Annotated in this window: 67 protein-coding genes, 2 tRNA genes and 1 riboswitch (1 of these 70 only partly in view); of the genes, 36 read left to right on the forward strand and 33 right to left on the reverse strand. The window is 70.1% G+C overall.

From position 1 onward, the window contains the following. A partial coding sequence (locus tag Van01_RS20870) for a glycoside hydrolase (RefSeq protein ID WP_204010221.1) occupies nt 1-1,243 on the forward strand: 1,243 nt, incomplete at its 5' end. Nucleotides 1,244-1,306: 63 nt separating this feature from the next. On the opposite strand, the gene Van01_RS20875 is transcribed toward Van01_RS20870, so the two are convergent. The 3 genes from Van01_RS20875 to Van01_RS20885 are packed head-to-tail and all read right to left on the reverse strand — an operon-like array spanning nt 1,307 to nt 4,958. After that, nucleotides 1,307-1,801 (reverse strand): YcxB family protein, encoded by a 495-nt coding sequence (locus Van01_RS20875; RefSeq protein ID WP_204010225.1) that lies wholly within the window; start codon nt 1,799-1,801, stop codon nt 1,307-1,309. A gap of 38 nt (nt 1,802-1,839) precedes the next feature. Then, complete coding sequence (locus tag Van01_RS20880; RefSeq protein ID WP_204010227.1) at nt 1,840-4,221, reverse strand: FtsX-like permease family protein; 2,382 nt, start codon at nt 4,219-4,221, stop codon at nt 1,840-1,842. Continuing rightward, complete coding sequence (locus tag Van01_RS20885) at nt 4,221-4,958, reverse strand: ABC transporter ATP-binding protein (protein ID WP_239099203.1); 738 nt, start codon at nt 4,956-4,958, stop codon at nt 4,221-4,223. Before Van01_RS20885 ends, Van01_RS20880 begins: the two co-directional genes overlap by 1 nt. 138 nt (nt 4,959-5,096) lie before the next feature. On the opposite strand from Van01_RS20885, the gene Van01_RS20890 reads away from it, so the two are divergent. Next, nucleotides 5,097-6,077, forward strand: a complete 981-nt coding sequence (locus tag Van01_RS20890; protein WP_239093789.1) for a threonine ammonia-lyase — start codon at nt 5,097-5,099, stop codon at nt 6,075-6,077. A gap of 19 nt (nt 6,078-6,096) precedes the next feature. On the opposite strand, the gene Van01_RS20895 is transcribed toward Van01_RS20890, so the two are convergent. Beyond that, nucleotides 6,097-6,258 (reverse strand): hypothetical protein, encoded by a 162-nt coding sequence (locus tag Van01_RS20895; protein ID WP_204010231.1) that lies wholly within the window; start codon nt 6,256-6,258, stop codon nt 6,097-6,099. Nucleotides 6,259-6,445: 187 nt separating this feature from the next. Here Van01_RS20895 and Van01_RS20900 point away from each other — a divergent pair, with 187 nt between their 5' ends. Beyond that, nucleotides 6,446-6,955, forward strand: a complete 510-nt coding sequence (locus Van01_RS20900) for a hypothetical protein (protein ID WP_204010233.1) — start codon at nt 6,446-6,448, stop codon at nt 6,953-6,955. A 98-nt stretch (nt 6,956-7,053) separates the two neighbouring features. On the opposite strand, the gene Van01_RS20905 is transcribed toward Van01_RS20900, so the two are convergent. From Van01_RS20905 to Van01_RS20935, 7 genes are all read right to left on the reverse strand, one after another. Further along, entirely contained in the window at nt 7,054-7,803 is a 750-nt protein-coding gene (locus tag Van01_RS20905; RefSeq protein ID WP_204010235.1) for a DUF6069 family protein, read from the reverse strand. Nucleotides 7,804-7,808: 5 nt separating this feature from the next. Then, the gene (locus Van01_RS20910; protein WP_204010237.1) at nt 7,809-8,807 is read right to left on the reverse strand and encodes an RNA polymerase subunit sigma-70; all 999 of its coding nucleotides are present in this window, start codon (nt 8,805-8,807) and stop codon (nt 7,809-7,811) included. Between the two features lie 140 nt (nt 8,808-8,947). Beyond that, nucleotides 8,948-10,144, reverse strand: coding sequence for an MFS transporter (locus Van01_RS20915; protein WP_204010240.1), 1,197 nt, complete (start codon nt 10,142-10,144; stop codon nt 8,948-8,950). 245 nt (nt 10,145-10,389) lie between these two features. Continuing rightward, nucleotides 10,390-11,469 carry a zinc-binding dehydrogenase gene (locus Van01_RS20920; protein WP_204010243.1) on the reverse strand — a complete coding sequence of 360 codons (1,080 nt, stop codon included), beginning with the start codon at nt 11,467-11,469 and terminating at the stop codon, nt 10,390-10,392. 149 nt (nt 11,470-11,618) lie between these two features. Next, nucleotides 11,619-11,909, reverse strand: a complete 291-nt coding sequence (locus Van01_RS20925) for a DUF427 domain-containing protein (RefSeq protein ID WP_204010246.1) — start codon at nt 11,907-11,909, stop codon at nt 11,619-11,621. 10 nt (nt 11,910-11,919) lie between these two features. Then, nucleotides 11,920-12,438, reverse strand: coding sequence for a metallophosphoesterase family protein (locus Van01_RS20930; RefSeq protein WP_204010249.1), 519 nt, complete (start codon nt 12,436-12,438; stop codon nt 11,920-11,922). 58 nt (nt 12,439-12,496) lie between these two features. After that, a complete protein-coding gene (locus tag Van01_RS20935) occupies nt 12,497-13,078 on the reverse strand; it encodes a TetR/AcrR family transcriptional regulator (protein WP_204010251.1) in 582 nt (193 codons plus the stop codon). A gap of 66 nt (nt 13,079-13,144) precedes the next feature. Here Van01_RS20935 and Van01_RS20940 point away from each other — a divergent pair, with 66 nt between their 5' ends. Together Van01_RS20940 and Van01_RS20945 are read left to right on the forward strand one after the other, a co-directional pair. Beyond that, nucleotides 13,145-14,158: a glycoside hydrolase family 113 protein gene (locus Van01_RS20940; RefSeq protein ID WP_204010253.1), complete on the forward strand. Its 1,014-nt coding sequence runs from the start codon at nt 13,145-13,147 to the stop codon at nt 14,156-14,158. Between the two features lie 100 nt (nt 14,159-14,258). After that, the gene (locus tag Van01_RS20945) at nt 14,259-15,014 is read left to right on the forward strand and encodes a DinB family protein (protein ID WP_204010255.1); all 756 of its coding nucleotides are present in this window, start codon (nt 14,259-14,261) and stop codon (nt 15,012-15,014) included. A 126-nt stretch (nt 15,015-15,140) separates the two neighbouring features. On the opposite strand, the gene Van01_RS20950 is transcribed toward Van01_RS20945, so the two are convergent. Beyond that, nucleotides 15,141-15,593, reverse strand: coding sequence for a hypothetical protein (locus tag Van01_RS20950; protein ID WP_239093790.1), 453 nt, complete (start codon nt 15,591-15,593; stop codon nt 15,141-15,143). A 127-nt stretch (nt 15,594-15,720) separates the two neighbouring features. Here Van01_RS20950 and Van01_RS20955 point away from each other — a divergent pair, with 127 nt between their 5' ends. Continuing rightward, complete coding sequence (locus tag Van01_RS20955) at nt 15,721-16,836, forward strand: MerR family transcriptional regulator (RefSeq protein ID WP_204010257.1); 1,116 nt, start codon at nt 15,721-15,723, stop codon at nt 16,834-16,836. A gap of 92 nt (nt 16,837-16,928) precedes the next feature. Then, complete coding sequence (locus Van01_RS20960) at nt 16,929-18,023, forward strand: winged helix DNA-binding domain-containing protein (protein WP_204010259.1); 1,095 nt, start codon at nt 16,929-16,931, stop codon at nt 18,021-18,023. 58 nt (nt 18,024-18,081) lie between these two features. Here the strand turns inward: Van01_RS20960 and Van01_RS20965 are convergent, their stop codons facing one another. Both Van01_RS20965 and Van01_RS20970 read right to left on the reverse strand, forming a co-directional pair. Beyond that, a complete protein-coding gene (locus Van01_RS20965) occupies nt 18,082-18,879 on the reverse strand; it encodes an SGNH/GDSL hydrolase family protein (protein ID WP_204010261.1) in 798 nt (265 codons plus the stop codon). Between the two features lie 3 nt (nt 18,880-18,882). After that, nucleotides 18,883-19,515 carry an NAD(P)-dependent oxidoreductase gene (locus Van01_RS20970; RefSeq protein WP_204010264.1) on the reverse strand — a complete coding sequence of 211 codons (633 nt, stop codon included), beginning with the start codon at nt 19,513-19,515 and terminating at the stop codon, nt 18,883-18,885. 83 nt (nt 19,516-19,598) lie between these two features. On the opposite strand from Van01_RS20970, the gene Van01_RS20975 reads away from it, so the two are divergent. Next, the gene (locus tag Van01_RS20975) at nt 19,599-20,198 is read left to right on the forward strand and encodes a TetR/AcrR family transcriptional regulator (protein ID WP_204010267.1); all 600 of its coding nucleotides are present in this window, start codon (nt 19,599-19,601) and stop codon (nt 20,196-20,198) included. An 83-nt stretch (nt 20,199-20,281) separates the two neighbouring features. Here Van01_RS20975 and Van01_RS20980 read toward each other — a convergent pair whose 3' ends face one another. Beyond that, entirely contained in the window at nt 20,282-21,076 is a 795-nt protein-coding gene (locus Van01_RS20980) for an SDR family NAD(P)-dependent oxidoreductase (protein ID WP_204010270.1), read from the reverse strand. Nucleotides 21,077-21,150: 74 nt separating this feature from the next. Between Van01_RS20980 and Van01_RS20985 the strand changes: the two genes are divergently transcribed. The 4 genes from Van01_RS20985 to Van01_RS21000 all read left to right on the forward strand — a co-directional run bounded on the left by Van01_RS20985 (nt 21,151) and on the right by Van01_RS21000 (nt 23,597). Then, the gene (locus Van01_RS20985) at nt 21,151-21,555 is read left to right on the forward strand and encodes a winged helix-turn-helix transcriptional regulator (protein WP_204010273.1); all 405 of its coding nucleotides are present in this window, start codon (nt 21,151-21,153) and stop codon (nt 21,553-21,555) included. A gap of 135 nt (nt 21,556-21,690) precedes the next feature. Continuing rightward, nucleotides 21,691-22,065: a cupin domain-containing protein gene (locus Van01_RS20990; protein ID WP_204010277.1), complete on the forward strand. Its 375-nt coding sequence runs from the start codon at nt 21,691-21,693 to the stop codon at nt 22,063-22,065. 150 nt (nt 22,066-22,215) lie between these two features. Beyond that, nucleotides 22,216-22,410, forward strand: a complete 195-nt coding sequence (locus tag Van01_RS20995) for an NUDIX domain-containing protein (RefSeq protein WP_239093791.1) — start codon at nt 22,216-22,218, stop codon at nt 22,408-22,410. A gap of 254 nt (nt 22,411-22,664) precedes the next feature. Continuing rightward, on the forward strand, nt 22,665-23,597 hold the full coding sequence (locus tag Van01_RS21000; protein WP_204010282.1) for a phosphotransferase: 933 nt from the start codon (nt 22,665-22,667) through the stop codon (nt 23,595-23,597). A 30-nt stretch (nt 23,598-23,627) separates the two neighbouring features. On the opposite strand, the gene Van01_RS21005 is transcribed toward Van01_RS21000, so the two are convergent. Together Van01_RS21005 and Van01_RS21010 are read right to left on the reverse strand one after the other, a co-directional pair. Further along, nucleotides 23,628-24,158 carry a GNAT family N-acetyltransferase gene (locus tag Van01_RS21005; protein WP_204010285.1) on the reverse strand — a complete coding sequence of 177 codons (531 nt, stop codon included), beginning with the start codon at nt 24,156-24,158 and terminating at the stop codon, nt 23,628-23,630. A 45-nt stretch (nt 24,159-24,203) separates the two neighbouring features. Beyond that, on the reverse strand, nt 24,204-25,154 hold the full coding sequence (locus Van01_RS21010) for an aminoglycoside phosphotransferase family protein (protein ID WP_204010288.1): 951 nt from the start codon (nt 25,152-25,154) through the stop codon (nt 24,204-24,206). Between the two features lie 85 nt (nt 25,155-25,239). Here Van01_RS21010 and Van01_RS21015 point away from each other — a divergent pair, with 85 nt between their 5' ends. Then, nucleotides 25,240-25,578 (forward strand): hypothetical protein, encoded by a 339-nt coding sequence (locus tag Van01_RS21015; protein WP_204010291.1) that lies wholly within the window; start codon nt 25,240-25,242, stop codon nt 25,576-25,578. A 93-nt stretch (nt 25,579-25,671) separates the two neighbouring features. Beyond that, on the forward strand, nt 25,672-26,031 hold the full coding sequence (locus Van01_RS21020; protein WP_239093792.1) for a VOC family protein: 360 nt from the start codon (nt 25,672-25,674) through the stop codon (nt 26,029-26,031). A gap of 100 nt (nt 26,032-26,131) precedes the next feature. Here the strand turns inward: Van01_RS21020 and Van01_RS21025 are convergent, their stop codons facing one another. Together Van01_RS21025 and Van01_RS33525 are read right to left on the reverse strand one after the other, a co-directional pair. Further along, the gene (locus Van01_RS21025; RefSeq protein WP_204010297.1) at nt 26,132-26,359 is read right to left on the reverse strand and encodes a hypothetical protein; all 228 of its coding nucleotides are present in this window, start codon (nt 26,357-26,359) and stop codon (nt 26,132-26,134) included. Between the two features lie 109 nt (nt 26,360-26,468). Continuing rightward, entirely contained in the window at nt 26,469-26,804 is a 336-nt protein-coding gene (locus Van01_RS33525) for a GNAT family N-acetyltransferase (RefSeq protein WP_272491675.1), read from the reverse strand. Here Van01_RS33525 and Van01_RS21035 point away from each other — a divergent pair. The 8 genes from Van01_RS21035 to Van01_RS21070 all read left to right on the forward strand — a co-directional run bounded on the left by Van01_RS21035 (nt 26,789) and on the right by Van01_RS21070 (nt 33,973). Further along, nucleotides 26,789-27,286, forward strand: coding sequence for a DinB family protein (locus Van01_RS21035; protein ID WP_204010299.1), 498 nt, complete (start codon nt 26,789-26,791; stop codon nt 27,284-27,286). The two genes, Van01_RS33525 and Van01_RS21035, sit on opposite strands and share 16 nt — an antisense overlap. A gap of 86 nt (nt 27,287-27,372) precedes the next feature. After that, nucleotides 27,373-28,950 carry a phenylacetate--CoA ligase family protein gene (locus tag Van01_RS21040; RefSeq protein WP_204010301.1) on the forward strand — a complete coding sequence of 526 codons (1,578 nt, stop codon included), beginning with the start codon at nt 27,373-27,375 and terminating at the stop codon, nt 28,948-28,950. 2 nt (nt 28,951-28,952) lie between these two features. Then, nucleotides 28,953-29,393, forward strand: coding sequence for a DUF4188 domain-containing protein (locus Van01_RS21045; RefSeq protein WP_204010303.1), 441 nt, complete (start codon nt 28,953-28,955; stop codon nt 29,391-29,393). Further along, complete coding sequence (locus Van01_RS21050; protein ID WP_204010304.1) at nt 29,390-30,475, forward strand: GNAT family N-acetyltransferase; 1,086 nt, start codon at nt 29,390-29,392, stop codon at nt 30,473-30,475. The genes Van01_RS21045 and Van01_RS21050 overlap by 4 nt, the downstream gene beginning before the upstream one ends. Next, nucleotides 30,476-31,444: a nitroreductase family protein gene (locus Van01_RS21055; RefSeq protein ID WP_204010306.1), complete on the forward strand. Its 969-nt coding sequence runs from the start codon at nt 30,476-30,478 to the stop codon at nt 31,442-31,444. Nucleotides 31,445-31,464: 20 nt separating this feature from the next. Continuing rightward, on the forward strand, nt 31,465-32,094 hold the full coding sequence (locus Van01_RS21060; RefSeq protein ID WP_204010309.1) for a histidine phosphatase family protein: 630 nt from the start codon (nt 31,465-31,467) through the stop codon (nt 32,092-32,094). Between the two features lie 155 nt (nt 32,095-32,249). Next, nucleotides 32,250-32,960 (forward strand): response regulator transcription factor, encoded by a 711-nt coding sequence (locus tag Van01_RS21065; RefSeq protein ID WP_204010312.1) that lies wholly within the window; start codon nt 32,250-32,252, stop codon nt 32,958-32,960. Beyond that, nucleotides 32,957-33,973 (forward strand): sensor histidine kinase, encoded by a 1,017-nt coding sequence (locus Van01_RS21070; RefSeq protein ID WP_204010315.1) that lies wholly within the window; start codon nt 32,957-32,959, stop codon nt 33,971-33,973. Before Van01_RS21065 ends, Van01_RS21070 begins: the two co-directional genes overlap by 4 nt. A gap of 73 nt (nt 33,974-34,046) precedes the next feature. On the opposite strand, the gene Van01_RS21075 is transcribed toward Van01_RS21070, so the two are convergent. Beyond that, the gene (locus Van01_RS21075) at nt 34,047-34,259 is read right to left on the reverse strand and encodes a helix-hairpin-helix domain-containing protein (RefSeq protein WP_239093794.1); all 213 of its coding nucleotides are present in this window, start codon (nt 34,257-34,259) and stop codon (nt 34,047-34,049) included. A 130-nt stretch (nt 34,260-34,389) separates the two neighbouring features. On the opposite strand from Van01_RS21075, the gene Van01_RS21080 reads away from it, so the two are divergent. From Van01_RS21080 to Van01_RS21100, 5 genes are all read left to right on the forward strand, one after another. After that, nucleotides 34,390-35,115 carry a class I SAM-dependent methyltransferase gene (locus Van01_RS21080; protein WP_204010318.1) on the forward strand — a complete coding sequence of 242 codons (726 nt, stop codon included), beginning with the start codon at nt 34,390-34,392 and terminating at the stop codon, nt 35,113-35,115. 168 nt (nt 35,116-35,283) lie between these two features. Then, nucleotides 35,284-35,356 (forward strand) — tRNA-Asp (locus tag Van01_RS21085). Between the two features lie 11 nt (nt 35,357-35,367). Further along, nucleotides 35,368-35,442, forward strand: a tRNA-Ser gene (locus tag Van01_RS21090). A gap of 20 nt (nt 35,443-35,462) precedes the next feature. Further along, nucleotides 35,463-36,821 (forward strand): SDR family NAD(P)-dependent oxidoreductase, encoded by a 1,359-nt coding sequence (locus Van01_RS21095; protein ID WP_204010320.1) that lies wholly within the window; start codon nt 35,463-35,465, stop codon nt 36,819-36,821. Nucleotides 36,822-36,996: 175 nt separating this feature from the next. Next, nucleotides 36,997-37,800, forward strand: coding sequence for a hypothetical protein (locus Van01_RS21100; protein ID WP_204010324.1), 804 nt, complete (start codon nt 36,997-36,999; stop codon nt 37,798-37,800). Here Van01_RS21100 and Van01_RS21105 read toward each other — a convergent pair. The 3 genes from Van01_RS21105 to Van01_RS21115 form a co-directional block, all read right to left on the reverse strand. Then, nucleotides 37,797-38,024 (reverse strand): hypothetical protein, encoded by a 228-nt coding sequence (locus Van01_RS21105; protein WP_204010327.1) that lies wholly within the window; start codon nt 38,022-38,024, stop codon nt 37,797-37,799. The genes Van01_RS21100 and Van01_RS21105 overlap by 4 nt on opposite strands. 124 nt (nt 38,025-38,148) lie before the next feature. Continuing rightward, nucleotides 38,149-38,523: a YciI family protein gene (locus Van01_RS21110; RefSeq protein ID WP_204010331.1), complete on the reverse strand. Its 375-nt coding sequence runs from the start codon at nt 38,521-38,523 to the stop codon at nt 38,149-38,151. Between the two features lie 102 nt (nt 38,524-38,625). After that, entirely contained in the window at nt 38,626-39,870 is a 1,245-nt protein-coding gene (locus tag Van01_RS21115; protein ID WP_204010333.1) for an RNA polymerase sigma factor, read from the reverse strand. A gap of 154 nt (nt 39,871-40,024) precedes the next feature. Between Van01_RS21115 and Van01_RS21120 the strand changes: the two genes are divergently transcribed. After that, the gene (locus Van01_RS21120; protein ID WP_204010345.1) at nt 40,025-40,747 is read left to right on the forward strand and encodes an SDR family oxidoreductase; all 723 of its coding nucleotides are present in this window, start codon (nt 40,025-40,027) and stop codon (nt 40,745-40,747) included. Here Van01_RS21120 and Van01_RS21125 read toward each other — a convergent pair. From Van01_RS21125 to Van01_RS21135, 3 genes are all read right to left on the reverse strand, one after another. Continuing rightward, nucleotides 40,733-41,302: a GNAT family N-acetyltransferase gene (locus Van01_RS21125; protein ID WP_204010348.1), complete on the reverse strand. Its 570-nt coding sequence runs from the start codon at nt 41,300-41,302 to the stop codon at nt 40,733-40,735. The two genes, Van01_RS21120 and Van01_RS21125, sit on opposite strands and share 15 nt — an antisense overlap. Nucleotides 41,303-41,401: 99 nt before the next feature. Then, on the reverse strand, nt 41,402-41,923 hold the full coding sequence (locus Van01_RS21130; RefSeq protein WP_204010351.1) for a hypothetical protein: 522 nt from the start codon (nt 41,921-41,923) through the stop codon (nt 41,402-41,404). A gap of 109 nt (nt 41,924-42,032) precedes the next feature. Continuing rightward, on the reverse strand, nt 42,033-42,521 hold the full coding sequence (locus tag Van01_RS21135) for a GNAT family N-acetyltransferase (RefSeq protein ID WP_204010355.1): 489 nt from the start codon (nt 42,519-42,521) through the stop codon (nt 42,033-42,035). 149 nt (nt 42,522-42,670) lie between these two features. Here Van01_RS21135 and Van01_RS21140 point away from each other — a divergent pair, with 149 nt between their 5' ends. Together Van01_RS21140 and Van01_RS21145 are read left to right on the forward strand one after the other, a co-directional pair. After that, the gene (locus Van01_RS21140) at nt 42,671-43,066 is read left to right on the forward strand and encodes a VOC family protein (RefSeq protein WP_373306275.1); all 396 of its coding nucleotides are present in this window, start codon (nt 42,671-42,673) and stop codon (nt 43,064-43,066) included. 83 nt (nt 43,067-43,149) lie between these two features. After that, nucleotides 43,150-43,737, forward strand: a complete 588-nt coding sequence (locus Van01_RS21145) for a GIY-YIG nuclease family protein (protein ID WP_239099204.1) — start codon at nt 43,150-43,152, stop codon at nt 43,735-43,737. A gap of 69 nt (nt 43,738-43,806) precedes the next feature. On the opposite strand, the gene cpt is transcribed toward Van01_RS21145, so the two are convergent. Together cpt and Van01_RS21155 are read right to left on the reverse strand one after the other, a co-directional pair. Then, entirely contained in the window at nt 43,807-44,334 is a 528-nt protein-coding gene (gene cpt, locus Van01_RS21150; protein ID WP_204010362.1) for a chloramphenicol phosphotransferase CPT, read from the reverse strand. 521 nt (nt 44,335-44,855) lie between these two features. Beyond that, on the reverse strand, nt 44,856-45,437 hold the full coding sequence (locus tag Van01_RS21155; RefSeq protein WP_204010364.1) for a hypothetical protein: 582 nt from the start codon (nt 45,435-45,437) through the stop codon (nt 44,856-44,858). 6 nt (nt 45,438-45,443) lie between these two features. Between Van01_RS21155 and Van01_RS21160 the strand changes: the two genes are divergently transcribed. Together Van01_RS21160 and Van01_RS21165 are read left to right on the forward strand one after the other, a co-directional pair. Further along, nucleotides 45,444-45,839, forward strand: coding sequence for a hypothetical protein (locus Van01_RS21160; protein WP_239099205.1), 396 nt, complete (start codon nt 45,444-45,446; stop codon nt 45,837-45,839). Nucleotides 45,840-46,064: 225 nt separating this feature from the next. Continuing rightward, a complete protein-coding gene (locus Van01_RS21165; protein ID WP_204010366.1) occupies nt 46,065-46,703 on the forward strand; it encodes a DUF4241 domain-containing protein in 639 nt (212 codons plus the stop codon). Nucleotides 46,704-46,780: 77 nt separating this feature from the next. Here Van01_RS21165 and Van01_RS21170 read toward each other — a convergent pair whose 3' ends face one another. Then, entirely contained in the window at nt 46,781-47,170 is a 390-nt protein-coding gene (locus tag Van01_RS21170; protein ID WP_239093334.1) for a nuclear transport factor 2 family protein, read from the reverse strand. An 80-nt stretch (nt 47,171-47,250) separates the two neighbouring features. Here Van01_RS21170 and Van01_RS21175 point away from each other — a divergent pair, with 80 nt between their 5' ends. After that, a complete protein-coding gene (locus Van01_RS21175; RefSeq protein WP_204010370.1) occupies nt 47,251-48,018 on the forward strand; it encodes a helix-turn-helix domain-containing protein in 768 nt (255 codons plus the stop codon). 6 nt (nt 48,019-48,024) lie between these two features. Here Van01_RS21175 and Van01_RS21180 read toward each other — a convergent pair whose 3' ends face one another. Continuing rightward, nucleotides 48,025-48,789 carry a GNAT family N-acetyltransferase gene (locus tag Van01_RS21180; protein WP_204010373.1) on the reverse strand — a complete coding sequence of 255 codons (765 nt, stop codon included), beginning with the start codon at nt 48,787-48,789 and terminating at the stop codon, nt 48,025-48,027. Between the two features lie 112 nt (nt 48,790-48,901). Between Van01_RS21180 and Van01_RS21185 the strand changes: the two genes are divergently transcribed. Continuing rightward, on the forward strand, nt 48,902-49,633 hold the full coding sequence (locus tag Van01_RS21185; protein ID WP_204010376.1) for a phosphotransferase enzyme family protein: 732 nt from the start codon (nt 48,902-48,904) through the stop codon (nt 49,631-49,633). 31 nt (nt 49,634-49,664) lie between these two features. On the opposite strand, the gene Van01_RS21190 is transcribed toward Van01_RS21185, so the two are convergent. Further along, nucleotides 49,665-50,195 (reverse strand): GNAT family N-acetyltransferase, encoded by a 531-nt coding sequence (locus Van01_RS21190; RefSeq protein WP_204010379.1) that lies wholly within the window; start codon nt 50,193-50,195, stop codon nt 49,665-49,667. 55 nt (nt 50,196-50,250) lie between these two features. Between Van01_RS21190 and Van01_RS21195 the strand changes: the two genes are divergently transcribed. Next, nucleotides 50,251-50,856 carry a TetR/AcrR family transcriptional regulator gene (locus tag Van01_RS21195; RefSeq protein WP_239093332.1) on the forward strand — a complete coding sequence of 202 codons (606 nt, stop codon included), beginning with the start codon at nt 50,251-50,253 and terminating at the stop codon, nt 50,854-50,856. 136 nt (nt 50,857-50,992) lie between these two features. Next, entirely contained in the window at nt 50,993-51,322 is a 330-nt protein-coding gene (locus tag Van01_RS21200; RefSeq protein ID WP_204010381.1) for a hypothetical protein, read from the forward strand. Between the two features lie 85 nt (nt 51,323-51,407). Here Van01_RS21200 and metE read toward each other — a convergent pair whose 3' ends face one another. Continuing rightward, a complete protein-coding gene (gene metE / locus Van01_RS21205) occupies nt 51,408-53,645 on the reverse strand; it encodes a 5-methyltetrahydropteroyltriglutamate--homocysteine S-methyltransferase (RefSeq protein ID WP_204010383.1) in 2,238 nt (745 codons plus the stop codon). A 114-nt stretch (nt 53,646-53,759) separates the two neighbouring features. Further along, nucleotides 53,760-53,970: riboswitch (cobalamin riboswitch) on the reverse strand. 70 nt (nt 53,971-54,040) lie between these two features. Continuing rightward, nucleotides 54,041-54,045, reverse strand: partial view of a pantetheine-phosphate adenylyltransferase gene (gene coaD / locus Van01_RS21210; RefSeq protein WP_204010385.1) — the 3' end only. The gene runs 481 nt beyond the window's last position; 5 of the gene's 486 nt are visible here — the last part of the coding sequence; its start codon lies off the right edge, out of view; the stop codon is at nt 54,041-54,043.

Consider the following 54,045-nt stretch of genomic DNA (forward strand, 5'->3'; position numbering starts at 1 on the left):
ACCGCCGACGGGACCTGCGGACATCACTGTCAACAGCGCCACCCGCTACCAGACGATCGACGGGTTCGGGGCGGCGACCTCGATCTGGGGCAACGGCACCTGGTCGACGGCCGAGACGCAGACGCTCGTCGGCCTGGGCGCCAACCAGTTGGGCCTGTCGATCGTGCGGACCGGCATCTCACCGGAGTCCGGTGAGTGGCCGGTCCACGTGAACGCCCTGCGGACGGCCAAGTCGTACGGATCCGATGTGAAGATCCTCGCCTCGCCGTGGACCGCACCGGCGGCGTGGAAGACGAACAACAGCCGGGTCAACGGTGGCAAGCTGAGGACCGACTACTACGACGACTACGCGAACCACCTGAACAGCTACGTCCAGCAGATGCGCAGTCAGGGCATCACGATCGATGTCACCTCGGTGCAGAACGAGCCGGACTGGCACCCGGACTACGACTCCATGGACTGGAGCGGCACCGAACTGCGCAACTTCGTACGCGACCACGGAACCCGGGTGCAGAACACCAGGCTGATGGTCGCCGAGGCGGTCAACCTGAACTACACCTACACCGATCCGACCCTCAACGACGCGACGGCCCGCAACAACATCGGCTACATCGGCGGTCACCTGTACGGCACCGAGCAGTCCGGCCGCCTACGGTCCTATCCCCTGGCCGACCAGCACAACAAGCCGGTGTGGATGACCGAGTGGAACCTGCACGCCGCTGACGGCAACGGTTCCAACATCTGGGGCAACCCCAGCAACCAGACGGTCTGGAACGAGACGCTCGACGACATCATGCGTACCGTGCACCGGTCGATGGAGGCGAACTGGACCGCCTACGTGTGGTGGTACGGCAAGCGCTACTACTCCTTCATCGGTGACGGCGAGGCCGCCTTCGGCACCACCGCCGGTGCCCCGCTCAAGCGCGGGTACGCCTTCTCGCAGTACGCCAAGTACGTCCGCCCCGGGTACCAGCGGGTCGCCCTGACCAAGAGCACCAAGGCCGCACCGCTGGAGGTGACCGCCTACACCGGCGGCGGGAAGACCACGCTTGTGATCCTGAACCGTTCGACGAGCGCGGTGAACAATGCCGTGATCCAGGTGCCGCAGAATGTCACCCGCGCCGAGCACTACCTCACCTCGCAGAACGCCAACGCGGCAAGTCAGCCGGTGAGCGTCAACGGCGGACAGGTCTCCGTCAACGTCGGCGCACGCAGCATCTCCACTGTCGTGCTCACCCCCTGACCGGTCTCCACCCACCGGGGTGTGCGGGTGTGACCGCACCCGCACACCCCCGCTCGGACGGGCTCACGACCGGAGCAGCCCACGATCGGCCAGGTACGCACGCAACGTCTCAGCGTCCTCAGCGGACATCAACAGGCGTGGGATAACGGTCGCCGGCATCCGACCCACGTACACGATCCAGAACTCGGGGGTGGACCTCACCTGGGTCACTCCGTCCCAGGCGATGCCACCGGACTCCGCGCCGCTGCGCATCATGATGTTGTCCTCGGTGATGTCGTAGCCACCCTCGACGGCGTAACCACTGGAGCGACGCCTGGCGCGCAGGCGCAGCCACGGCCAGTACAGCATCGCCAGCAGACCACCCACGAGCATCGCCAGCCACACCGGCAACGTCTGGTCGCCCCAGCCCAACCCCCGCGAGACGAGGAGACCCACCGCACCTACCGTCACCAGCACCGCGCCGATGACCACGTACCTGCGCAGTTGGGCACTGCTCAGCGCGGCGGCCACGCGGCCCGGATAGGCGGGATCGGCTGGTACGTCGAAACGGATGTGCACGCCAGAACGATAGTGCCTGCGCCGGCCCGGAGCCGGGTTCACTGGTAGCTGAGGGTCTCCCGGATGGTCAGCCGGGCCGCCCGGTGTGCCGCGACAAGCGTCGCCACCGCCGCCGCGGCGACCGAGAGCAGCAGCCAGGCGGCGAGTCCGACAGGTGAGAGTCTCAGCGGCAGCGGCAGGCCGAAGGAGATCGTGCCGAGCAGTTCACCGACCAGGACGGACAGCGGCACGCCCAGCACGATGGCCACAAGTGAGCCGAGCAGGCCGGTCAGGGTGCCCTCGAGGAGGACCATGCGCCGGATGGTGGCGGGACGGGCGCCGATGGCCTGCATGACGCCGTACTCGCGGGTGCGTTGGGTGACGGTGATGCTCATCGTGGCGGCCAGTCCGAGGATGCCGACGGCCGCCATCAGCGCGGCGAGGGCGAGCAGCGTGCCGATGAAGACGGCCACGTGTTCGTCGATCGCCGTACGCAGGTCTGCGATGAGCATCGACTCGCCGACCATCAGCCCGGCGGTGGCCAGCGAGGCTTCCACCGCATCGGTGACTTCTTCGGTGTCGCCGGTGGTGGTGATGTGCAGCATGTTTGCGGTCCCCGGGTCCACGAACCGGGCGACGCTCTGCGGAGTCGTGTACGCCGTGGCGGGTCCGCCGGCCTCCGCGACGGTACCGACGAGCCGCCACCGTCCCACCACCCCGTCGACGGCCAGGTGGACGTCGTCGCCGAGGTGGGGATCGCCGAGGCGCGACACCGCGCTCTGATTCAGCACGACGCCGTCGGTGTCTGCCGCGTGCAGCCAGCGGCCGGCGGTGACCTCGAAGTCGACCATGCGGGTGGGTGCGGGTAGCGCCGCCAGCAGGAACCGGCCGTGCCCGTCGTCGGGATAGGTGCGCTGCACCTCGATGCGTCCGTCGGCGGTGGCGGGCGTGGCCACCAGCGACACGAACGGTTCGGCCGCGACCACGCCGTCGACGGCGGTCGCGGCCCTGGCGATGGCGTCGGCCGGGGCCGACGAGGTGAGCCGCAGCTGCGCGTCGTAGGCGCGGCGGGCCATGCCGTCGTCGACCCAGCTCCGCCAGGCGGCGGAGCTGTTGAGCCCGCTTGTGAACATGGCGCCACCGGCGGCCAGCAGTGCCAGGGTCAGCGCCAGCCGACCCCGACGGCGCAGCAGATTGCGCAGGGCGAGGGTGCTGAGGCGACCACCACGCAGCCGGGTCAGCCACCTGTCGCTGCGCCGACTGCCCACCCCTGTCCCGGCGCCGTGCTCGTCGAGCGCGGCACGTACGGTGATCCGCGCCGCCCGGACCAGCGGTACGAGCGCGACCGCCAATGGAATCGCGAGCCCGGCGCCGACATATGTCGCGGGAACCCACCACGGCATCGCCCGGTTGGCGATCTCGACGTTGAGCATCTCGGCCACCAGCCCGGTCAGCCCGTATCCGGCCAGCAGCGCCGGGCCGACGGCCAGCACGGTGGCGGTCGCGGCGATGGCGGCGACCGCCCCCAGGTAGACCCGTAGCAGCTGGCCGGTCGTCGCGCCGACGGTCTTCATGATGCCGATCTGACGGGTCTGCGCCGCCAGCATCCCGCCGAGGGTCGCCGCCACCAGAACCCCGGCGAGCACCAGTGCCGCGAGCGCGAAAGCCAGGAACATCCCCGTGATCGTCTCGGACTGGCTGTGGTGTGGATGCTGGTACGGAGGCGCCTTGATCTGATGCACCTCACGGCCCTGCGCGGTCAGCCAGGCCGCGACTGCTGACGCGGTCGCCTCCACACTTGCCTGGTCCCGGGCGGGGGTGACGATGCGCAGTTCGTCGGCGGACGCGGTGAAGCCGAGACGAGCCAGCCCGGCCGGGGTGAGATAGCCGTAGCCGACGCTTTCCTGTCCGGCCGGCGCCAACGCGGCGTCGTAGACGGTGCCGGAGACCCGCACCTCGGTCGTCGCGCCGGAGGGGCCGGCGACCGCCAAGCGGTCACCGGCGGTGGCGTCCAGGACCGGTTCAGCGGTGCGTTCGAGGAGCAGTTCACCGTCGGCGGGCGGCCAGGCACCGGACTCCATGCGCAGCTTCGCCACCCGCATCGGGTCGTCCGCCGCGATGACGAACAGCAGCATGCGACGCCACTGATCACCGACCCGGACCCGGGTCAGGACGGTCTGCCGGGCCGCGGCGTCGGTGACACCGGGTCGGGTGCGGACCTGGGCGAGCAGCGCGGCGTCGACACCACCTTCGACCTCCAGGGTCGCGCTGGCCGGGTTGGTGCCGACATAGACCGCCGCGGCCTCCCGGACGAGCACGGTACGGGCGATGAGCAGCGCACCGACACCGGACATGGCCACCGCGATCGCCAGGATCATGACCGCCACCCGGCCCCGAGCGGCGGACAGATCCCGCCACATCTTCACCGTCCGTGGCCGCATCACGCGGTGACCGCCACGTCCCCCGCCACCCGCCCGTCGACGAGCGTCACCAGACGGTCGGCGTACCCGGAAAGGTCGCGCTCGTGGGTGACCATCACCACGGCCTTGCCGGCCCGGGCCAGCTCCCGGAACAGTTCCAGCACCGCGGCGGCGGTGGCGCTGTCGAGATTGCCTGTCGGTTCGTCCGCCAGGATGACCGGCGGGTCGTTGGCCAGGGCCCGGGCGATCGCGGCGCGCTGCTGCTGCCCACCGGAGAGCCCGGCGGGCACCTTGTCGGCGTGTTCGGCGATCCCCACGCGGTCCAACAACTCCAGTGCGAGTGGCCGGCGGCGGCGGGCCGCGACGGTGCCCCGGAAATCCATCGGCAGCATCACGTTCTCCGCGACGGTGAGCGTCGGCAGCAGTTGGAAGAACTGGAACACCAGGCCGACCGCGCGACCCCGCCAGGCCGCCAGTTGGGTCTCGCGTACCTCGTGCACGGCTGTCCCGGCCACCCGGACCTCCCCGGCGGTCGGCCTGTCGATGCCGGCGAGCAGGTTCAACAGGGTCGTCTTACCGCTGCCCGAGCGACCCACCACCGCCGTGAACTCCCCGGCGTCCACGGCGAGGTCCACGCCACTGAGCGCCGGAAACTCGCCGCCCGGAACGGGATACGTCTTCGCCACGCCGCGTACCTGGATCACCGGTTCGGCCGTCCGTGGCGCCGTGGTCGAGCCGTTCGTTCCGTGACGCGTCAAGGTCAACGCCCACCCTTCCTGGGCCGAAGGCCAGCGTCCGCCACTCTGCCGGACACTCCGGCGTGGTACCGCCTCCTGACAGAACCCTGAAAGACTTTCCCGACACACGACCGCCCCATGTCGCTACGCTGCTCGGTCGTGCTGACGACGCGCCTCGACACCGCTCGGATCCAGGCGGCCCGCCGGATCATCGACCCGGTCTTCCTCCACACGCCGCTGTACCGCTGCGAGTCACTGGAGCCCGAACTCGGATGCGCCGTCAGCATCAAGCTCGAAACAGCCAACCCGGTCCGCAGCTTCAAAGGGCGCGGCACCGAACTCGTCGCGAGCCGGCTCGCGGAGGTCGGGCCACCCGCGGTGGTCTGCGCCAGCGCGGGCAACCTCGGCCAGGCCCTCGCCTGGTCCGGTCGCGGTCGAGGGCTCGACGTCACTGTCGTCGCCACCCGCCACGCGACAGTCGCCAAGCTCGACCGCATCCGAGCCCTCGGCGCCACGCTTGAGTTGGTCGACGGCGACCACGAGCTGGCCCGGGACCGGGCGGCAGCCATCGCACGGCAGCGCGGTATCCGGCTCTTCGAAGACAGCCTGGACATCGAGACCTGCGAAGGCGCGGCCACCATCGGCCTCGAACTGGTGGACGACCCGCAGTCATTCGACACGGTGCTTGTCGCTCTCGGCGGTGGTGCGCTGGCCACCGGCGTGGGTCATGTCCTGAAGGAACTGGCGCCCGACGTCGAGGTGCTCTGCGTCCAGCCGCTGGGTGCGCCGGCGATGACCCGCTCCTGGCACCAGCGGCGCGTCGTCACCACCGAATCGACGAACACCATCGCCGACGGCGTCGCCGGCCGCCGCCCCATCCCGGCCGTCCTGGACGACCTGCTCGTGGTCGCGGACGACGCAGTCCTCGTTCGGGAGACCTCGATCATCGCCGGCATGCGGCTGCTGCTCGACCACGCCGGTCTCGTCGCCGAACCGTCAGCCGCCCTCGGCATCGCCGCGCTGCTCGAAGACCCCGACCGTTTCGCCGGCCGACACGTCGTCACAGTCGTCTGCGGCAGCAACGTCGACGCGACCGCCTACCACCGCTGGGTCCGCCCGACTCGTGGCCGCGGGTGGTGACCGTCGACCGGATCGGACGTCAGCTGTCCCTCGCGCCGGCCTTCTCGTCGAGGAAGACCCGAGTCGCGCCGGGCCAATCGATCGTGACCGCGCTCTTGCCGTCGGCCAGTTCGGTTGTGCTGACCGTCTCCGCGCCGACGGCCTCAGCACGTCTCACCACCTCCGGAGGGAGCGCCGACATCTCGCGACTCTGCAGAAACAAATCTGGTCGTCTTTGCTGAGGCCGTTCCACCACGTTTCCAGATCAGTCATACGAGCTACGGTATTCGCCGCCCGCAATGCCGCCGAGTTCGGTGATTGACCTGCCTGCCTACCGTGTGAAACTCGACAACGGATTCACGTCCGGATCGATACGGGGAGGAATCACAGTGGACGGATCTTCGGCCAACGTCATCAGCCCGGAAACAGTTACCGCAATCGTGGCGATCGCCTTCGACGACACTTTCGCGCACGTCTACCCGGACCTGCGGCAGCTGATCGAGGACGGGTTCGGCGGTCCCGACACCCGCCGAGGTGCCCTGGAATTCTTCAGCGCGGAAGGTGACCGGCTGTTGCCGGTGTTCGGACGGGCCTGGCAACTTGTCGATCTGCGGGTCAGTGACGACGAACCTGATGCCGACCGGCTACGGCAGCGCCTCGCTGCCGTGGTGGACCACGTCACGACGTTCCTCCGGAAGCATCCCGAGGTCGTCGAGGCCGCCGGGCTGACTCTCGACGAGGCGATCTCCCAGCTGCCCCGGCCCGCCGAGCAGAACCTCGCCGAGGTTCTCGCCCGGTTCCCGCACCTTGCCACGGCCGAGGACGACGGCGCGATCCGGCCGCTCGACAGAGGAGGCTGGTTCCACAACAGCCTGCACGCTGCCGGCTGGACACACTGAGCCTCGCGCCACCAGCAAGCGTTTCCGGCCTGCCGGAGTAGGTCCGGTCGACTTCGACAGGCCGGGAGGTGGGGACGCCCCGCTTCCGGCGCCGATCGTCAGTCGGTGCGGGTGCGCAGCCCGCGCACCAGGGTGGGGATCATCACCGCCGCCGGCACGAGGTGCAGTCCCATGAGGGCGGTGGTGGTGACGCTGTCCGCCCCGCAGACCAAGGGCAGGATCATCGATATCACGGTCAACGACGCAGCCGTCCACAAGAATCGCTCGGCGGGGCGGGCGCTCCACCGGAGAAGAGCCACGGCGATGACGACTCCCACCACCGAGAAGAAGCCGGTCACCACTGTGAAGCCGGCCAACGGGATCGACTCGCCACCGTCGGGGATCTCGAAGTCGACGCCGATGGCCCGGGCGAGCGCAGCGGCGAGGGTGGTGGCCGCCATCGCCGCGAGGGTGGCGAGGAAGCCGGTGCCGGCGAGCCGGCCGAGTCGACGACCCCGGCCGGTCCGGCCCGATGCTGGTGCCGCGCCGGTCCTGATGTCATTGATGCTGATCATGTCCTGTCTCCATGCTCCGGTGACGGTTCGTACGGGGTGCGTTGGCTGACCGGTGACGGTCCCGGCCCGGCGGGTGAGGATGCGTACCCTGGCCGTGCGGCGGCCGGGATTGCGCAATGCGCGGACGCCGGTGCCGCGCAGCCAGAACCCGGCGCCGGGGCCGAGGACCGGCCCGGGTTCGCCGTCGCGCAACTCCAGCTGCACCCGCCCGCTGGTGACGAGGGCGAACGTGTCGCGCCACTGCGCTGCCACCACTGCGACACGCGCGCCGCGACGCAGCGCGAGCCTCCACACCGGGGCTACTCCGTGCCGTCCGCCGGCAGCCGCTCCGGCAGACCGAGCCGCGGGTACTGGTCGTCGTGGAACGTGACGATCTCGCTGATCGCCCCGCCGGTGACGCGCAGCACGTCGATCGTCAGCGGCAGGTACGCGTGCTCCCGCTCGCGCCAGTGGTAGAAGGCGACTGCCGGCTGCCGGTTCACCCGGGTCCGGATGGCACACAGGCCCTTCATGCCCACGAAACCGCTGTCGACCCAGTCGGCGACCACCGCGTCGCGGCCGGTGCACAGGCCCGGCGTGGGTGGCATCGAGCAGCGGACGTCTTCGCGCAGCAGCGCGGCGAGCGCGTCGATGTCCGTGGCCACGCTGGCCTCGGTGTAACGGCGCACCAGGTCACGCGTCCCGGCGTCCTCCTCGCCGCCGGTCCAGTCCTGCCGCTCGGCGGGCAGGTGCTCCCGCATGCCCGCGCGGGCCCGTTGCAGCGCGCTGTTCACCGAGTTGACGGAGTCGCCGAGCAGCTCCGCGACGTCCTTCGCCGGCCAGCCGAGCACGTCCCGCAGGATCAGCACGGCCCGTGGGCGTGGCGCGAGGTGCTGGACCGCGACGAGGTACGCCAACTCGATCGTCTCCCGGGCGACGGCCACCGTCTCCGGCTCGTCCGCCTCGCCCGCGGCCAGTTCGTCGAGCAGCCGGTCCGGGTAGGGCTGCAACCACAGCACCTCGCCGCCGGTCGCCGGCGCCGGGCGGCACCTGGCGAGCAGATCCAGGCAGGCGTTCGTGGCGATCCGATACAGCCAGGCCCGGAACGTGGACCGACCGGCGAAGGTCTCCCGTCGCCGCCAGGCTCGCAGGAACGTCTCCTGGACGGTGTCCTCGGCATCCTCGAACGACCCGAGCATCCGGTAGCAGTGCACGTGCAGCTCCCGCCGGTGCCGCTGGGCCAGCCCGGTGAACGCCGACTCGTCCACCTCACCCGGACCGTTCACGCCCAGTTCCTCCAGCCGCAGATCGGTACCCATCTCGCCATCCTTCCGTCCCGTCGTGGCCTGTCGCAGATATGACGGGCGCGGGCGGAAGAACTCATCACCGGCGGTGTTCCGGATGGTCGACCAGTTGCCGGCCCGGCGCATTCGCGGCGACCGGGCTCCTCAGCCGCGGCTCAGGCCCGGCTGGGCTGGTGGCCGAACGCGCGCATCGCCAGCGCGCCGACGAGCGGACCCGGGGCGAGCAGCAGGAACGCCCAACGCCAGCCGACCGCGTCGGCCAGGACAGGTACGAGCTGGATGGTGACGACCGTCAGGGCGAAACCGATTGCCGTCTGTGCGGTGAGCGCGGTTCCGACGTACCGCTTGTCGGCGACCTCGCTCAGGGCTGTCGAGAAGACACCGGAGTCCGCGATGACCGCGGCGCCCCACACCACACCCAGCAGGACGACGGCGCCGGGCGGCGCGGTGAAGAACAGTGGAGAGGCCAGGCAGCAGGCGCCGCTGACCACCAGGGCGGTGACTGCGGCCCGGGGGCGTCCGAACCGGTCCGCGGCCCAACCGCCGACGAGGCATCCGGCGACCCCGGCGATCCCGATGGCCAGGAACGCGAGCAGGCTGACGCTCGCGTCGTCGCGGCCGGTCCGAGCCGCCGTGCCGGCGATCAGGAAGCTGGGCAGCCAGGTCCACAACGCGTACAGCTCCCACATGTGGCCGAAGTAGCCCAGGTTGACCAGCCGGGGAGCACGCTGACGGAACATCGCCAGGGCGTACCGGGGATAGGGACGCGGCGAGGTGCCGGGGGCGAACTGCGGCCCTTCCCGTACCAGGGCCACGGCCACCACCGCACCGAGGAGCGCGCATCCGGCCGCGGTGCCCATCACGCCGCGCCACGGCAGGTCGCCCAGGCCGCCGATCAGGTGCGGGAGCGCCGAGCCGAGGGTCAGCGCGCCGATCATGACGCCGAACGCGAGACCTCGGCGGGCCGGCGGCGCCCAGGACCCTGTCAGTTTCATGCCGACCGGGTACACCCCGGCCAGGAAGACACCTGTGAGGAACCGCAACGGGATGGCTGCGGCCAGCCCGTCGACGGTGAGGGCGAAGATGCCGGTGCAGGCCGCGGCGAGCGTCGCGCTACCGGCCATCAGCAGGTGCGGCCTCATCCGGTCGGCCAGGTTCAACACTGTCGAGGTGACGGCACCGGCCACGAACCCGAGTTGGACGGACGCGGTCAGCCAGACGGATGCGGTGGCGCTGATCTGCCACGACTCGCGCAGCGCCGGTACCACGGCGGAGGCCGAGAACCACACCGCCAGGCTGAGTACCTGGACGGCGGCGATCAGCGCCCGCTGTATCCCGGGTCGTGACATCATCTGCGCTCCTCGGCCGCCACCGTAGATCATCTTGGTGCGCCGCTTCCACCTACGGTGGCGCTCCGCACACTCGCCAAGCCGTCCTAGGAAGGAGCCTTCGTCACATTCGTCTCGGCGCTGTTCGCGGGCGGCACCACCGCGGCGAGTGGGTGCTCCGCGGCCGTCAATGATGCCGGTGACCAGGGACCACCTGACCTCGGTTCAGAAGGGCGGTCTCCGGGTTCCGGGCTGGGTCCTTCGGCCGTCTACCCGGCAGCCGGCGACTGACGGCGGCCGGGTGGGATCAGGACGATCTTGCCCACATGGCGTCGGTGAGCGAGTTCCTCCTGGGCGCGAGCGGCCTCGTGCAGCGGGAAGGTCGCCGAGATGACGGGGGCGATCTCACCCCGGCGGGCCAGGTCCATCAGCAGTTCGAAGTGTGCGGGAGTGTGCATCGAGGAGCCGATCAGCTGGACGTTGTGCAGGTAGAGACGGCGTACGTCGAAGGCCACCTGGTAGCCGCCGAGGGCACCGGCGACGACCCATCGGCCGCCGTCGCGTACCGCCGGCAGGCCCTCGGCCACGAGATCTCCGGCGACAACGTCGAGCCCGACGTCGATGCCTTCCGGGGCGATGGCGCGGATCTGTTCGACGACGCCGTTCGCGCGGTCCACCACCTCGTGCGCTCCCGCCTGGCGCACCGCGTCGACCTTTCCCGCACTGCTGATGGCGAGGACCCGCGCGCCGCGCGCCCGGGCGATCTGCACCAGCGCCAACCCCACGCCGCCGGAGGCCCCGGAGACCAGAGCCGTCTCACCCTTCCGCAGCCGCCCCCGCTCGATCATGCCCAACGCCGTGCCGTACGCGGTGGGCAACGCGGCGAGTTGATCGTCCGCGAGCGGCGCCTCCGTCATGTCATGCACCTGCCTCGCCGGCGCGGTCACGTACTCGGCGTAGCCACCGTCGCGTTCGCTGCCCATCAGGCCCACCGGGTTCGCGTCGGGGCCTTCGGCGTCGTAGCTCGCCGGGTCGACGACCACCCGGCGACCGACGAGGCTCCCATCCACGCCGGCTCCCACCGACACGACCCGGCCTGCCACGTCGGCACCCTGGATGCGGGGAAACTCGACAGGCCCCCGCCAGCCCGACAGTGTCGTCGGGTCCTCCGGGCTGCCGTAGGCGCCCTCCCGGGTCCACAGGTCGGTGTTGTTGAGCGCCGCCGCGCTGACCCGCACCAGCACCTCCCCCGCCGCCGGGATGGGCACGGCCACCTCCGCCTCGGTCAGCACGTCCGGGCCACCGTGTCGGATGATCTGTACCGCACGCATGGTGGTGGGCACCGTCATCAGCCATCCCTCCTGCGACATCATCATGGTCGACGGCGTCGGATCGCACTTAGCCGTGGCCGGCTTCGCCAGCCGTTTCGGGCTCTGGTCGCGGCCACCACCGGCGCCTCGAACCATTCTTGAACGGCGAGCACAGCTGCCGCCCGGAATCAGTCCTCGTCGACGACCGTGACGTCCTTCCAGAACGCGACCCGGTCACGGATCATCTCGGCTTCGGGCAGCGGCTGCGGGTAGTACCAGACCGCGTCCACGCTGGTCTGCCCGTCGTGTTCGAGCGTGTAGTACGACGCGGTGCCCTTCCACGGGCAGACCGTGTGGGTGTCGGAGTCCCTCAACAGGTCGTCGCGGAGCGCGGCGCGCGGGAAGTAGTGGTTGCCCTCGACCACGACGGTGTCCGTGCTCTCGGCGATGACCAGGTCGTTCCAGATGGCTTTCGGCATGTTTCCCAGACTATGCCGGCCCACGCCCGGTCTGGCGTGGCACCTCGTGCAGGGTGACGGCGTCGAGCCGGCCGTCGGTCAGGTCGGCGGTGAGGTACGTCGCGCACGGCTGGCGGCGCCTGTCGGTCGGCGAGCCGGGGTTGAGCAACCGCAGACCACCGGGCGCCTCGCTGTCCCAGGGGATGTGGGAGTGCCCGAAGACGAGCAGGTCGCAGTCGGGGAAGCGGGCCGCGCACCGCCGTTCCCGGCCGTTGGCCGGCCCGGTTTCGTGCACCACCGCGATGCGCAATCCGGCGACGTCCGCGCGGGCGATCTCCGGCAGTCGGGCACGCAGGTCCGGACCATCGTTGTTGCCGTAGACGCCGATCAGCCGGGCGCTGCGCCGCTCCAGGTCGTCGAGCAGGGTGGCGCTGACCCAGTCGCCGGCATGGATGACAAGGTCGGCGGCGTCGACCGCAGCCCACAGCCCGGCCGGCAGGTCACGGGCACGTTTCGGCAGGTGGGTGTCTGCCATGATGACCAGCCGCACCCGGCCAGCGTAGTCCCGCCCGGCTCCGGTCCCGCCGGCTCGGCACCTACCGGTTCCGTCAGCCGCGGCCGCGTACGAGGGGTAGGAATACCTCGTCGACGATGTCGATCAGTACCTCGTCGGCGACCGAGGGTATGCCGCGCATCGCGTACTCGGCTCTCAGCAGCATCATCGGCGTGGCCGCCACGCGCTGGTGCACAGCGGTCGGCGGTGCCTCACCGCGGGCGACCGCGCGTTCGAGCAGGCTCAGCCAGGCGCGGTCCATGGTGTCCGCGCCGGACCGCTCGCGCATCAGGTCGAGCAGCGCCGGGTCGTCCGCCGCCGCGGCCAGCAGGCTGCGCAGAACCGCTCCGTGCGGCGAGGACCACGTCTCGTTCGCCTGCCGCAGCATCTCCAGCGCGTCGCCCCGCAGCGTGCCCGTGTCGGGTTTCGGCATCGCGACGTCGGACAGGTGGCGGTACGCCGCGATGCCCAGCGCCGCCCGATGCGGCCACCGACGGTAGATGGCGTTCTTGTTGGTTCCGGCCCGGGCAGCTACCCGGTCCATGGTCATGCCCGGGTAGCCGGACTCGCGCAGTTCCTCGGCCGCCGCGTGCAGGATCGCCTGCTCCAGTTCCTCGCCCCGGCGTCTGGTGCCCATGGTTTGCAGGGTACTTGACGTACCCTATAAGGTACGCCCCGTACCCTGATGGTGAGGAGAATTCCCGTGCGCGTCTTCGGGATGAACTACGACACCGGCTTCGTCAGCGCCGGTTCGACCACCCACGAGCCGTTCGATCCCGAGACCGTGCGGCGTGACCTGCGGGTCATCCGCGAGGAGTTGCACTGCGACGCGGTGCGGATCACCGGCGGTGTCCAGGATCGACTGGAGCTGGCCGCGCGATCGGCAGCCGAGGCGGGGCTCGAGGTGTGGTACTGCCCGTTCACGAACGGCCTCGACCGCGACGGGCTCATGGCGTTCCTGCTCGACGGCGCCGAACGGGCCGAACGGCTGCGCCGCAGCGGCGCCTCGGTCGTGTATCTCACGGGCTCCGAGATCTCCCTGTTCACCGACGGTTTCCTGCCCGGCCGTGACCTGGTCGAACGGATGGCGCTGTTCGCCGATCCGATGCGGATGCGGGAGGCCGTCCCGGCCGCACGCGCCGCGGTACGCGACTTTCTCGCCGAGGCGGTGCCCGCGGTACGGGCACGATTCGGCGGCCCCGTCGGGTACGCCTCGCTCCCCCTGGAGGACGTCGACTGGGCACCCTTCGACATCATCGCCAGCGACGCCGGCTACCGGGACGCCACAAACGCCGCGACGTTCCCGCAGACCCTGGCCGCGGCGGTCGGGCGGGGCAAGCCGTACGCCGCCACCGAGTTCGGCTGCTGCACCTTCCGCGGCGCGGCCGACGTCGCGGGCGCGGCGGAGCCGGTGACGTACGACGAGCGGGGCCGCGCCGCCAAACTCACCGCCGACCTGACACGTGACGAGCAGGGCCAGGCCCGCTACCTCCTGGACCTGTTACGCGACTACGAGCGTGGCGGTGTCGAGGCGGCCTTCGTGTACACGTTCGCGAACCGGCACCTACCCACCACCGGCGATCCGGCGCACGACTACGACCTGGCCGCGCGCGGCATCGTGCGGGTCCTGCCGGACGGCTCGTGGAGGCCGAAGGCCGCCTTCCACGCGCTGGCCGACTACGGCCGTACCCGCGCGCAGACCACGGCTTCCTCATGACGCGCGGCGAGCAGCCTCTTCATGGTGATCAAGGGCTCTCGAGCAGGTGGCGCGGCGGATGACCTGGCGCAGACCGGGACGGATGCGGGAAACTGTTTCGATGCCTGCTGAGTACGTCCGGAGTGACCAGCTCCGTGGTGCCCGCATCCACCTGTGCGACCTTGCCGGCCTTGAGATTCGCGATTGCGAGGTCGGCGGTCTGAAGATCGTGGACTGCTATGGGGGCGACGTCTACATCGGTGGCGCCTTCGAGCGTCTGGTTGTCAACGACGTCGACGTGACCGCCTACGTCGAGGCCGAGCTCGACCGGCAGCATCCCACGCGGGTGCTGGCGCGTGACGCCGCGTCCTCCGTCGACTACCGGGCTGCTTGGGATGCCATCGAGGCGCAGTGGGAGGCGACGCTCGACCGCGCCAGACTCCTGCCCGAGGCCAAGCTGCACGAGCAGGTCGACGGCGAGTGGTCGTTCGTCGAGACCCAACGGCACCTGCTGATGGCCAGCGATGCCTGGCTTGGTAATGCCGTGCTCGAGGAGGATGCGCCGTATCACCCGTTGGGCCTTCCGCACGGCGGGATGCCGCCCGACGAAGCGGCGAAGCTCGGGCTCACCCTCGAAGCCAACCCGACGCTCGACGAGGTACTCGCGCCGCGGCTCGCTCGCATGGCCACGATGCGGCGTGTCGTCGACGGGCTCACCGAAACCGAGCTCGATCGGGTGTGTGGTCGCAAGCCGGCGGACCCATATCCAGACCGGGAGTACGTCGTCCGCCGCTGCCTCACGGTGGTGCTGAAGGAAGAGGCCGAGCATCACCGTTATGCGGTACGAGACCTCGCCGTACTCGAGGCCGGTGCCTGAACCGGTGACAGCCGTCGGCGGTCGCCGGTCCTCGTTGCCTACTCCGGTCTTGGCGTGCATCTTCGTTCCGATAGTGGAGTTGTTCACCTGATGTGACCGCCGCGCCGTACCGGCTCGCCGGAGGTCTCAGCTCGCTCCCGCCGCGGCCTGGGCATCCCACATGCTGATGACCACGCCGAACACGAAGAGCTGCAGCTCTGTTGCGAGTCCCGGCAACTCGATGGCGACGTCGCCGCGCCAGAAGCTGGTCTTGCGGATCGAACCCACCCGGGTGTCGCCGAGGATCAGTTCCTCCTCGCTGCCCCAGGCCGACCGACGCCGGAAATGGTACGTCTGCCCGGACGCCTCGACGGTCCATCGCTTGCGGCCCACCCGGTCGGCCGAGGCGACAAGCGTTCCCGCGTCGTCGACCATTGTGTACCTGGTGCCCCAGACGTTGGATCGGACCTGGAAACGCCGCCCGTCCAGCGCGAACTCGCCACCGCTGCGCCACATCGAGCGGTCCCAGACCGTGATCTCTCGTCCTCGGTCCGTCACGTCGTAACGGTTCCGCCAGACGCTCACCTTCCGAGCCTCCATACGACCAGCGTAGGCGTGCGGGCAACCGGGCGGTACGTGAAGAATCGTCGGGCGGAGCGCCCTTCGATCATGCCTCGGCGGCGAAATCCTTGCTCCTCACGTGACGTGAGGAGCAATAGTCGGTGCCATGGCGGAGCACCTGACCGTGGGTCGTGTGGCGGAGTTGGCCGGCGTCAGCGTCCGCACCCTGCACCACTACGACGAGATCGGTCTCCTCGAGCCGTCCACGCGGACCACGGCCGGGCACCGGGCCTACTCCGCGGATGACGTGGAGCGGCTCCGGGAGGTACTCGCCTACCGGCGGCTCGGCTTCGGGTTACGGGAGATCGCGGATCTGGTCGACGATCCGACCACCGACGCGGTCGCGCACCTGTGCCGGCTGCGGGGCCTGCTGATGGACCAGCGCGACCGCGCTGCGGCCATGGTGACGGCCATCGACCGGGAACTGGAGGCACGAGCGATGGGCGTCAGGACAACGCCGGAGGAGCAGCTGCGAGTGTTCGGGACGCAGTTGTACGACGCGATCGGATCCGCCTACCCCGCGACGCGGCGCACCGAGCCACGGATCGCCGCGCGCATCTGGGAGGCCCTGGGTGACGCCCGAACGGTGTTGAACGTCGGGGCCGGCACCGGCTCGTACGAACCGCCCGACCGCGACGTCACGGCTGTGGAGCCGTCGGCGGTCATGCGGGCACAGCGGCTCCCGGGTGCGGCACCGTGCGTGGCCGCGGCTGCCGAGAGTCTGCCGTTCGAGGACCAGTCCTTCGACGCCGCGATGGCGGTCAGCACCGTGCACCACTGGCCGGACCCGGTCGCCGGGCTGCGTGAGATGCGGCGGGTGGCCCGCCGCGTGGTGGTGTTCACCTACGACGCCGATGACACCGGCTGGCGTCAGCGATTCTGGCTCACCCGCGACTATCTGCCCGAGTTCGCTGACCTGCTCGTCGGATGGCCGTCCCTGGCCGACCTGGCCGGTGCGATCGGAGCACGCGCCGAGCCGGTGCTCGTGCCGTGGGACTGTGTTGACGGCTTCTTCGAGGCGTACTGGCGCCGACCTGAGGCGTACCTGGACGAACAGGTACGCCGCGCGGTGTCGGTGTGGACCAGGGTCGGACCGCAGGCCGAGCAGCGTGCAGTCAGCAGACTTCGGGAAGACCTGTCCACAGGTCGGTGGGCCGAGCGCAACCGCGATCTCGTCGCACTCGACGCGGCAGAACTCGGTCTCCGCCTGCTCGTGGCCTGAACGCCGGACGGCATCCGGACGCGCCGGCGGCTCCGTCGCACGCCCTGGCCGTGGGCAGGACGATGTCCGGGGTGGGCGATAGCGTCATCGACATGAGTGTGCTGGACCGCCGTGCCCTCAACCGGGCGTTGCTGGCCCGTCAGCTCCTGTTGCAGCGGCACGACATGCCGGTCGCCGACGCCCTTGAGCACCTGGTGGGGTTGCAGGCGCAGGAGCCCTTGGAGCCGTACGTCGGGTTGTGGAGCCGACTCGCCGGCTTCCAGCCGTCGGCGCTGGCCGAGCTGTTGCTGAGCCGCCAGGCGGTCCGCACCCTGCTGATGCGCCGCACCCTGCACCTGGTGACCGCTGGCGACTGCGTCGCACTGCGGCCGACGCACCAGGCGATGCTCGTCTCGCGCATGTGGTCGACGCTGCGCCGGGCGCTGCCCGGCGTCGACCTCGACGAGCTGGCGAACCTGGGCAGGCCGCTGTTCGAGGAGCGGCCGCGCATGCTGACCGAGGCGGCCCGCATGATCGCCCACAGGTGGCCGGGTGTGCAGGCGCGCACGTTGGGCGACGCGCTCAGCACGCTCCTGCCGCTCGTGCAGGTGCCACCCCGTGGTGTCTGGGGCGAGCGCGCCGCCGCGTACAACACCACGATCGAGGTGTGGCTGGGCCGCCAGTTGGCGCCGGAGTCGCCGGCCGCCGTCGACGCGCTGGTCCTGCGTTACCTCGCCGCGTACGGCCCGGCGGCCACCGCTGACATCCGCGCCTGGTCCGGGTTGAGCGGGCTGCGCGAGTCGGTCCAACGGTTGCGACACTCGTTGCGGACGTTCCGCGACGAGCGCGGCCGTGAACTGCTCGACGTGCCCGACGGCGCACTGCCCGACCCACAGACCCCGGCGCCGCCGCGCTTCCTGCCGGCGTTCGACAACGCGGTGCTCGGCTACGACGACCGCAGCCGCGTCATCGGCGCCGAGCATCGCGGACTGAGCGTCACAGGTGCGCGTTTCCTGCTTGTCGACGGCCGGGTCTCGGGCACCTGGGCGGTCACCGTCGACCGCGGCGCGGCGACCCTGCGGATCACGTCGCTACGCACGCTCACGCCGGACGAACGCGACACAGTCGTCGCCGAGGCCGAGCGCCTGCTGACCATGTTCCAGCCTGAGCCGCAACGCCCCAACCGTGTCTCGATCACCGACGCCTGACAACTGTGGACGCACGGCCCGGCCATTCCTCTCCGGACTCGGAGCACGTGATCCGGTCCTAGCTGGCCAGCCACTGAGCGGCGAGTTCGGTGATGATTGCGCCGCCCCGGTCATTGAGATGAACATGATCGACGTGCAGTTCGCGTCCACCACTCCGGGCGACCTCATCCCAACTCCGACCGAACAGGTAATGCTGGGTCGCCGCGCCGAAGGCCAGCGGGAAACTGAAGTCGTACGGTGCGGGATCGCCGACGCGCTGCCGGAAAACGTCGGCAAGCTGCTCGTGTACGGGCAGGTAGTCGACCTGGGCGCGGGTCGCGGTCTGCTGGATCACGGTGTTGTAGGTGCCGAGCCTCCGGTTGAGTGCGGCGTCCAGGTCCTCTCCCAGCGGCGGCAGGGACAGCAGCGCGATCCGGGCGGTGGTGCGGGACTTGATCCGGTCGACGATCGCGCCGAGGTTGTCCCGGTACTGATCCAGCGGTATGTCGTCGCGCACGTCGTTGCCGCCGATCAGGATCATGACTGCGGTGGGGCGGCACACGATGATGTCGGTATCGACCCGCTGGCGCAGGTCGGCGCTGGTGTCGCCGTTGACGCCGGCGTTGACGAACTCGTATCCACGATGTTCGGGTCGTTCGCGAAGCGCGCCCACCCAGTCGGCACCGAGGGTGCCCTGGGTCGAGCTGGAGCCGGCCGCGACGACCGTGGGGAGCGCGTCCGACGTGCGGTCGTCGGCGCAGGCTTCGGTTGGCGGGTTGGTGGGCGGCCGGCCGAACGCCAGGTATCCGACGGTGCCGGCGGCGCCGAGTACGCCGACCAGCAGCAGGCACACGGCAACGATGATCCGCCTCTTCATCTGTCAGTACCCCAGCGAGATGGTGTGGCCGGCGGTGGTGGGGTCGTCCAGTGCGGCGAGGATGGCCCGGGCGAGATCGACGCGAGCGATGGTGAAGCCGCCGCGGACGTTGCGGTCGATGGCGGTACGGTAGGGGCGCTGCCTGCCGTCGGTGAGGCGGGGCGGGCGCATGATCGTCCAGTCGAGGTCGCTGTCGCGGACCACCTGCTCGGTACGGGCGAAGTCGGCGAATCCCTCACGGAGGTAGCGCCGCAGCATCGGCTTGACCACGGCTCGGGTGAACGGCCCGTCCCCGGCGTCGACGACGTGGCCGCTCGCGGTGACGACGATCAGACGCCGGATGCCCTCGGCGCGCATCGCAGTGATGATCGCGGAGGCGCCGTCGGCACACACCGGGGCGTCCCTTCTGGAGCGTGGGCCCAGGGCCGACACGACCGCGTCCTGGCCGGCCACGGCTGGTCGGATCGCCTCGGAGTTCATCACATCGGCGATCACCGGATCGAGTCGTGGGTGGTCGATCTGCGGTAGCCGCGCCGGTTCGCGCACGACGGCCGTGACGCGGTGACCGGCAGCGAGCGCCTGGCGTGTGACGTGTCGTCCAGTGCCGCCGGTGGCGCCGAAGACGGTGAGGCGCATGCCTGCCTCCAGGGGGTTAGTGATTACTAACCCCAATAATGGGCTAGTAATCACTAACCCGTCAACCGATGAGACGAGGCGACATGAGCACCCGGGAGCGGATCCTCGATGCGGCCGAGGAGATCCTGCGGACACGTGGCGTTGCGGTGGCCACGACGAAGGAGATCGCGCTGGCGGCGAAGGTCTCGGAGCCCACGCTCTACAAGTACTTCGACGACAAGGAACGCCTGCTGCTCGCCGTCCTCAAGGAGCGGCTGCCCGGCCCGGCCCGGCTCACGGTCCGGCCAGGCGTCGGCGATGTCGAGGACAACCTCACCGAACTCGCGCACGCGGCCCTGACCTTCTACCAGCAATCGATACCCATGCTGGGCGCGCTGCTCGCCGATCCGAAACGAATGGCAGCACACCGGGTCGCGATGAACCGGCACGGCGGTGGCCCGGACAAGGCGATCGCCATCTTCGCCAACTACCTCCAGGCCGAGCAGACCATCGACCGCATCAGCCCCGACGCAGACCCGAATGCGATCGCGTCCCTGCTGATCGGCGCGTGCTTCCACACCGCGTTCCTGCGCTACTACTCCGAAGGACCGGACGCCACCACCGCCCCGCGCGCATCCGCCGAGGCGTTGGTCCAGGCCGTCGTCCGCCCGCTCCTGCCACTGACCGCCCCTCGTGGCCAGTGACCACCACCCGCCGGGCCGGCGAGACCGAAGCTGGTTGCCGTCGACCGGGTCGTCGGGCGAGAGTCAGCCGGGGAAACGACTCCTCAGCCGAGGAGCTCCGCAGTCAGGGCCATCAGCCGCTCGGCGTTGCCGGGGTCGAGCGTGGGCAGACTGAGCGGCAGTCGCTTGTCGCGGTCGATGGCGGTCAGCGGGGCGGCCGGGGGCGTGTCCAGGAACTGGTGGATCGGGGTCACCGCGGCGGTGACGGGTCTGGCCGCCACCGATGCCGCCGCGAGCAGTCCACGGAGCAGCAGCGGGAGTGGACTTCGGTCGCCGCTTCTGGTGAAGCCGGGATGGTAGAGCACGTATCGGGCACGGCTGCTGGATCGCTCGGCGAAGCCCACGCCGAGCAGATCGTTGGCTCGACCGGCCTGCAACTGCGCGGCGACCATGGAGTATCTCGAGGTGAGTTGCGGATCGGTCCACCGCACACCGCCCTTGGTGACGCCGACCCCGGCGACGTTGACGATCACCGGCGCGGGAGCCCGGTCCAGGGCCGGACGCAGGCCGAAGCTGAGCAGGTATCGGCTGAGGTAGTAGAGCGCGAACGTACGCTCCAGGCCCTCACCTGTCACGATGCGACGCGGTGCGGCGGCATTGGCGAACAGTGCCAGCGCGTCCACGACCGGATAGCGGGTGAGGAGGTGTTCGATGACCTGCCGATTCTCGGCCACACTGGAGAGGTCGACGGGAAGGAAGTCGATCCCACTGGCCGCCAGCGCCGCACCGCGTTCGCGGTTGCGGCCGAGCACCACGACGCGGTCACCGCGCTCGGCCCGCCCGAGGGCCAACGCGCGTCCCATTCCGTTCGTGCCCCCGCTGACCACCACGACGCCCATGCGCCCTCCACTACGTTCCCCTATGACGTAGTCATCCTGGCCAGGCGGCCGGCGCGGCGAAAGAAGGCACTTTCATGACCACAAGGAACACCGGTGTGCGTGCCTCGCTGCACCACCACCCGTTGCCGAATCCCGTCCCCACCGGCGAGTACGAGCACTGCCCGGTCACCGACGTGCTGCGGCGGGTGACCGACAAGTGGACGCTGCTGCTCATCACCCTGCTCGGCCGGCGTCCGTATCGCTTCAACGAGTTGCATCGGGCGGTCGAGGGAATCAGCCCCCGCATGCTCACCCGGACGCTACGGACGTTGGAGAGTGACGGCCTGGTCGACCGTGAGGTGTTTCCAACGGTGCCACCGAGCGTCGAGTACAGGCTGACACCACTCGGCGTCAGCCTCCTGGAGCCGCTCTCCGTGCTGGCCGAGTGGGCGGTCGACCATCACACCGAGATCGTTGCGGCCCGTCAGCGGCCCAGCTGAGACGCGCGCAGGCGGACGCGCGACGCTCGGCAGTGTTCGGCGTTCGTCCCTCAAGGAGCCAGGGGCCGCCTATCCTCGTTGAGAGGCACTCGCCCGAACGCTTGCCGTCCCTACGACGGCTCATAGGAGCCCACGATGAGCGAGAACGACCGGCCCGAGGGAATCAGCCCCAACGCGGTTGAGGCCGCGCCGGGATTATGGCGCATCGGTCTCCAGAGACACGACCTCAGCATTCCCGGCCGTGAGGTCATCCAGACTCGGGTGGAGCTCACCTCGGATTCACCGCCGTTCACGCACTTCCATCCCGGCGAAGAGATCATCTGTGTCCTTCAGGGGACGCTGGAGTACACGCTCGAAGGCCAGCCACCGAGGGTCTGCAACGTCGGGGACGCCCTGACCGTCCCCTACGGCGTCCACCATCAGGCGAAGAACGTCGGCGACGGTGTCGCGGTCGAACTGGCCACGTACGTGGTCGAGAAGGGCAAGCCGCTCCTCACGAGGGTGGACTGAGCCACTGGCGGTGATCGGAGTAGCCCGGCCGCTGCTGGTACGGCACGCGATGCCGGTGGTCGACCCAGCGGTGCCGGTCGAGCGTAGGGTCCGACTGAGCCTTTCCGGGTCGCCGCCGCCGTGTACGGCATCCTCAGTGACAGAGGTCGAGTGCTGCTGATCCGCCGTGCGGCGACCGGGTACCGGGACGGTCAGCTCAGCCTGCCGGCCGGACATCTCGACGGCGGTGAGGATGCGGTCACCGGCCTCGTGCGGGAGCTACGGGAGGAGCTCGGGATCGAGGCTGATCCGCACAGCTGTCAGCTTGCGCTGCTCATGCACTCCGCACCGGAGCGGCGACCGTGAGTACTTCCACCTGTTCTTCACGGTGGGTCGCTGGATCGGCGAGCCGTTCATCGCGGAGCCCGACAAATGCGGTGAGCTGTGCTGGGCGACGTCGTCAGCGCTGCCGCCGGACCTCGCCGACTATGTGGCAGAGGCGCTGGCAGCAACCGCCAGAGGCGAGAATCTGCTGTTGCGTGGGTGGTGAATCCTCGCGGGCCGGGCGGGCTTTCCGCGACCTCGGCGCTCATACCGATCAAGAGCTGAGGAGTACGCCTATGTTCGGGAGCAGGAAGCGACCCCGCTGGGCCGAACTGCCGGCGTCGGTTCGGGGGATTATCGAGGAGCTGCTGGGTGATCCGGTGGCGTACGCGGAAAGCTGCGCCGGCGGCTTCTCGCCCGGCTTCGCCTCCCGACTGACCCTCCAGGGTGGCCACCGGGCCTTCGTCAAGGCGGTGGACGCACAGCTCTGGCCGATCGAGGCGTCGCACTACCGCGCCGAGGCGGCCGTGACTGGACGTCTACCGGCAGGTATGCCTGTGCCGCGACTGTTGAACCTGCGGGACGACGGCCGGTGGGTGATCCTGGCTTTCGAGCAGGTCGACGGCGTCGCACCTGGGCAACCCTGGACGGCGCCGCAGATCCGCCGCCTCGTCGCGCAGGCAGTCACCTTCGCTCAGGCGGCCACACCGTCACCTGTCGAACTCCCCCGCGACCATCCGCGACTCGGCGGCTGGGCTGGCTTCGCGCACGACCAGCACGCCACCGCCCGGCTGCCCAGCGTCTCGACGTGGGCGTCACACCACCTCGATCAATTGACCGCGCTCGAACGGGAAGGGCTGCGCGCGGCGCAGGGCGACTCGCTCGTCCATTGCGACCTGTATCCACACAACATCCTGGTGAGCGGTGACCGCGTGGTGTTCGTCGACTGGCCGCACGCCCGGCTCGGTGTCCCCGTCATCGACCTCATCGCGCTGCTGACCGGTGTGGCCGCCGACGGCGTCGATCCCGAGCCGTACCTCCATCCGGCCTTGCCGGCACTGCGCTGCCCGCCGGCCACCTTCGACGCGATCCTCGCCGCGCACACCGGCTTCCTGACGGCGGGTGCGCTGGCGCCGATGCCCACCGGGCTGGAGGCCATCGCCGAGGAGAAGCTCCGCCTCGCCACCGCCGCAACCCGCTGGCTACAGCAACGTTGCGCCTTCCCGTGACAGCGCCGGACGTCGTCAGGTCCTCGCCGCTCAGCCGGCCAGCTTCTCGAAGAGTTCGCTCGGGGTGTCGTAGTACCTCGTCGTCCGGCCGAGGTGCGTCATGCCGAGCCGCCGGCAGACGGCCCGGGAGGCGTGGTTGTCCGGATCGGTGACCGCGATGACCCTCGCCAGGCCTCTGCCGAACGCGTCGTCCAGGACCGCCGCCGCTGCTTCGGTGGCGTAGCCGTGTCCCCAGGCTTCCGGATGCAGATGCCAGCCGATCTCGACCTCGGTCGACCCGCCGGCAGGTTCGCCAGCCGACAGGGGAACCGGTTTGAGTAGGAGGTTTCCCACCAGCCGGCGATGCGCCGCCGTGGTGATGGCCCAGATCCCGTGGATCGGATCGTCGATGGCGCGTCGGCGTGCGATCGAGGCGAGAGCGTCCTCGCGGCTGTTCATGACTGTCGGCTGCGCGCCGAGGAACCGCACGACCTCCCAGCGCGACTCGAGGTCCAGCAGGAAGTCCATGTCCTCGTCACGCCAGGGGCGCAGCAGCAGGCGGTCACTCGTGATGGCGCGCATCCCACTCAACCTAGTACGCCAGCCGAGGGCGTGCCGGGGCGTGCGTCACCGGTACAGGCGAGGCTTGGTGACAGCGCTGGCCTGGTGTTCGGAGAGGATCGCGGCGAGGATGCGTTGCGCGTTCGCGAATTCTGCTGCGTCCTCGGGATCGTCGACGGTGTAGGAGCAGGTGGCGAGGGTTTTCCAGAGCGCCCAGCCACGTCCGCGCGCCCACGTCGCGTCATCCACCGACAGCCGGGTACGAAACGCCTGCCGGCCGTCGGCGGTCAGCAACGTCCAGGCAACCGCCAGATCGCACGCCGGGTCACCGACACCGCAGGTCCCGAAGTCGATGACGGCCGCCAACTGGCCGTCAGCGAGGAGCAGGTTTCCCTGGGCGACGTCGCCATGGAACCAGCTGTCGACACCGTCCCAGCGGGCGTCGAGTGCCCTCGCCCAGGTCGCGCGCACCAGGTCGGCGTCGACGCGGTCGCCCAACTCCGTAAGCGCACGCTCGACCTCCTTGTCGTAGGTGCGCAGGGTGGCGCCCCGGAACCAGTTGTGGACACCCGGCTGCGGGCCGTCAGCGGCGTCGACGCCCTGCAGGGCCGCCAGGAACTCGGCCAGGTCGATCGCGAATCGCACCGGGTCGGCGATGCGGTCCAGGCTGGCCGGCTCGCCGTCGAGCCACCGGTAGATCGACCACGGGAAGGGATAACTCGCGTCGGGTCTGCCTTTCGCCACCGGGTCGGGGATGGGCAGCGGCAGCCGAGGGGCGAGGGCCGGGAGCCACCGATGTTCCTTGTCGACAGCCAGGGCGTACTCGGCCGCGCTGGGCAGCCGCACCAGCATGTCGGGGCCGAGATGGAAGGTCCAGTTGTCCCAGCCGCCGTTGGCCACCGGCTCGACCGGAAGGTCCGCCAGGTGCGGGAACTGGTCGGCGATGAGCCGACGTACCTGTTCCGCGTCGACGGTGACGCGCTGCGGCACCGGGCCGAGATCCGGAATGTCACTCACCGAGCCGTCCTCGTCCGACAATCGACGTGCTGCTCAACTATGTCACGTACGGTGCGGTGGCACCCGGTTGTCGGTGGGGGTCGTCATGGATGAGCAGGACTTCTGGGTACGGCTGGAGTTCCGTGTCTGCGCGGAGTTCCAGGGCTTCGAGGACCGGCACCTTCGCTGGTACTGGTGCGATGGTCTGGTGCCCGAGGAGTACGAACTGCTGGCCGCCGAGCCGTGTATCCGTGGCCGGGCCTGGTGCGGGCCCAGCGGACAGGAGCCGTGGCGGTTCGTGCTGCACATCGGGCGGGGCGCGCGAACGCGTGCGGAGATCCCTTGGGCGGCGCTGCTGCCCAGCGAAGGGGCGACCGGGTGGCTGTCACCCGATCCAGGAAGCAAGACCCTGCTGATGAGCCCGCTGGCCGGCTGTCCCGAATGACCCGTTCGAGCCTGCGTCGGCCCGGTGAACCCGGCTCTTGTGCGACAGTGGTTCATGCCGTTGAGTACGTACGACCTCAGAACGTCGATCGCGGTGTCCGACATACACCGGGCCGTCGCGTTCTACGAGGGCAAGCTCGGCCTTCAGGCGTTGCAGTCCGGCCCCAGCGCCCACATCGCCGACGGCAGCCGCATCTACGGCTGCGGCGGCCGACCCGCGCTGAACGTCTACCAGTCGGTCACTGCCGGTAAGAGCCAGGCGACCCTGGCGACCTGGTACGTCGACGACATCGACCAGGTCGTCGACGAGCTCGTCGCTTCCGGCGTCGAGATCGTCAGGTACGACCAGTTGGCGCACGACGCCAGGGGAATCACCGCTCGGGCCGGCGGTGGACGCATCGCCTGGTTCCAGGATCCGGACGGCAACACCTTCGCCCTCGAAGCCGACGTCTGACGGCGGGCCGCCACGGTGGTGTCGACGAGTGGCACGCCGCCGAGCCTGGCAGCGCAGCCGGCCCACGCGACTGCCACGCGCCGCGTCACGCTGAGTCGCCCTACCGGTGCCGGTTGCGGGGATGCTTCTTGGCCGTCCGCTCGTTGCCGTGTTTGTAGTTGCCGGTGACGCGTGCCATCAACTCCTGAGGATCTTCGGTGTTGACGTCGATCAGGAACCGGGCCGCGGCGGCACCGCGAAGCACCACGGCAGGGCGGCCGTGGTGGAGCAGTTCCACGTCCCCGTTCTTGCGGACGCGATAGGTGAATCCTTCGGGTGCACCGGGCATCGACGTATCATCCTCGCAGGCAGGACCACGCGCGACCGAATAACCGCTGCCGGCCGGGCCACGCCTGTCGCAGCGGGCGACCGGCGGCGGCAGCCACTGCGGCGTACGGTCACGGAGCTGCCCGGTGCGCCGGTTCCCAGAGCAGGATCTGGCGGTGGTGGCTGAAACCGTTGCGCCTGTAGAAGTCGACAGCGCGGCGGCCGGAATGGACCGTCACGTGCAGCAGCCCACGCGTACTGGCCTCGGCCAGGATCGCGGCCATCAGCGCGCCCCCGATGCCCTGCCCGTCGGGATACCGGTGTTGTATCCGGACCAATCTCCAACGCGGCAGGTCATCGCCGGGGCCCGCCGTAGGCCGGCCAGGGACTTCGACACAGGGCCTGAGGGCGATCCGGCCTCGGCGGGGTGACGGTCTGGGATGCTGCGCCCATGCCTTCTTTCCCACCCACCTTCGCCGACCAGGTCATCGCCCAGCCGGCGCACGCCCAGTTCGAGTCGTTCCTCGACGAGCACCGCGCGGCGCTCAACGGCTGCCTGGACGGGCTGACCGAGGAACAGGCACGCCGTTCCTTGGTGGCCTCCCGGACCACGCTGCTGGGTCTGGTGAAGCACGCGACGTTCGTCGAAAAGGTCTGGTTCGACGAAGCCGTCACGGGTCGGTCGCGCGCCGAGATCGGCATCCCGCAGTCGTCGCACGATTCGTTCCTCCTCGGCGACGGTGACACGATCGCCACAGTCCAGCAGGCCCACCGCGAAGCCTGCGCGGCGTCCCGGCGGGCGACGTCGTCGCTGGGGCTGGACGACATCCTGCCCGGGCACCGGCGGGGCCCGCTGCCGCTGCGGTGGGTGTATCTGCACGTGCTGCGCGAACTCGCCCAGCACTGTGGGCACGCCGACATCCTCCGGGAGCAGTTGCTCGACGAGTAACACATCAGGCCGGCTGGGTAGGGGTACTCAGCGGCCACCGTGTGCGGGCTCAGGTGTGGACGCGGCGGCGTGGACAGGATGTCGTCATGGCCGAACTGCCACCCCGACCCATCGTTCTGCGTACCGCCGATTCGCCGTTGCCGGCCACTGTCGCGCGCGGCCGGCAGGCCATCCTGGCGGCCCTCGGCCGGCTGGTCGCCGCGCTGAGCCGGCTCGTCGGCCGCCACCCCGCCGGGTGGCGGTGGCTGGCGCGGCGGCACCATCCGTTCCTCGACCGGCTGGCCGGTGCGAACGCACAGGCGACATGCGTACGAGCCGCCCGGCTGGTGCCTGCCTACCGGGCCTTCCTGCGCACCCGTCCCGCCGGTGCCCGCCGCCGGTTGGGCGACTTTCCGGAGACCGACAAGCTCGGCTACGTGACGGCCTACGATGCCGCCGCGCGCTGCTGGCGGGGACGGCTGCCCACCCGTGGGGTGGTGGTCGACGAGTCGGCCGGCTCGTCCGGGCAGCCGTTCAACTGGCCTCGCGGGGACCGGGAACTGCGCTCGGTGCACCGCGACATCGCCGGCTACACCGGCCTGGTGTTTCCGATGCGCCGGCCGTTCGTCATCAACGCCTACTCGATGGGCGCCTGGGCGACCGGGACGACGACAGGCGCCGCGATGGCCCGGATCGCCGTGGTGAAGAACACCGGCCCGGACCTCGGGAAGATCGTCGACACGCTCCGCGAGTTCGGTCCCGAGTTCGACTACCTGGTGACCGCCTACCCGCCGTTCCTCAAGCACCTGCGGGATCGGCTCGACGCCGAGGGGTTCCCCTGGTCGCGGTACCGCATCTTCGCCAACTGCGGCGGCGAGGGGATGACCGAGGCGCTGCGCGACTACCTGGAGCAGCGGTTCGCGCTCGCGCGTTCGGCGTACGGGGCCTCGGACCTGACTATCGGCATCGGGGCGGAGACCCGGTTCACGGTGTGGCTGCGGCGGCGGTTGCAGACCGACCGCGGCCTGCGGACCGCGCTGCTCGGCGCCGACGAGCAGCGGCTGCCGATGGTGTTCCAGTACAACCCGTTCACCACCTACCTGGAGACCAACGAGCGACGGGAGCTGGTCTGCACGGTCACCGGCGACGTGCTGCAACCCCGGCTGCGCTACAACGTCGGCGACGAGGCGCTGCTCGTGCCGTACCGGCGGATCGTCGAGCTGGCGCAGGCCGACCCGGTACGCGGGGCCGAGCTGCGCACCGCCGTCTCGGTCGAGCGGATGACCCTGCCGGTGCTGCTGCTCTTCGGCCGGCGTGACTCCACTGTCTCCTACCTGGGGGCCAACCTCTACCCCCAGGACGTCGAGTACGGCCTCTACACCGGCAACCCGCACGCCGCTGAGATCAACCGTTTCTGTCTGGCGCTTGTCGAGGACGCGGCACTGGAGACCCGGCCGGTGATCCACCTCGAACTGCGTCGCCCGTTGGCCGCCGCGCAGCGCGACGCGCTCGCCGCCGCGTGCCGCAACGGGGTACGCCGCCACCTCACCTCGGTCTCGCGGGACTTCGCCCAGTCTCTCGTGGAGGACCCGACCGCCGGTGATCTGCGGGTGGAGCTGCACGAACCCGGACATGGCCCGTTCGCCGGCCAGCAGAAGATCAAGAATGTCTACCTGGTGAGGTGACCATGCGTACCCGTGACTTCTCCCGCGCTCCCGCCCAGGCCCGCGCCGGTGCCATGTTCATCGGCGGGACCCGTTACGCCAATCCCCTAGTGCTGCTGCGGCTGGCGCCGGCGTGGTTCCGGATGGTCCGCGACATGCGCCGGATGTCCGGCTACTGCTGGCACACGGTCTACTGGCAGTTCCCGTTGACTCTCGGCACCATCGCGTTCTTCACCGACCGCGACGCGATGCTGCGCTTCGCCCGTACCCGCCATCACCGGCGGTTGATGGTCTGGTTGACCGACGGCACCCGCAACGCGACAGCCGGGTTCATCCGACTCTACAGCGCCGCTCCGGACGGGTACTCCAACGGCGCGTGGCGGGCCGAAGGCCCGGAGATGGGACACATCGCGACCTTCACCCCGCTGGGCGCGGAGACGACCGGGCCGGCGGTCCGGCGGTGAGCACCCACCGCTTCGAACGCGTCACCGGCCATCGTGACCTGCGGCAGTTCCTGGCCTTCGCCGACCGGCTGTACGCCGACGAGCCGCGCCACGTACCTGTCCCCCGGCGGCAGATCCGGCGGTGGTGGCGCGACGGCGTGCCGCTGTACCTGCTGCGCGACGCCGCCGGCACGGTGGTCGCCCGTACCACCCTGCACACCGACCCGGCCTTCGACGCCAAGATCGGCCGCCGGTGCCAACTGTTCGGGCTCACCGAGTTCACCGCGTCCGCCGCCCGACCACTGTTCGACGCGCTGAACGCGTACGCCGACGCCGACCGGGATCTGCTGTTCGGTCCGGTGGCGTTGCTGCCCAACCAGGCCGGCGGGGTGATCACATCCGGCTACCCCGAGCGGGGTTTCGTCGACAGCGCCTGGAACCCGCCGCGCTACGTGGCCGCCTACGAGGAGTACGGATTCCACCGCCGGTTCGAGTCGGACACCTGGATCTGCCCGGTGACCGCCCCGACCCGCCCGGTGCCGGCCCCGACGCGCATCGAGCCGGACGGTGCCCGGCTCGAACTGCACCGTGGTGACGTCGGGCGGCTCGACGAGCAGCTCGACCTGCTACGCGGGATGCTCAACGCCGCCTTCGCCCAGCTCGGCTACTACACCCCGATCTCGGCGGAACAGCTCCGACGGCAGACCGACGGGCTGGCGTACCTGCTCGACGAGTCACTGCTGCTCTACCTGACCCGCGACGGCCAGCCGGTGGCGTTCGTGCTCTGTGTACCTGACATCAGCGAGTTCCTGGTCGCGGTCCGCGGCGACCTGCACCTGGTCAACCAGCTACGGCTGCTGGCCACTCGGCACCGCTACCGACGGGAGGCGGTGCTCATCGTCAAGGGCGTGCTCCCGCGGTACCAGGGGCGCGGCTACCAGCGGCTGCTCTCCGCGCACCTGCACCGCAACCTGCACATCGCCGGCTACACGACGCTGCGCAGCACCTACGTCGGGCGGGACAACCCGGCGTCGGCCGCCCAGTACCGGCGGCTCGGCGGTCGTCCGCTGCACGGGTACACGTTCTACGCCAAGGAGCGGTAGGTGGACCACGCCGCGTTCCGTGCGCTGGCGCCGTTGTGCTGGCGGGCGCCGAGCGCGCACAACACCCAGCCGTGGCGGCTGCGCTACGAACCCGGGGCCATCCACGTCGGTTGGGACCCGGCCCACACGCTGCCGGCGGCCGACCCCACCGGCCGGGACCTGCGACTGTCGCTCGGCGCGTTCGTCGAGAGCTGTCTGATCGTCGCCGCCGACGCGGGCCTACGACTGGAGTACGTCGCCGAGTACGACGAGCGGCACCACCGGGTGGGTCGGCTGCGGCCCGCTCCGCACCGCTACCCGACGCCCTTCCGCATCGCCGACGTGTGGCAACGCCGCACCGACCGGGGCACCTTCGCCGCCGCCGGGCCCGAGCAGGACACGCTCGCGACGCTCGACGCGGTCGCCCGGCAGGCCGGCGGTGGCGTCCGCGCCGTGCCGGATCCGGATCGCCTCGGTGTCCTGCTCCGTGCCGCCGACCGGCGGGTGTACGGGGACCCGACGGTCGTCGCCGAGCTGCGTCGCTGGCTGCGGCTGAGTCCGACGCATCCGGACTACCACGCCGACGGACTCAACGACCGCTGCCTCGCGTTGTCCCGGCCCGCCGCGACCGGGCTACGCGCGGCGCTCGCCGCGTACCCGGTGCTCCGGCCACTGGGGTTGCCGAGGCTGCTCGCCGCCGCCGACGACCCGCTCGCGCGCGGCGGCGCGGTGCTGGTTCTCGTCGGCCCGGCGGACCTCGACCGGCCTGGTCAGGTCGAGTTCGGCCGGGTGCTGCTGCGGGTCTGGCTGGCCCTGCACACCGCCGGGCTGGCAGCGCATCCGCTGAGCCAGCTCATCGACGTCGCCGTCACCCGGACGGCGCTCGGTGCACTGCTTGACGTCGCACCGGACCGGCTGTTGCACGTGACCCGGGTGGGTCGGCCCACGCGTCCGGCACCCCGTTCGGCGCGCCGGCTCGACACTGTCTGACAGCTGTGACAATGTCGTTGATGGATGGATGGACACGGCAGAAGCCCCCGCGACCTGTGGGGTCGGGGGTGAGCGGCATCCCGACGCCGACCGAGATCGTGCTGGTCCGGCACGCCCGGTCCGTCCCGCCGACCGCCGACGGTCCGGACGAGTTCACCCGCCCGCTGACCACCGACGGGCTGCGGCAGGCGCAGGAGCTGGTGGCAGTGCTCACCGAGCCGCGACCGGCGGCGGTGTGGTCCAGCCCGTACCGGCGTGCGATCCAGACCGTCCAGCCGACAGCCGATGCGCTCGGCCTGCCCGTACGCACCCTGACCGAGCTACGCGAGTGGGACGACGGCCTCTCCTTCACCGAGGTCTGGGAGTCGCATTACGTGCGGAGCTGGGCGAACCTCTCCTACGCCCGCCCGGGCGGCGAGAGCCTCGAACAGCTCAGCATCCGTGCCGTCGAGGCCGTCCGGACGCTCGTACGCCACAATCCTGGCCGGGTAGTTCTCGTCGGCAGCCACGGCACCTTCATCTCCCGGGCGTTGGCCGGTTTCGGCGTGCCGGTCAGCTGGGCCACGGTGCGACAGATGCCGATGCCCGCGATCTACCGACTTCGCTTTACCGACCCGAGCACCCGTCCCACGGTGTGCGGTTGGACCTGATCGCCTCGGCCCGGCGTCAACCGGTCGCCGTCGCCGGTGCGACGCTGCTGGCATGCCTGCCGCCGGTTCGGCGGACCGGGGTGGTGGCGGACCGTAAGGAATCCGAAAGACCCGGCGAGGGTGATCCGTGACCTGCTGTCGATAGCGTGGGCGGGATGGGACACCGGGTGTTGGTGGTCGACGACGACCCGACAGTCAGTGACGTCGTCCGGCGTTACCTGGAGCAGGCTGGCTGCGAGGTCCAGTTGGCCGTGGACGGGGCCGACGGCCTCGCCGCGATCGCCGCCGCACGCCCTGACCTCGTGGTGCTCGACCTCATGATGCCCGGCATCGACGGCCTTGAGGTCTGTCGCCGGATCCGACGACAGTTGCCCGACCTGCCGGTGGTCATGCTGACCGCACTCGGTGAGGAGGCCGACCGGGTCCTAGGGCTCGAGGTCGGCGCCGACGACTACGTCACCAAGCCTTTCTCCCCCCGCGAACTCGTGCTGCGGATCCGCTCCGTGCTGCGCCGCACCGCCGCGCACACCGCTCATCCCACAGTCCCCGCGAAGCTGACCGACGCGGCCCTGACCGTGGACACCGCGCGCCGTACCGCCACGGTGGCCGGCACACCGCTGGCGCTGACCGCCCGGGAAATCGATCTGCTGATCTTCTTCATGCGACATCCCGGGCGGGCGTGGTCGCGTAGCGACCTGCTGGACAAGGTCTGGGGGTGGCAGTTCGGCGACCAGTCGACCGTCACCGTCCACGTCCGCCGACTACGCGAGAAGATCGAGGACGACCCGGCGAACCCGCAGCGCATCCGTACCGTGTGGGGTGTCGGATACCGCTTCGACCCGATCGACGAGGAAACCGGCACGTGACCGACACCCTGCTCATCGGGCTCTACGCCCTGGCCGCCGGCGGCGTCGTCGGCCTGGTCGGCGCCGCGGCGCTCCGGCTGCTCCGGGGCCGCTCGATTCTCGTCCACATCCTGGTTCTCCTCGCCGTCACGGTGCTCGCCGTGGTCGCCGGAGTCGTCACAGTCGCGCAGGCGATGTTCCTCTCCGCGCACGACCTGTGGGTCGTCCTCGTCACGGTCAGCGCCGCCGCGCTCATCAGTCTCGCCGTCGGCGCCGTCTTCGGCAGCCGGCTGGCCGCCTCCGCGGTGTGGGCGCAGACAGCCCGGGAACGCGAACGGCGGCTGGAGGCCGGGCGCCGGGAGCTTGTCGCCTGGGTGTCGCACGACCTGCGCACCCCCCTGGCGGGGCTGCGGGCCATGGCCGAGGCCCTGGAGGACCGCATCATCGAGGACCCGGCCGTCGTCGACGACTACCACCGGCGGATCCGGGTGGAGACCGACCGGATGGCCCAGCTCGTCGACGACCTGTTCGAGTTGTCCCGCATCAACGCCGGGGCGCTCCGGCTGATGCCCACCACCGTGCCGTTACGCGAGGTGGTGTCCGACGCGATCGCCGGCGTCGCCCCGCTGGCCGCCCGCCGCCGGATCCACCTCGTCGCGGCGGACAGTGGCTGGCCCGACGTCCGGGCTGGCGAACGTGAACTCGCCCGGATCGTCAGCAACCTGCTGATCAACTCCGTCCGGTACACCCCAGAGGACGGCAGCGTGCACATCGCCGCCGGCCACGAGACCGACAGTGTGTGGCTGGCGGTCTCCGACACCTGCGGCGGCATCCCGGGCGAAGACCTGGACCGGGTCTTCGACGTCGCGTTCCGCGGCGAGCGCGCCCGCACACCAGGGGCGGCCGGCTCCGGGGGCGGCGGCGGACTCGGCCTGGCCATCGTGCGCGGCCTCGTCGAGGCGCACGGTGGCCGGGTGGACGTCCGCAACACCGACAACGGCTGCCGATTCGAGGTACGCCTGCCCGCCATCTGACCACGAGAACTGGCGCAGCCACGGAGCGATGCCGACGACGGCCCGTTCACGCTCGCGCAGTCAGCCGTTGCCGTCAGTCGGCGAAGGTGAGGTCACGTTCGGCAAGTGCCGCCGCCAGGATGCCGATCGCCCTCGGCCCGACGCCGTGCAGGGCGAGTAGATCACGGCGGCGGTGCGTGGCCACTTGAGCGAGCGTCGTGATGCCGGCTTCGAGCAGGGCGCTGTTGGCAGGTCGCCCGATCGGCGGCAGGTCACCGATCTGTGCGGGCACATCGCGGGTACTCACCCGATCACGATAAGCCGTCCGGACGGCGATCCGCGTTCCCGGACTGATGTCATTTCCACGAGCCGATCGTGGGGCCGGTGGTGGCGGGAAACGCGCCGTCGGATGGCACGCTTGTCGATATCGTTGCGGCGTGCCTGATGCGATCTTCGCGCACCCTCGGCTCGCCCGCGTCTACGACGCCTTCGACGGCGACCGTGAGGACCTGGCGGCGTACCTGGCTATCGCCGATGAGGTACGGGCACGTCGGGTGCTCGACGTCGGATGTGGCACCGGCTGCCTGGCGATCCTGCTGGCGCGAAGCGGCCGCACAGTCGTGGGCCTCGACCCGGCCGAAGCATCCCTGACAGTCGCGCGGTCGAAGCCGGACTCCGCGAGGGTGACCTGGATCTGCGGCGATGCCACGACGGCACCGCTACCTGCCGCCGACCTCGCGACAATGACCGGCAACGTGGCGCAGGTCTTCCTCACCGACGCCGACTGGCGACAGACTCTTCGCGCCATCCACCAGGCGCTTCGCCCACACGGCCACCTGGTCTTCGAGACCAGGCGCCCCGAGCGTCAGGTCTGGCGGGAATGGATCGCTGACACCCATCCAGTCACCCGCGACGTTCCGGGCGTCGGGCAGGTCGAACGGCACCTCACCGTCACCGACGTCAGCCCCCCGTTGGTCTCCTTCCGCTACACCTACCGGTTCCGGACCGACGGCGAGGTCATCACGTCCGACTCGACTCTGCGCTTCCGCACTCGCGAGGAGATCGAGTGGAGCCTGGCAGCCAGCGGCTATCTGATCCGCGATGTTCGTGAGGCACCGGACCGCCCTGGTCGCGAGTTCGTGTTCGTCGTCCAGCGCTGCTGAAGCATCGACAGATCATCAGAGTTCCGGACCCTCCGGGCCGGCACCGTCCGGAGGTCACCGTCGGCTTGCCTCACCGACCGGACGGGGCAGAAACTGCTTGGCCCGTCCGGTCGGTCGACCTACCGGTTGGCGGCACGGTGATCGGCGTCGCTACGATGCGTCGTGGTGGGGCCTGTAGCGCAGAGGTAGTCGCGCCGCCTTATCAGGGCGGAGGATACCGGTTCGAGTCCGGTCGGGCCCCACCCCCGTCGCGTGGTCGGTAGCGCAGAGGCGGACGCGCCGCACTGCTCGTGCGGAGGACACCGGTTCGAATCCGGTCCGTCCACGTCGACCGGTTGTGAGGAACGATGGACAACGCCGAGGTCGAGCAAGCTCTGCGAGTGCTCGGCGAGATCCGCGCGTTGCCCGTCGACGACCCGGTCCGGCAACGAGTGCAACGCGCCGTGGACGGGCTGCTCAAGGACGCGCAGCGCCAACGCCGCGCTGAGAGACGGCGCAGGACGGCCGCCGCCGACCGGGCCGTCGTCGCCGACGCCGCCACCGCAGCGGGCAACCGCGCCGAAGGCGTACCGGTGGCAGAACCCACCGACACGGCAGAGGTCGGACGGACCCGGCGGGACCGCCGCTGCTACGCCTGCCGCGACCGGTTCCGTACCGTCGACGCCTTCTACCACGCCCTCTGCCCCACCTGCGCGGACCTGCACCGCCGACACCGGCACGCCCGCACCGACCTGACCGGCCGCCGCGCGGTGGTCACCGGAGGCCGGGTCAAAATCGGCTTCCAGACCGCGCTGAAACTACTCCGCGACGGCGCCACCGTCACCGTCGTGACACGATTCCCCGCCGACGCCGCCCGACGGTACGCGCACCAGCCCGACGCCACCGACTGGCTGGCCTCGCTACGCGTCATCGGCGCGGACCTGCGCGACCCCCGCCAGGTCCTCGACGTCGCGCAACGGCTGGCCGACGACGCCCCCCGACTCGACATCCTCATCAACAACGCCGCTCAGACGGTGCGCCGGCCGATGTGGGCCTACCAACCGCTCATCAGCGCGGAGTCGCACGCCGCCCCCCACGGCGTCGCCATCGAATCCGCGGCCGGGTTCCGGCCCGGTGCCACACCACCCGACTGGAGCGTCCGCCTCGCCACTCTCCCGGAAGCACCCCGCCAGGAGCTGACCACCATCATCGACGCCACCGGCGCGCTCGTCGTACCCGGCACCACGAACTCCTGGACCGCCACCATCGGCCAGATCGACCCGGTCGAACTACTGGAGGTGCAACTGGTGAACGTCGTCGCGCCGTTCCTCCTGCTCGACCGGCTCCGCCCCGCCCTGACCGCACCCGGACCCGGCAACCGGTACGTGATCAACGTGACCGGCCGGGAAGGCTGGTTCTCCGAAGACAGCACCGGCCCCACCCGGCACCCCCACACCAGCGTCAGCAAAGCCGCCCTCAACATGCTCACCCGCGTCGGCGCCACCGACCTCGCCCGCCGCCACGTCCACATGTGCGCCGTCGACACCGGCTGGATCACCGACGAGAACCCCACCACCATCAAAGCCCGGCGCGCCGCCTCCGGCTGGCAACCACCACTGGACGTCACCGACGCCGCAGCCCGCATCTACCACCCCATCATCAGCGGCGAAACCGGCACACCACTACACGGCGTCCTGCTCAAGAACTACACAGTCGTTCCCTGGTAGCAACCACGGGCCACATCCATTGACCGTGCTTGAAAGTCCGAAATGGTTCGGGAGTGCCGGCTGACGCGGCCGTCCTCGGGTGCGAGGCAGTGCGCCTACGGCGGATTTGACCTTTGCGGGTGCCTGGCAGCATCGTCGGAGTTTCGACCCGCAGTCGACATTGAAGGGCTGTCTGGTGCAGATTCTTGGAGTCCAGTTCGACAGCCTGGTCGTCTGGCAAGTCACCACCACGGGCGTCATTGTCAGCCTCTACGGTCTATCGGTTGTCTCAGACCGTCGCCGCCTTCTGGCCGAAGGCTACAACGACCTGATCGTCATGGCCAGCTTCGTTCTCAAGCACACTCCTGACACCCAGATCCCCGAGGGAAGTAAGCTGCATGAGCTGATCAAGCGGTTTCGCGAGACCGGGGAGCTTGACCGGGACGAGCCGCCGAGGCCCGCAGAGAAGGCGTTGCGCGTCGCCATGGTGCTGGCGCTTGCCGTCGTGGCGCCCCTGGTGGGGCTTTACGGTATGACCGCGATCTTTCGGAAGCGCGAAGGCGAGAACGTGACGGTGTACGTGCCGACCCAGGCACGCGTGTACGCCTTCGCCTTGATGCTGTCGTCCTTCGCCCTCTCCGTTGGTTATGCCGGCCTGCTGGCCTATGTAGCGAGCACCACGCCGTTGGCCGCCGCAGCCGTCGTCGCGGCGATCCTGGCCGGCCTGGCGGGGTTCAGCGCCGTCGTGTGTGTGGGTTACGGGATCAACTTGACCCGTTACCAGTTGCGCTGGAAGGAGTGGTGGCATCAGCAACTGCTCACCGTCATGGGTCAGGCCGAACGCGCCGACGATCACGATCTGTTCAACCGAGCTGCCTTGCTGCGTGCCGAGGTGGGCGCCGCGCCGAACATCCCGATTCCGGGCACGACGGCCTTCTACACCGGGTTGTTCGCCGTCGTCCAGGTCATCCTGTACTGGTTCGCCGAGAATCTGAGCTAGGTGGATGAGAACGTGCGGACCAGGCGGGGCGTCCGGGCCAGAGCGCTGGCCGGGGCGACCGCCGCCACGGCGCTGATCAGGCTGGCCAGGCCGAGCGTGGCCGCCCGCCCCTGGGTCGTAACGGCCGGCGGATCGGCGCCACTGTGGTCGCCGCCCCACTGGACGCCGGGTTGCCGAAGAACGACGGTGGTCAAGGCGGCACAGGCCCTGGTCGCGTAGCTCACGGCAGCCCGTGCCAGTCGAGCCAGCTCCGACCGTTGCCCCGGGCACCTGTCGCGGTGCTCGGGGCAACGGTGCACGCACCTGCTGTGGGAGCATCCGGCCGCACCGGATCGCCGCTGCGTGCTGTCACTCTCGCCGGGCGGTTTCGCGGAGCATGGCATCCATCTCGGGGTCGTCCATGAGCTCCCGGACCTCCTGGGCGCTGCGGCAGGCACGAGCGATCTTGGCAGCCCAGCTCAGCGCCTCTTCCTTCGAGGCCAGGTCAAGGACCACGAAGCCGCCGATGACCTCCTTGGTCTCCGGGTACGGGCCGTCGACCACCAGCCCGTCCGGGCCGACGATGCTCGCCCGCTGCCGTTGCAGTCCGGCGCCGGCCACGAACACGCCGGCGTTCACGGCCTCCTGGATCACCGCGTGCGCGTCCTTGCCCACCTCGGGCAGGTCCTCGGCGGGGATGTGGTCCATGGCGCCGTCGTTGAAAGAGATCAAGTAGCGCGTCATCCCATGACTCCCTGTTCCGGCGGCCTCCTCCGGCCACCTGTCACCTGATCTACGAACGAGCCACTGCGCATCCGACAATGTGGCGGAGGAAAGTTTCCCCGGTCAGCCGGTCAGCTGGCCTCGGCGGCGGGTGAGGTGGGACCGCTCCGCAGGGTTGCCGGCGAGACCGATGGCCCGGTCGTACTCCGCCCGTGACTCGTCCACGCGCCCGAGTCGCCGCAGCAGGTCGGCGCGGGCGGCGTGGAAGGCGTGGTAGCCGTCGAGGGACTCGGCGAGCCTGTCGATCTCGGCGAGCCCGGCCCCGGCGCCGTCGACCTCGGCGACCGCCACCGCCCGGTTGAGCCGCACGATCGGCGAGGGATCCAGCAGCACCAGGCCATCGTAGAGGGCGACAAGGGTGGGCCAGTCGGTCTGATCGGTGGAGGGCGCATTCGCGTGGACCGCGTTGATCGCGGCCTGCACCTGGTAACGCCCGGGTGGGTCCCCACCGGCCGCCACCGCCCGGATCCGCTTGTGGACCAGGGCGTTGCCCTCGGCGATCAGAGCACGGTCCCAGGCGTCGCGGTCCTGCTCGTGGAGGGTCACCAACTCCCCGGTGGTGGACACGCGCGCCGACCGCCGGGCCTCGGTGAAAAGCATCAGGGCGAGCAGGCCGGCCACCTCGCCGTCGTCCGGGAGGAGGGTTCGCAGCAGGCGGGCGAGGCGGATCGCCTCGTCGGTGAGGTCGACGCGTACCGGGTCGTCCCCCCGGCCGGGCAGATAGCCCTCGTTGAACACGAGGTAGACCACCGCGAGCACGCCGACGAGCCGTTCGCGGACGTCGTCGGCAGCAGGCACCCGGTAGGGAATGCGAGCCTCCTTGATCTTCGTCTTGGCACGGGTGATCCGTCGCCCCATCGCGGTCTCCTGCACCAGAAAGGCGCGGGCGATCTCCGCGACGGAGAGGCCGCCGAGCAGGCGCAGGGTGAGCGCCACCCGCGCCTCCATCGCCAGCGCGGGGTGGCAGCAGGTGAAGACGAGCCTGAGCCGGTCGTCCACGACCGGGCCGGTCGGCTCGGCAGGAGTGTCGTCGTACCCGATCAGGGCCGCCTGGTGCCTGGCGTCGCGCTGCGACTCGCGGCGGAGCCAGTCGATCGCCTTGCGGGTCGCGGTGGTGGCGACCCAGCCGCCGGGATTGGGCGGTACGCCCTCGCGCGGCCACCGCTCCGCGGCCACGGCGAACGCCTCGGCCGTCGCTTCCTCGGCGACGTCGAGGTCACCGAAGCGGCGCGCGAGGCTGGCGACCACTCGCGCCCACTCCTCGTGGTGGGTACGGGTGATCGCCTGGTCAACGGCAGGGTCAGTCACCGCTCACGCGCCCTCGGACGAAATCCCGTCCAGCAGCCATCGACTCCTCCTTCGTCGCCAGCAGGAGCCCGTCGGTGACGAGCGGCCCTGCCCGTCGATGAGGACATCATGTCTCGTTGACCTCGACCGGGGTTCAGGTGCTTTGCTGTCGACCATGAACCTCGACGGCCTGCGCGTCGCTGTCACCGGCGCCGCGCGTGACACGGGACGGCTCCTGGCCGAGTCCTTCGCGCAACGCGGTGCCCGGGTGTTCCTCTCGGCCCGGGACCTGTCCGCGGCCGAGCGGGTTGCGGACGCGATCAACCAGTGGGGGCCGGGTCGAGCCGAGGCGTTCAGCTGCGACCTCGCCGTACCGGATTCGGTGCGGGCATTCGCCACGGCGCTGGCCGGCCGGACGGACCACCTCGATGTGCTTGTGAACAACGGCGCACCCTACGTTCATGGTGACGATCTGGGCGAGGTCTCGGACGACGAGATCGGTGGGGTGATCGCGGCGGGCGGGACCGGAACGGTGCTGGTGACCAAACACCTGCTGCCACTGCTGCGGGCATCGGCCCGGCCTGACATCGTCAACATGATCTCCGCTTGTGGCGAGGTGGGACATCGCCGGTCGGGTGCACACCCCGCCTTCTACGCTGCAAAACACGCCCACGCCGGGCTGGCGGAGATCCTGTCGTACCGGCTGCGGCCAGCAGGGATCCGGGTGATCTCACTGTTTCCGCCGGACTTCGTCCAGCAGGGGGCTCGGCAGGCCGACCATGACCTGACCGCGCGGTCGGTTGTCGACTGCGTGCTGTTCGCGGTCGGTCAACCACGTGACTGTTTCATCCGTGAGTTCCACTTCGAGCAGGTCCGGCCACCGTCACCCGGGCTGTGACGTCCTCCCCTGCCGCCAGGTCTCGGCGAGCAGGGCGTAGGTGTACCCGTCCACCCAGCCCAGTTCGGCGTGCCAGGAGTCGCCGACGCCGTGCTGCTCACGACGCATGCCGATCTTCTCGAGTAGCCGCACGGACGCCAGGTTGTCCGCGAAGCACCCTGCGGTGATCCTGCGGACGCCCAGCCGGTCGAACGCGTACGCCACCATCGCGGTGGCCGCCTCGGTCGCGTAACCACGGCCGCCGTACGCCGGGTCGAAGATGTAGCCGAGCTCGGCTTCCGTCCGTGCCGGCAGGCCAGGTTGTCCCATGCCGTCGACCACGTCGAGCGAGACGGTCCCGATCACCGTGCCGTCGAGAACCACGGCCACGCTGTGGTCGTCAGGGGCCTTCGCGGCGCGCTGCCACGCCGCCCGGAAGGACACCGGGTCGACAACGGTCCGCAGGAGCCAGCGGGTGACCTCCGGCAGGTTGCGGTACTCAAGGATGCGATCGATGTCCTCGTCACGCACGGGACGAAGCTCAAGGCGTTCGGTGCGTAGGTCCGGGCTCCCCACGAGGGGGGACGTTAGCGAGCGCGCCGCCACGACACATCCGAATTACCCGGTGCCACCGGACATGGTGCTGGTCCGCCAGCCCGCACCGACCGCCGCAGATCACGGCTTGTCCCGCAGCTCACGCAGCACGCCGTGTCGACGTAGCGCCCAGGCAAGACGCCGCACGCTCGAATGCCGCACGAACAGCACCGCCGCGCGACGGATCAGGCCGAGCCGGTTGTTGCTGAACTGGTTCTCGATCACCTGCCAGATCAGTTCGCGCACCTTGCCGCTGTCCAGCACCGCCCGCACCTCACGCCGCACCGCAGGATCCTCGGCCGCCGACGCGATGGCAGCAGCCTGACCCGGCCGGTCCGCGAGCGATTCCGCCGCCGCGACCAGGGGTCGGCGTACGTCGTCCTGCTCCAGCAGCAGCAACACCGCCTCCCGGATCTCCACCGTGTCGAGGCCGGACTTCAGCAGCCGTAACAGGCTGCGCTCCACCTCGCGGTCGTGATCTGGCACGGACATCGTGGCCAGCAGCACCGACACCTCGTCGAGGTCGATGAGATGTCGCAGCCCGCCGCGGAACTCCGGCAGCGCCCACGCGACCTGCAGACCCCTGGCGAGATTGGGATTCACGTGCCATCCGCTACCCGCAGTCGGCAGCCGGCGAAACCCCCGGGTCCCACCCGGCGGTGCCGAAGAGCGGATGCCGGAAAGCCTGGCGAGGCGACCGACGGCCGGGTGATCAGCCGTGCGCCGATGAATCGAACACCCAGTGGCTGGTCTGGAACACGCGCCCCGCGAAGGTCGTCTCTTCCTGGCCGACCAGGGTGAAGCCGGTCGAGCGGCAGATGGCGTTCGACGCCGCGTTCGTCGTGCTCGGGAACGCGTGGATCAACCCCCACCGCCCATCCTCGCGGGCCAGGTCGAGAACCGCACGTACGGCCTCGCTCGCCAGGCCTCGGCCCTGGCATTCCGGCAGCACCATCCAACCGATCTCGGAGATGCCGTCATGGAGGTACAGCGTCACAGTTCCCGCCACCTGCGCGGATTGGCCAGGAACGATCATCTTGATCCAGGCGCTGCCCTCGCGGACAGTCTCAAGGTCACGCGTCAGCTGAGCGGCAACGCGCTCGCGCGGCTGCGGGCCACCGAGCTCCGACATCATCACCGGATCGCAGCGCATACGGACATAGGCGTCCAGGTCGGCAGGCTCCACGTCGCGCAGCAGCATCTCGGGAGCCTACCCAGGCGCGTTTCGGCAGCAACCGGCCTCGGTGGTGTGGGGAACCCGCCGAGGGTTGAGGTCGGTGGCAACGACGCCCGCTCCTGCCGCCGGTCGGCGCGCGGGCGGCGAGCAGCACGGACCCCGCGTACGCTGCCGTGGTGCGGATCGACCTGGTTTCCCTGATCGTCGAGGAGTACGACCCGGCTATCGCGTTCTTCACCGACGTACTCGGCTTCGACCTCGTCGAGGACTCACCGTCGCTCACCGATGACGGACGACCCAAGCGGTGGGTCGTCGTCCGGCCCCCGAATGCCCAGACCGGACTTCTGCTCGCGCGCGCCGACGGAGAACACCAGCGTGCCGCTGTCGGCGACCAGGTAGCCGGACGGGTCGGGTTCTTCCTCCGGGTCGATGACTTCGACGCCGCTCACCGACGGATGACCGAGGCCGGTGTCACCTTCGTCCGGGAACCGCGGAGCGAGCCCTACGGCCGGGTCGCGGTCTTCCTCGACATCGCCGGGAACCGGTGGGACCTCCTCGGCGCGACCTGACGTCACCGCACCTGCGGGCCGAGCCGCCAGGACCCCCGCCTTCCGGCCCGACCATGATCTGCCCGGGACCTACGATGGTCTCGATGACCATTCCCGAACGACGACCCGACGATGTCCCCACCGACGAAGCCCGGGTCGACGAGGCGCTGCGGCTGCTCTGCGGCGTACCCGTCGAACTCCACACCGCCGTCAAACGGCTCAGCCGTGGCAGCGGTGTCTACGCCTGGTGGGCGGCCCCCTCGGTCTTCCCCGACCTCCCCGGGCTGTCGAATGAGAACGTCCCGTCGTTGCGGCTGCTGTACCTCGGACGGGCGACCAGCCTGCGGGGGCGGATCCTGCGCAACCATCTGAGGCGTTCGGGCAGCTCGACTCTGCGCCGTACCCTGGCCGGGCTTCTTGCCTCCGAGGGATACCGGACGACCTGGACCGACCGGGTCGTCCTGGTCCCCGAGGATGAGGCGCGGCTGACCACCTGGATGCACACCCACCTGCGCTTGACCTGGGCGGAAGACGCGGAACCGGCGACCATCGAGACCGAACTTGTCAGGCGTCTGCACCCGCCGCTCAACGTACACGGCGTCGCCCCCGAGCACCGCCAGGCCGCCGTGGTCGCCGCCAAGAACGCCTACCAGACCAGCAGCCGCCCCGCCGAGCCTCCGCGAGCGCCGTAACCGGTCACCCGACATCCGGAACGGGTACGGGATGGGCGCGTCATGCCGACGACGGCACGTCCAGCCTCGCTACAGCCGAGCCGCAATCGTCCGGGCGCACACGATCGACTCGGTGTGCGTGGTGTCGACCTCCACGTCGTACACCACACCCTGGTGCACCGAGTCGGCCTGTGCGGCTGCCATCCCGCGGACCCGGTCGCCGCGCGCGATCTCGCGACCGGCGGCGACCTCCGCAGCGCAGCGGACGCCGACCCACAGCACGTCCAGTCCGTCGAGCACGGCCCGCCATCGCTGCTGAGATCCAGCGCCGCCGAGAAAGACGTCGTCGACGATGACGTGGGCACCGGCTCCGACGGTCGCGGCGACCCCGGCCATCCAGGCCTCCTGCAGCCTGTCGAACTCCGGCCCGACGATCACGGTGCCGTCGGCCGCGAAGTCGATGCTCTCCGGCGAGCGCATGGTTGCCGGCATGGCCTCGATGAGCCGGTCGACCCCGACGGCGAGCCAGGGATCCGGCAGGATCGCCTGCAGGCACCGAACGATTCCCGACTTTCCTGCGCTCGACCCGCCGTTGAGCACGATGACCTGCTTTGACATGTGGTCACGGTACGGGTCCGGACCCGCACCTGTTCCCGGCGTCCGCAGCACCGAGCGGGCGCTCGGGTCGTACACCGCAATCTGCACCCGAAGACTCGTGAGGCCGCCGAGAGCGTGTGGGATGAGCTGCTCGACGGCGTGAGCGAGCCACCGGAGACCGGGCGGGATCACTCGACGGGCTGCGGTCGGGTGGTCCAGTCGGGGTCGATGCGGCCAAGCAGCGCGTCCTGATGGTCGGCCAGATGGGCTGACAGCGGTAGCGCGACGAATCGGCAGGCGAACCGCATCTCGCTGTCCTGCCCGGCTCCGGTGACCGTGTGCTGCCAGGCGTCGGGCGTGTGAGCAGACGCTCGTAGGTGGAAGTAGGTGGTGTGGCGGGCTGACCAGTTCCGGGGTGTGGCTTGTGTTCCGCTTCCAGTCCACCGAGCGGCGACGATCCGTCCTCTCCGATCGGTGCTGGCCGATTTGCAGGTTCTGCCAGCCGTCGACGCGGCGTTCCGGCGCGCGAGGGGAGGTAGCGATCAGGGCGGCGGCAGCGGCTGAGGTTCGGTGCCCGGGTCCCACCAGCGCGAGTCCGGGCCGTGATAGATGAATCCTGCCCAGTAGTCCGCATCCTCGTGGTAGACGATGTCCAAGCCGACGATCCAGACACGTGGGACGCGGCCCGCGGGACCAGCCTGTGACCATTGGCGGTTGACGCGCGCCACAGCCTCGCGGCGGGAGATGTCGTGGTGGCGGGCCATCGCGTCAGCGATCGCCTCGCAGAAGGTCAGGGCCTCGGTGTCGCCGGCGCAGGGGAAATCGCCGTGCGAACGCAACACCGACTCGTGCACCAGATACTCCTGCGGTGGGGCCAGCCCTGACGTACCTCGCGCAGGCGTGCGTACCCTGACTCGATCTCCGATCTCCTCGTCACGGAGGCCGTACTCCGCCAAGAGCCGATCGAGGTACTCCCGTGGTCCGACCGTCTCGTAGGTGTCGTCGGACCCTCCTGCCATGGCCACCACGACATTCTTGCCGGTCGCCGCCACCAGTACGCCCCCGGTTGCCCCCTCAAGACCGCTGTATCGGGCAGGCTTCGCGGGTAGCGCTGGTGCATCCACTCAGGGATGATCTTCGTCATGTCCGAGCAAGATCTGGCCGAAACCTGGCGTCGCATCATCCGAGGGGACGGCAAATCCTGGGTAGTGTTCGCCCACGGTACGTGCGTCGTACTACCAGACCCCGGACCCGGCGTTGATCTCGCCGCCCAGGCCGTCGCCATCCTGCGCGAGTACGGCCCCGTCCGCGCCGGATCACCTGCCGGAGACTTCGGCACCATCACCCTCGATCCTGGTCCCGGATGGGTGGTCTACGGCCACCACGACGACGTGCTGACCTACGTAGGGCCCGACGAGGCCTCGGACAGCAGCGATCTGGCCATTGGTCTGTACGGACGCGGAAAGCGAGACCAGGACGGCCATGAGTTGAACGTCGTACACGTCGAGGACAAACGGCAGCGGTAGATCGGGGTCGAGCTTCCCACCGGCGTGGTCTACAGGTGGCGTTCTTGCCGGCTGCGATCGCGCCGGTGAGGATGACGAGTTCTGGCATGGGGTCAGCTTCCGCCACCGGCAGGACGTGGGTCCAACCGTGGTACCCGCATCTGACCGCGGTTCGGCCACGCCATCCGTGATCTGCCGCCACGTCGCGTACCCGGAGGCGGCGGTGTCGCGGATACGCTGCGCGTCATGCCGTACGTGCCGGATCTTGACCTGGTATTGACCGCTGGGTATCGCGTCGTACGTGACGGGATGACCTACCGCGTCGAAGCGCACGACCTCGGACCGGTGGTGCTGCCGTCCGGCCGGGTGGTGGGGTGCGATCCGCTGGTGCCACACACCACACCGTTCGTCGACACGGTGCCGCCGGGCCGGTACCCGGTGACGGCGTGGGTGGCGGTGGTGCACACCGACGACGGCCCGTGGCAGCGACGGATCACCGCATTACAGGTGAGGGTGGCCGACGAGCCGGTCGCGACGTGGTCGATGGCGCTGCTGCCGGGCCAGGACCCGGCAGCCCTCGGCGACGAGGACTTCTTCGGGTACCCGGTCGACGCGGGTACCGGCACGCTCGCCGACGAGGTCGCCATCGCGGCGCTGTGCGAATGGGACTACGAGCGGGTCGAGGAGACCTTCATCCCGGCGCGGATTCCGGATGACCCGGTCGACGCCGTCATCACCACTGTGGTGGACGAGCGGACCGGAGCCAACGTGCATCTCGTCGGCTCCGGGTGGGGTGACGGCGTGTACGCCACGTATGTGGGCCGCACCGCCGACGGACGCGTCGCCAGCTTCGTCACCGACTTCCGCGTCGTACCGCACGAGTAGCCGCCCGGCGCTGACCCGTGGCGACGATCCGGGCAGGCTCCACGACATCGCCTGCCCGGATCAGTCAGAGGACGAGGTCAGCGACGAGCGGGTTCCCACCACACCAGATTGGCTGCCACCTGGGCGACCGGCTCGATGATCTCCCACCCCTCGGCGATCAGGCCGTCGTCGATCCGCCAGATGTCGACGACCGCGATCTCTGGTCCTCCGTCCGGGAGCCAGCGCCGTGAGTACACGATGACGTGATCGCCATCGGACAGAATCTGGTGAATCTCGACCTGCATGCCGGCGAGCGACACCAGCGCGGCGCGGACGGCGGCGAGCCACTCCCCCTTTGTCGATGTGATGGCGCCCGGCCTGTGGTGGACGAAGTCGTCACTGAGCACCCGAGCGAGCCCGTCGACGTCACCTGTCTCGATCAGCCCGGCCAGCGCCCGTTGGACGATGATCTTGTTCTCAGTGGTCATGGACGCAGTGTTTCCGCGTCCACGTTCCTTGTCGATGACATCGGATTTCATGGCGTTCGACGCCACAATGGGTACGCTTCATGATCGTGTACGGGGTCGGGGAGCTTCTGCGGCAGTGGCGGCACCGCCGGGGTCTCAGCCAACTGGATCTTGCTATCGCCGCGGACGTCTCAGCTCGTCACGTCAGTCTGGTCGAGACGGGTAAGTCCCAGCCGAGCGCCGACATGATCCTTCGGCTCGCGGCTCAGCTCCACGTGCCGCTACGTGATCGCAACCGGCTCCTGCTCGCCGGCGGCTTCGCACCCCGGTACACCGAACGTCCCCTCGACGACGATGCGCTGTCGGCCGTCCACGACGCGATCCGCAGGGTGCTTCGCGCCCACGAGCCGTATCCAGCTGTGGTCTTCGACCGCCGGTGGAACATCGTGATGACCAATCGCGCGGTCGACCCGTTCTTCGCACATGTGGCTCCGGACCTGCTACAGCCGCCGGTCAACCTGGTGCGGCTCGGACTGGACCCGCGCGGGCTCGCTCGCATCGTCGTCAACCTGGCCGACGTGCGCGCGGTGTTCCGCACCCGGATCTCACGCCAACTCGCCGCGGCTCCCGACCCTGAACTCACCGCACTCCACGAGGAGCTCCTGGCACCCGAACCCGACGAGGCGTCAGACAGACGGGTCGACGCCGACGTCGTGATCCCCATGATCCTCAACATCGACGGACGAGAGCTGCGGCTGTTCTCGACAATCACCACATTCGGCACCCCGATGGACATCACCATCGACGAGGTCGCGATCGAGTCCTACTACCCGGCAGACGCGGAGAGCGCCGCCTACTTCACGAGGTAGCCCGCTTCACGAGGTAGCCCGCGGATCGGCACCGTCGACAGTCAAGGTTCCCAGCTCGCCGAGCCGTACGCTCAGCTGGGTGCCGAGCTGACGGAATCCCAGCGCCCGCGCCACTCGGCGCGACGGTTGCGGTCGAGCCCGCCACTGCGGCAGCAGACCACCGGCCAGGGCATCCGTGACGGCTGCCGAGGCGACCGCACGTGCCAGCCCCCGTCCACGGTGATCCGCCGCGGTGAGTACGCACATGTGGGCTACCCGCTCCGGCCAACGTCGGTAGCCGGCCGCCGCGACACACTGGTCCCCGTGCCGTACCACGAACGGGGAAGAGTCGATCTCGGCCAAGCCGCACTCGTCTGCGTCGTCGACCGTGGCGGACGCCAGGAGCGTGGCGAGATCGACCTGGTCTCCACGGACCACTTCCGTGGTGTCGAGCTGCGCCGGTCGGACGTCGTCCGCGTCGAGATACGCCAGACTCGCCGGCCCCAGCACCTCGGCGACCGGCAGGACGGTGCGCAGCCGGTCAACGTCGGTAAACGACTCGGCGGGCATGCCGGGCAGCATCTCGCGGACGGTCGCTGCCCAGTTGTCCGTCGGCGCGGTGACGATCGCGGCGTCACCAAGTGCGACGATCCCGACCCAGCCGGGTGGGCAGAGCAGCGATCCGGTAGAGGCGGCCACGTCGACGCCGCCGTCAGCGGGAAAGTCCATCGCGACGCCTGACAGCCCACGCCAGACCTGCCGGGCCCGCGCGAGCAACGGATCATCGACCATGGCGACATCCTCACGCCGGATCCACGTTCACGCGATCGAGTTCGCACCGGTCGGACGCCGGGTGTGCATTGCGACAGTGCCCCGCGAACCGAATGCTCGTAAGATCCGGCCAATGGGGTGGGAGGCACTTGGGCAGTGGGGTGCGGATGCCGCTCGCGTCGAGCGGCTCACCGGCGGAGTGGCCAACGACGTGTGGAGCGTGCGCGTCGACGGGCGCCGTGCGGTAGGCCGGCTCGGTACCAGGAGCGACGCTGATCTGGCGTGGGAGACAGAACTCCTCCGGCACCTCGACAGCGCGGGTCTGACCGTGCCGGTGCCGATCCCCACCTCGGACGGCCGGCTGTTCGCCGACGGTCTGGTGGTGATGACCTACCTGGAGGGCGGACCGCCCGAGACGCCTGCCGACTGGAGTCGCGTCGCTGACACGCTCCGCGAGCTGCATCGGCTGACGAGGGGTTGGCCGCAGCGCCCGGGCTGGCGATCGTCGACCGACCTCCTGCACGCCGAGACCGGGACGAAGATCGACCTGGGTGCGATGCCCGCTGAGGGCGTTGCTCGATGCCGGGCCGCGTGGGCGCGTCTCGTCGGACGTCGGACGTGCGTCGTGCACGGCGACACCAATCCGGGCAACATCCGGATGACCGCCAGCCGGGTCGCCCTCATCGACTGGGACGAGGCGCACGTCGACGTGCCCGACCTCGACCTGGTGCTGCCGGACAACGCCGCCGGCCTCGACGACGGCGCGTACGACATCGCGGCGCAGGCGTCGGCCGCATGGGAGGCCGCCGTGTGCTGGGACGACGACTACGCGGTCAAGCGGCTCGGCGAGGTCCGCCCGGTCTGAGCACGCCGTCGGCTACTGACGCTGCCCGGCTTCAGCCCTCTGACAGTGCCGGGTGAAGGATCAGCGACCAGGTCTGCTCGACGAGGCCGTCGCCAAAGTTCTGGTGGGGCCTCTCGTCGATGAGGCTGAACCCGGCGGCCTGGTAGATCCGGCGCGCGGAGTCGAGGTTGTCGTTGGTCCAGAGCACGACCTGCCGGTAGCCGACCTGGCGGGCGAAGGTGAGGCACTGCTCGACCAGGCGGGTGCCGAGGCCGAGACCACGGGCTTTTGGTGTGACCAGGAGGACGCGCAACTTGGCCGTGCCGGGCTCGTCGCCCGCGACCAGAAACACCGAGCCGACACGCTCGCCGTCGGCCTCGGCGATCCACGCCGCCTCCCGGGACGGATCGTGACCGGAGGCGTAGTCGGCGACGATCGTCGCGACGAGCGCCTCGAAGTCGGTGCCCCAGCCGAACTGTTGCGCGTAGGTTTCCCCGTGGGCCATCACCACCCAGCCCAGGTCGCCGGGACGATCAGCGGGGCGCACGGTGATCTCGACAGGCCGCTGGCGCCCATGCGTCATTGTCCACTCCCCTCCGTAACTGAAACAGACGTTTCAGTGCCTGTAGGCTACGCCGGTGACCGTGGACCGGACAACTCCCTCCGCGCGCAAGGTCGAGCTGTTGGAGGCCGCGTACCGGTACGCCCTGGAGCACGGCCTGGCGCATCTGTCCCTGCGCCCGCTGGCCGCCGCGATCGGTTCCAGCCCGCGCGTCCTGGTCTTCCTCTTCGGCAACAAGGATGGCCTGACCCGGGCGGTCCTCGCCCGGGCCCGGGCTGATGAACTCGCGATCCTCAACCATGTCCAGACCTCCGGTGACCCGGAGGCGGCCATCGGCCTGGCCACCGCCGTCGAGCGCCTCTGGGGGTGGCTCGCCGCCGCAGAACATCAGCAACTGCTGAAACTGTGGGCTGAAACCTACGCCACGTCGCTTGTGGAGCCTGACGGAGTGTGGGGCGGCTTCGCCGCGGCCACGGTGCGCGACTGGCTCACCGTCCTGGCCGACTGCCAGCCCCCACAGGACAGAGACAGCGCGGACGGCACGGCCCGCCGTACCCTCGCCCTGGCCGTGCTCAGGGGAGCGCTGCTCGACCTGTTGGCGACCGGGGACCGCGACCGCGTGACAGCTGCGGTCCACCACCAGCTTGCCCTCCTCCAGGACGGGGCAGCGGCACCGCGCTGAGCACTCGTTGGCGAGGCGGGGCCCCGCCCTCGAACCGGTACAACCGTCCATTTCGTGGCTCGTACTCCCCCGGGAGAGGGAGCGCTTCACCCTGGACCGGGAGGACCGGCGGCGCAGCGCCACGGAGCATCGATGCATGTTCGGGCTGATCCAGCGCTGGGGGCAACAAGTCCCGCGCTGGGTGCCGGGACTGCGCAATCGACAGGTTCCGCGGCTGCTCGCGATCATCCCAGCCGCAGCGGTGGCACTCACCCTCGTCACCTACAGCGCGTTGAGCGGCGCGGTGTTCGTAGGACAGTTGCGCACGGGCGAGCTGCGCTGGTCGGACGTGCGTGAGGAGTGGGCGGTGGCGGGCACGCTGCTGGTGTTCCTCGGCTGGGGCGTGGCGCTTGGCGTCGCCACCGTCGGCTACGCCCTCGCCACCGGCCGTGGTGAGTGGCGGGTCCACCGGTACGGCCAGCGGTAGCACATGCCGGAACATGTGCTCGATGACGTGACCGTGCAGGTCGAGCCGGGCGGCCCCGCTGTGGCGGGTCCGCCCGGCTCAGATGTCAGTTGCCGCGGACCTCGGCGGCAGCCGCGACCAGGTGCCGCAGGGACGCCTCGACCTCGGGGTAGGCGCGGGTCTTGAGCCCGCAGTCCGGGTTGACCCACAGCCGGCCGGCCGGCACGGCCGCCACCGCGCGGCGCAGCGCCTCGACCACCTCCTCGCGCGTGGGCACCCGGGGCGAGTGGATGTCCCACACCCCGGGGCCGACGCCCCGGGCGTAGCCGATGGCGGCCAGGTCGTCGAGCACCTCCATCTTCGACCGGGACGCCTCGATGCTCGTGACGTCGGCGTCGAGAGCGTCGATGGCGTGGATCACCTCGCCGAACTCCGAGTAGCACAGGTGAGTGTGGATCTGGGTGTCGTCGGCGACGCCGCTGGTGGCCAGCCGGAACGCGCCGACGGCCCAGTCCAGGTACGCCTTCTGGTCGCCGCTGCGCAGCGGCAGCGTCTCGCGTAGCGCAGGTTCGTCGACCTGGATGACCCGGATACCGGCGGCCTCCAGGTCGCGGCACTCGTCCCGCAGGGCCAGCGCGACCTGGTCGGCGGTGTCCGCGAGAGACTGGTCGGTACGGACGAACGACCAGGCCAGGATGGTGACCGGGCCGGTGAGCATGCCCTTCACCGGTCTGCTGGTCAGTGACTGCGCGTAGGTGGACCATTCGACTGTCATAGCTGCCTTGCGGGCCACGTCGCCGTAGATGATCGGCGGGCGTACGCAGCGGGAACCGTACGACTGCACCCAGCCGTGCCGCGTGGCGGCGAAGCCGTCGAGCTGCTCGCCGAAGTACTGCACCATGTCGTTGCGTTCCGGTTCCCCGTGCACGAGCACGTCCAGGCCCAGCTGTTCCTGCAACCGGATGACCTGCTCCACCTCCGCGCGCATCCGGTCGGCGTAGCCGGCGTCGTCGAGACTGCCGGCCCGGTGCGCGGCGCGGGCCCTACGCAGCTCGGCGGTCTGCGGGAACGACCCGATCGTGGTGGTCGGCAGCTCCGGCAGACCCAACCGTTCCTGCTGGCGGGCGGCCCGGGTGGGGTAGGTACCACGCTGCCGGTCGGTGGGGCGCAGCGCGGCCAGGCGGCCACGTACGTCGTCGTGACGCCACTCGGCCGGGGCGGCCGGCAGCGGCGCGGGGAGCGCTGTGGTGCCGTCGCGCAGCGCGCGGCCGAGCATGACGACCTCGTCGACCTTCTGCCGGGCGAACGCCAGCCGCTCGGACAACCGGGGGTCGAGGTGGGTCTCGACGGACAGGTCGACCGGGACGTGCAGCAACGAGCAGGACGAGGAGACGGCCACGTGGTCGGCCAGTCCGGCGACAGTCGCACCGGCCGCGACAGCGGCCCGCAGGTCGGTACGCCAGATGTTCCGACCGTCGACCAGGCCGGCGACGACGGCCTTGCCGCCCAGTGGTCCGGCGGCGGCGAGGCGGTGGAGGTTGCCCGGTCCGGCGACCAGGTCCAGACCGACGGCGTCGACAGGGGTGTCCAGCAGGGCCGGGAGCGCGTCGCCGAGGTCACCGAAGTAGGTCGCCACGAAGATCCGCGGCCGGTGGGCGAGCTCACCAAGCCGGGTGTAGGCGCGGCGCAGGGCGTCGATCTCGGCCGGGGTCCGGTCGGCGACGTAGCCCGGCTCGTCGAGCTGCACCCAGCCGACGCCCGCGTCGGCCAGGGCGGCGAGCATCCGGGCGTACGTCCCGACCAGGTCGTCGAGGCGGGCGAAGGGCTCCTCCCCCTTGGCCAGCAGCAGGAACGTGGCGGGCCCGACGAACACCGGCCGGGTGGTGATGCCCAGCTCCCGGGCCTCGGCGTACTCGCCGAGCGCCTTCACCGGGTTGGCGGTGAAGACGGTGTCGGGGTCGATCTCCGGCACCAGGTAGTGGTAGTTGGTGTCGAACCACTTCGTCAGCTCCAGCGCCGGCTCGGCGTCGACACCGCGCGCCATCGCGAAGTAGGTGTCCAGCGTGGACAGGCCCAGCCGGGTGAACCGGGTCGGGACCGCGCCGACGGCAACGGCGGTGTCGAGCATGTGGTCGTAGTAGGAGAAGGTGTTCGACGGGATCGCGTCGAGGCGGGCGTCGCGCAGCGTCCGCCACACCTGCGCCCGCAGGCCGGCGGCGGTGCTGTGCAACGCCTCGGCGTCGATGGTGCCGGCCCAGTACGCCTCGACCGCCTTCTTCAGCTCCCGACTGGCACCGATGCGTGGATAGCCGAGCACTGTGCTCTGCCCGAATGCGGAACTCACCAAGGGGGTCCTTCCCTCGAAGTGTCCGGCGGACACGGGTAGGGGAAGGCGGGTACGGGTCAGGTACCGGCTTCCGCCCTGGCCCTCCCGAGAGGCCGCCGGCGGCGCACACCGGCGGCGTGCGCAGCACTGGCAGGTCTTCGGACTCGTGGGCATGACACCAGGTCGCCTACTGGCCGTCGCTTCCCAGACCTCGCGGTCCAGTGCTCTGTTGACGGCTGTCGTTCCCACTCACCGCTGCGGGGCAGCCCCGGATTCACACCGGGTTCCCTCTTACGACGTCCCACCCTCACGGCCGGGACGCACCAGCACCACAGGCCATCGTACGGGCCGGAGCTGCCCGACCGGTCGGGAGTGTCCGAGGTACGGGACGGCGTACGCCGATGGACGGCAGGCTACG

Source organism: Micromonospora andamanensis (assembly GCF_016863495.1).
Taxonomy (GTDB): Bacteria; Actinomycetota; Actinomycetes; order Mycobacteriales; family Micromonosporaceae; genus Micromonospora; species Micromonospora andamanensis.

Bases quoted from the DNA above. Each gene is read 5' to 3' on its own strand.
- Van01_RS21145 (WP_239099204.1), top strand. From the start codon at position 43,150: ATGACCATTCCCGAACGACGACCCGACGATGTCCCCACCGACGAAGCC.
- Van01_RS20990 (WP_204010277.1), top strand. From the start codon at position 21,691: ATGAGCGAGAACGACCGGCCCGAGGGAATCAGCCCCAACGCGGTTGAG.
- cpt (WP_204010362.1), bottom strand. From the start codon at position 44,334: ATGTCAAAGCAGGTCATCGTGCTCAACGGCGGGTCGAGCGCAGGAAAG.
- Van01_RS20950 (WP_239093790.1), bottom strand. From the start codon at position 15,593: ATGGAGGCTCGGAAGGTGAGCGTCTGGCGGAACCGTTACGACGTGACG.
- Van01_RS21000 (WP_204010282.1), top strand. From the start codon at position 22,665: ATGTTCGGGAGCAGGAAGCGACCCCGCTGGGCCGAACTGCCGGCGTCG.
- Van01_RS20880 (WP_204010227.1), bottom strand. From the start codon at position 4,221: ATGCGGCCACGGACGGTGAAGATGTGGCGGGATCTGTCCGCCGCTCGG.
- Van01_RS21160 (WP_239099205.1), top strand. From the start codon at position 45,444: ATGATCTTCGTCATGTCCGAGCAAGATCTGGCCGAAACCTGGCGTCGC.
- Van01_RS20935 (WP_204010251.1), bottom strand. From the start codon at position 13,078: ATGGGCACCAGACGCCGGGGCGAGGAACTGGAGCAGGCGATCCTGCAC.
- Van01_RS21060 (WP_204010309.1), top strand. From the start codon at position 31,465: ATGGATGGATGGACACGGCAGAAGCCCCCGCGACCTGTGGGGTCGGGG.
- Van01_RS21185 (WP_204010376.1), top strand. From the start codon at position 48,902: ATGGGGTGGGAGGCACTTGGGCAGTGGGGTGCGGATGCCGCTCGCGTC.
- Van01_RS21015 (WP_204010291.1), top strand. From the start codon at position 25,240: ATGGATGAGCAGGACTTCTGGGTACGGCTGGAGTTCCGTGTCTGCGCG.
- Van01_RS20970 (WP_204010264.1), bottom strand. From the start codon at position 19,515: ATGCGCCTCACCGTCTTCGGCGCCACCGGCGGCACTGGACGACACGTC.
- Van01_RS21110 (WP_204010331.1), bottom strand. From the start codon at position 38,523: ATGACGCGCTACTTGATCTCTTTCAACGACGGCGCCATGGACCACATC.
- Van01_RS20985 (WP_204010273.1), top strand. From the start codon at position 21,151: ATGACCACAAGGAACACCGGTGTGCGTGCCTCGCTGCACCACCACCCG.
- Van01_RS21200 (WP_204010381.1), top strand. From the start codon at position 50,993: ATGTTCGGGCTGATCCAGCGCTGGGGGCAACAAGTCCCGCGCTGGGTG.
- Van01_RS21095 (WP_204010320.1), top strand. From the start codon at position 35,463: ATGGACAACGCCGAGGTCGAGCAAGCTCTGCGAGTGCTCGGCGAGATC.
- Van01_RS21065 (WP_204010312.1), top strand. From the start codon at position 32,250: ATGGGACACCGGGTGTTGGTGGTCGACGACGACCCGACAGTCAGTGAC.
- Van01_RS21045 (WP_204010303.1), top strand. From the start codon at position 28,953: ATGCGTACCCGTGACTTCTCCCGCGCTCCCGCCCAGGCCCGCGCCGGT.
- Van01_RS21180 (WP_204010373.1), bottom strand. From the start codon at position 48,789: ATGGTCGATGATCCGTTGCTCGCGCGGGCCCGGCAGGTCTGGCGTGGG.
- Van01_RS20920 (WP_204010243.1), bottom strand. From the start codon at position 11,469: ATGACGGTGCCCACCACCATGCGTGCGGTACAGATCATCCGACACGGT.
- Van01_RS21170 (WP_239093334.1), bottom strand. From the start codon at position 47,170: ATGACCACTGAGAACAAGATCATCGTCCAACGGGCGCTGGCCGGGCTG.
- Van01_RS20955 (WP_204010257.1), top strand. From the start codon at position 15,721: ATGGCGGAGCACCTGACCGTGGGTCGTGTGGCGGAGTTGGCCGGCGTC.
- Van01_RS21035 (WP_204010299.1), top strand. From the start codon at position 26,789: ATGCCTTCTTTCCCACCCACCTTCGCCGACCAGGTCATCGCCCAGCCG.
- Van01_RS20980 (WP_204010270.1), bottom strand. From the start codon at position 21,076: ATGGGCGTCGTGGTGGTCAGCGGGGGCACGAACGGAATGGGACGCGCG.
- Van01_RS21190 (WP_204010379.1), bottom strand. From the start codon at position 50,195: ATGACGCATGGGCGCCAGCGGCCTGTCGAGATCACCGTGCGCCCCGCT.
- Van01_RS21005 (WP_204010285.1), bottom strand. From the start codon at position 24,158: ATGCGCGCCATCACGAGTGACCGCCTGCTGCTGCGCCCCTGGCGTGAC.
- Van01_RS21175 (WP_204010370.1), top strand. From the start codon at position 47,251: ATGATCGTGTACGGGGTCGGGGAGCTTCTGCGGCAGTGGCGGCACCGC.
- Van01_RS21040 (WP_204010301.1), top strand. From the start codon at position 27,373: ATGGCCGAACTGCCACCCCGACCCATCGTTCTGCGTACCGCCGATTCG.
- Van01_RS20945 (WP_204010255.1), top strand. From the start codon at position 14,259: ATGCCTGCTGAGTACGTCCGGAGTGACCAGCTCCGTGGTGCCCGCATC.
- Van01_RS20960 (WP_204010259.1), top strand. From the start codon at position 16,929: ATGAGTGTGCTGGACCGCCGTGCCCTCAACCGGGCGTTGCTGGCCCGT.
- Van01_RS20975 (WP_204010267.1), top strand. From the start codon at position 19,599: ATGAGCACCCGGGAGCGGATCCTCGATGCGGCCGAGGAGATCCTGCGG.
- Van01_RS20910 (WP_204010237.1), bottom strand. From the start codon at position 8,807: ATGGGTACCGATCTGCGGCTGGAGGAACTGGGCGTGAACGGTCCGGGT.
- Van01_RS20925 (WP_204010246.1), bottom strand. From the start codon at position 11,909: ATGCCGAAAGCCATCTGGAACGACCTGGTCATCGCCGAGAGCACGGAC.
- Van01_RS20915 (WP_204010240.1), bottom strand. From the start codon at position 10,144: ATGATGTCACGACCCGGGATACAGCGGGCGCTGATCGCCGCCGTCCAG.
- Van01_RS20965 (WP_204010261.1), bottom strand. From the start codon at position 18,879: ATGAAGAGGCGGATCATCGTTGCCGTGTGCCTGCTGCTGGTCGGCGTA.
- Van01_RS20895 (WP_204010231.1), bottom strand. From the start codon at position 6,258: ATGTCGGCGCTCCCTCCGGAGGTGGTGAGACGTGCTGAGGCCGTCGGC.
- Van01_RS21120 (WP_204010345.1), top strand. From the start codon at position 40,025: ATGAACCTCGACGGCCTGCGCGTCGCTGTCACCGGCGCCGCGCGTGAC.
- Van01_RS21025 (WP_204010297.1), bottom strand. From the start codon at position 26,359: ATGCCCGGTGCACCCGAAGGATTCACCTATCGCGTCCGCAAGAACGGG.
- Van01_RS21135 (WP_204010355.1), bottom strand. From the start codon at position 42,521: ATGCTGCTGCGCGACGTGGAGCCTGCCGACCTGGACGCCTATGTCCGT.
- Van01_RS21165 (WP_204010366.1), top strand. From the start codon at position 46,065: ATGCCGTACGTGCCGGATCTTGACCTGGTATTGACCGCTGGGTATCGC.